General features: G+C 60.3%; 44 protein-coding genes (2 of these 44 only partly in view). 23 read left to right on the top strand and 21 right to left on the bottom strand.

Going from position 1 to position 57671, the window contains the following annotated elements; translation table 11 throughout:
* Positions 1-1039 carry the 3' portion of an arsenic transporter gene (locus tag J2W17_RS06100; RefSeq protein WP_307330755.1) on the top strand. It extends 245 nt beyond the left edge of the window, so only the last 1039 of its 1284 coding nucleotides appear in the window; the start codon falls outside the window, past its left edge; the stop codon is at positions 1037-1039.
* A 130-nt stretch (positions 1040-1169) separates the two neighbouring features.
* Here the strand turns inward: J2W17_RS06100 and J2W17_RS06095 are convergent, their stop codons facing one another.
* Entirely contained in the window at positions 1170-2120 is a 951-nt protein-coding gene (locus J2W17_RS06095; RefSeq protein WP_307330752.1) for a DUF1853 family protein, read from the bottom strand.
* Positions 2121-2228: 108 nt separating this feature from the next.
* Here J2W17_RS06095 and J2W17_RS06090 point away from each other — a divergent pair, with 108 nt between their 5' ends.
* The 8 genes from J2W17_RS06090 (at position 2229) to J2W17_RS06055 (ending at position 13317) form a co-directional block, all read left to right on the top strand.
* Positions 2229-3119: an NAD(+) kinase gene (locus tag J2W17_RS06090; protein WP_154848855.1), complete on the top strand. Its 891-nt coding sequence runs from the start codon at positions 2229-2231 to the stop codon at positions 3117-3119.
* Entirely contained in the window at positions 3116-4090 is a 975-nt protein-coding gene (locus J2W17_RS06085) for a metallophosphoesterase (protein ID WP_307330993.1), read from the top strand. The genes J2W17_RS06090 and J2W17_RS06085 overlap by 4 nt, the downstream gene beginning before the upstream one ends.
* A complete protein-coding gene (locus J2W17_RS06080; protein WP_307330744.1) occupies positions 4087-4956 on the top strand; it encodes a rhomboid family intramembrane serine protease in 870 nt (289 codons plus the stop codon). Before J2W17_RS06085 ends, J2W17_RS06080 begins: the two co-directional genes overlap by 4 nt.
* A gap of 34 nt (positions 4957-4990) precedes the next feature.
* Complete coding sequence (locus J2W17_RS06075; protein ID WP_307330742.1) at positions 4991-5251, top strand: YeaC family protein; 261 nt, start codon at positions 4991-4993, stop codon at positions 5249-5251.
* Positions 5248-6078, top strand: a complete 831-nt coding sequence (locus J2W17_RS06070) for a DUF2797 domain-containing protein (protein ID WP_307330739.1) — start codon at positions 5248-5250, stop codon at positions 6076-6078. The genes J2W17_RS06075 and J2W17_RS06070 overlap by 4 nt, the downstream gene beginning before the upstream one ends.
* Positions 6079-6088: 10 nt before the next feature.
* On the top strand, positions 6089-8746 hold the full coding sequence (gene pepN, locus J2W17_RS06065; protein WP_307330736.1) for an aminopeptidase N: 2658 nt from the start codon (positions 6089-6091) through the stop codon (positions 8744-8746).
* Positions 8747-9830: 1084 nt separating this feature from the next.
* A complete protein-coding gene (locus J2W17_RS06060; protein WP_307330733.1) occupies positions 9831-10904 on the top strand; it encodes a WD40/YVTN/BNR-like repeat-containing protein in 1074 nt (357 codons plus the stop codon).
* Positions 10905-10932: 28 nt separating this feature from the next.
* Entirely contained in the window at positions 10933-13317 is a 2385-nt protein-coding gene (locus J2W17_RS06055) for an efflux RND transporter permease subunit (protein ID WP_307330730.1), read from the top strand.
* Positions 13318-13377: 60 nt separating this feature from the next.
* Here the strand turns inward: J2W17_RS06055 and J2W17_RS06050 are convergent, their stop codons facing one another.
* The 3 genes from J2W17_RS06050 to J2W17_RS06040 all read right to left on the bottom strand — a co-directional run bounded on the left by J2W17_RS06050 (position 13378) and on the right by J2W17_RS06040 (position 20981).
* Positions 13378-18225 carry a dermonecrotic toxin domain-containing protein gene (locus tag J2W17_RS06050; protein ID WP_307330726.1) on the bottom strand — a complete coding sequence of 1616 codons (4848 nt, stop codon included), beginning with the start codon at positions 18223-18225 and terminating at the stop codon, positions 13378-13380.
* A 125-nt stretch (positions 18226-18350) separates the two neighbouring features.
* On the bottom strand, positions 18351-19067 hold the full coding sequence (locus J2W17_RS06045) for a FadR/GntR family transcriptional regulator (protein WP_307330723.1): 717 nt from the start codon (positions 19065-19067) through the stop codon (positions 18351-18353).
* A gap of 177 nt (positions 19068-19244) precedes the next feature.
* Positions 19245-20981 carry an IlvD/Edd family dehydratase gene (locus J2W17_RS06040; RefSeq protein ID WP_154978251.1) on the bottom strand — a complete coding sequence of 579 codons (1737 nt, stop codon included), beginning with the start codon at positions 20979-20981 and terminating at the stop codon, positions 19245-19247.
* A 193-nt stretch (positions 20982-21174) separates the two neighbouring features.
* On the opposite strand from J2W17_RS06040, the gene J2W17_RS06035 reads away from it, so the two are divergent.
* The 8 genes from J2W17_RS06035 to J2W17_RS06000 all read left to right on the top strand — a co-directional run bounded on the left by J2W17_RS06035 (position 21175) and on the right by J2W17_RS06000 (position 28273).
* Complete coding sequence (locus J2W17_RS06035) at positions 21175-22497, top strand: MFS transporter (RefSeq protein ID WP_307330717.1); 1323 nt, start codon at positions 21175-21177, stop codon at positions 22495-22497.
* A gap of 233 nt (positions 22498-22730) precedes the next feature.
* Positions 22731-23723 (top strand): AraD1 family protein, encoded by a 993-nt coding sequence (araD1, locus tag J2W17_RS06030; RefSeq protein WP_307330714.1) that lies wholly within the window; start codon positions 22731-22733, stop codon positions 23721-23723.
* Positions 23724-23733: 10 nt separating this feature from the next.
* Positions 23734-25314, top strand: coding sequence for an aldehyde dehydrogenase (NADP(+)) (locus J2W17_RS06025; protein ID WP_307330711.1), 1581 nt, complete (start codon positions 23734-23736; stop codon positions 25312-25314).
* 237 nt (positions 25315-25551) lie between these two features.
* Positions 25552-25848, top strand: a complete 297-nt coding sequence (locus J2W17_RS06020; protein ID WP_307330708.1) for a DUF5629 family protein — start codon at positions 25552-25554, stop codon at positions 25846-25848.
* A complete protein-coding gene (locus J2W17_RS06015; protein ID WP_307330705.1) occupies positions 25841-27010 on the top strand; it encodes a lactonase family protein in 1170 nt (389 codons plus the stop codon). Before J2W17_RS06020 ends, J2W17_RS06015 begins: the two co-directional genes overlap by 8 nt.
* Positions 27011-27165: 155 nt before the next feature.
* Positions 27166-27345 (top strand): hypothetical protein, encoded by a 180-nt coding sequence (locus J2W17_RS06010; protein ID WP_154978246.1) that lies wholly within the window; start codon positions 27166-27168, stop codon positions 27343-27345.
* Positions 27346-27806: 461 nt separating this feature from the next.
* On the top strand, positions 27807-28019 hold the full coding sequence (locus J2W17_RS06005; RefSeq protein WP_307330698.1) for a hypothetical protein: 213 nt from the start codon (positions 27807-27809) through the stop codon (positions 28017-28019).
* Positions 28016-28273, top strand: a complete 258-nt coding sequence (locus J2W17_RS06000) for a hypothetical protein (protein ID WP_307330695.1) — start codon at positions 28016-28018, stop codon at positions 28271-28273. The genes J2W17_RS06005 and J2W17_RS06000 overlap by 4 nt, the downstream gene beginning before the upstream one ends.
* Before the next feature lie 119 nt (positions 28274-28392).
* Here the strand turns inward: J2W17_RS06000 and J2W17_RS05995 are convergent, their stop codons facing one another.
* The 10 genes from J2W17_RS05995 to J2W17_RS05950 form a co-directional block, all read right to left on the bottom strand.
* Positions 28393-29004 (bottom strand): glutathione S-transferase, encoded by a 612-nt coding sequence (locus tag J2W17_RS05995; RefSeq protein ID WP_307330692.1) that lies wholly within the window; start codon positions 29002-29004, stop codon positions 28393-28395.
* Positions 29001-32642 carry an SbcC/MukB-like Walker B domain-containing protein gene (locus J2W17_RS05990; RefSeq protein ID WP_307330690.1) on the bottom strand — a complete coding sequence of 1214 codons (3642 nt, stop codon included), beginning with the start codon at positions 32640-32642 and terminating at the stop codon, positions 29001-29003. Before J2W17_RS05990 ends, J2W17_RS05995 begins: the two co-directional genes overlap by 4 nt.
* Positions 32639-33883, bottom strand: coding sequence for an exonuclease SbcCD subunit D C-terminal domain-containing protein (locus J2W17_RS05985; protein ID WP_307330688.1), 1245 nt, complete (start codon positions 33881-33883; stop codon positions 32639-32641). The genes J2W17_RS05990 and J2W17_RS05985 overlap by 4 nt, the downstream gene beginning before the upstream one ends.
* Positions 33884-34106: 223 nt before the next feature.
* On the bottom strand, positions 34107-35741 hold the full coding sequence (locus J2W17_RS05980; RefSeq protein WP_307330685.1) for a BatD family protein: 1635 nt from the start codon (positions 35739-35741) through the stop codon (positions 34107-34109).
* Positions 35738-37477 (bottom strand): tetratricopeptide repeat protein, encoded by a 1740-nt coding sequence (locus J2W17_RS05975; RefSeq protein ID WP_307330681.1) that lies wholly within the window; start codon positions 37475-37477, stop codon positions 35738-35740. Before J2W17_RS05975 ends, J2W17_RS05980 begins: the two co-directional genes overlap by 4 nt.
* Positions 37474-38553, bottom strand: coding sequence for a vWA domain-containing protein (locus tag J2W17_RS05970; protein WP_307330677.1), 1080 nt, complete (start codon positions 38551-38553; stop codon positions 37474-37476). The genes J2W17_RS05975 and J2W17_RS05970 overlap by 4 nt, the downstream gene beginning before the upstream one ends.
* The gene (locus J2W17_RS05965) at positions 38546-39040 is read right to left on the bottom strand and encodes a DUF4381 domain-containing protein (protein ID WP_307330674.1); all 495 of its coding nucleotides are present in this window, start codon (positions 39038-39040) and stop codon (positions 38546-38548) included. The genes J2W17_RS05970 and J2W17_RS05965 overlap by 8 nt, the downstream gene beginning before the upstream one ends.
* Positions 39037-39981, bottom strand: coding sequence for a DUF58 domain-containing protein (locus tag J2W17_RS05960; protein WP_307330671.1), 945 nt, complete (start codon positions 39979-39981; stop codon positions 39037-39039). Before J2W17_RS05960 ends, J2W17_RS05965 begins: the two co-directional genes overlap by 4 nt.
* A 5-nt stretch (positions 39982-39986) precedes the next feature.
* Positions 39987-40946 carry an AAA family ATPase gene (locus J2W17_RS05955; RefSeq protein ID WP_007901181.1) on the bottom strand — a complete coding sequence of 320 codons (960 nt, stop codon included), beginning with the start codon at positions 40944-40946 and terminating at the stop codon, positions 39987-39989.
* 295 nt (positions 40947-41241) lie between these two features.
* The gene (locus J2W17_RS05950; protein WP_307330661.1) at positions 41242-41595 is read right to left on the bottom strand and encodes a hypothetical protein; all 354 of its coding nucleotides are present in this window, start codon (positions 41593-41595) and stop codon (positions 41242-41244) included.
* A 502-nt stretch (positions 41596-42097) separates the two neighbouring features.
* Here J2W17_RS05950 and J2W17_RS05945 point away from each other — a divergent pair.
* Positions 42098-46999 (top strand): NAD-glutamate dehydrogenase, encoded by a 4902-nt coding sequence (locus J2W17_RS05945; protein WP_307330658.1) that lies wholly within the window; start codon positions 42098-42100, stop codon positions 46997-46999.
* A 76-nt stretch (positions 47000-47075) separates the two neighbouring features.
* Here the strand turns inward: J2W17_RS05945 and J2W17_RS05940 are convergent, their stop codons facing one another.
* From J2W17_RS05940 to pdxR, 5 genes are all read right to left on the bottom strand, one after another.
* On the bottom strand, positions 47076-47807 hold the full coding sequence (locus J2W17_RS05940) for a hypothetical protein (RefSeq protein WP_307330656.1): 732 nt from the start codon (positions 47805-47807) through the stop codon (positions 47076-47078).
* A gap of 291 nt (positions 47808-48098) precedes the next feature.
* Entirely contained in the window at positions 48099-48809 is a 711-nt protein-coding gene (locus J2W17_RS05935) for an ATPase (RefSeq protein WP_307330654.1), read from the bottom strand.
* 228 nt (positions 48810-49037) lie between these two features.
* Entirely contained in the window at positions 49038-49457 is a 420-nt protein-coding gene (locus J2W17_RS05930) for a cupin domain-containing protein (protein ID WP_307330651.1), read from the bottom strand.
* Between the two features lie 190 nt (positions 49458-49647).
* Positions 49648-49941: an antibiotic biosynthesis monooxygenase family protein gene (locus J2W17_RS05925; protein WP_307330647.1), complete on the bottom strand. Its 294-nt coding sequence runs from the start codon at positions 49939-49941 to the stop codon at positions 49648-49650.
* Positions 49942-50064: 123 nt separating this feature from the next.
* A complete protein-coding gene (gene pdxR, locus J2W17_RS05920) occupies positions 50065-51498 on the bottom strand; it encodes a MocR-like pyridoxine biosynthesis transcription factor PdxR (RefSeq protein WP_307330644.1) in 1434 nt (477 codons plus the stop codon).
* 206 nt (positions 51499-51704) lie between these two features.
* Here pdxR and J2W17_RS05915 point away from each other — a divergent pair, with 206 nt between their 5' ends.
* From J2W17_RS05915 to J2W17_RS05905, 3 genes are all read left to right on the top strand, one after another.
* A complete protein-coding gene (locus tag J2W17_RS05915; protein ID WP_307330641.1) occupies positions 51705-52145 on the top strand; it encodes a carboxymuconolactone decarboxylase family protein in 441 nt (146 codons plus the stop codon).
* Positions 52146-52347: 202 nt separating this feature from the next.
* Positions 52348-52842, top strand: coding sequence for a hypothetical protein (locus tag J2W17_RS05910; protein ID WP_307330636.1), 495 nt, complete (start codon positions 52348-52350; stop codon positions 52840-52842).
* 391 nt (positions 52843-53233) lie between these two features.
* Entirely contained in the window at positions 53234-54709 is a 1476-nt protein-coding gene (locus J2W17_RS05905; RefSeq protein WP_307330633.1) for a glycosyl hydrolase family 18 protein, read from the top strand.
* 134 nt (positions 54710-54843) lie between these two features.
* Here the strand turns inward: J2W17_RS05905 and J2W17_RS05900 are convergent, their stop codons facing one another.
* Positions 54844-55344, bottom strand: coding sequence for a hypothetical protein (locus J2W17_RS05900; protein WP_307330630.1), 501 nt, complete (start codon positions 55342-55344; stop codon positions 54844-54846).
* A gap of 323 nt (positions 55345-55667) precedes the next feature.
* Here J2W17_RS05900 and J2W17_RS05895 point away from each other — a divergent pair, with 323 nt between their 5' ends.
* Positions 55668-56339, top strand: a complete 672-nt coding sequence (locus tag J2W17_RS05895; protein WP_307330628.1) for a DUF3313 domain-containing protein — start codon at positions 55668-55670, stop codon at positions 56337-56339.
* A gap of 205 nt (positions 56340-56544) precedes the next feature.
* Here J2W17_RS05895 and J2W17_RS05890 read toward each other — a convergent pair whose 3' ends face one another.
* Positions 56545-57333 (bottom strand): hypothetical protein, encoded by a 789-nt coding sequence (locus J2W17_RS05890; RefSeq protein WP_307330625.1) that lies wholly within the window; start codon positions 57331-57333, stop codon positions 56545-56547.
* A 233-nt stretch (positions 57334-57566) separates the two neighbouring features.
* Here J2W17_RS05890 and J2W17_RS05885 point away from each other — a divergent pair, with 233 nt between their 5' ends.
* Positions 57567-57671, top strand: the 5' portion of a protein-coding gene (locus J2W17_RS05885; RefSeq protein WP_307330624.1) for an S-type pyocin domain-containing protein. It continues 2463 nt past the right edge of the window; only the first 105 of its 2568 coding nucleotides appear in the window; it begins with the start codon at positions 57567-57569; its stop codon lies beyond the right edge, outside the window.

The following is a 57671-nucleotide window of genomic DNA, read 5'->3' as shown; positions in this document are numbered from 1 at the left end:
CGTGGCGCGCTGGGGCCGGGGCAGTGGACGCAAACTCTTCGCTTACATGGTGCTGCTCGGAGCGCTGGTCGCGGCGTTGTTCGCCAATGACGGCGCAGCGTTGATTCTGACGCCGATCGTGATTTCCATGCTGCTGGCCCTGAGGTTTTCTCCGGCGGCGACCCTGGCATTCGTCATGGGCGCCGGCTTCATCGCCGACACCGCGAGCCTGCCGCTGGTGGTGTCGAACCTGGTGAACATCGTTTCCGCGGACTTCTTCAACATCACCTTCAATCGTTATGCGGCGGTCATGATCCCGGTCAACCTGGTGAGCGTTGCGGCGACCCTGGCGATGCTGATGTGGTTTTTCCGGGGTGACATTGCGAAAAACTACGACCCCGAGCAGTTGGAACATCCGGCGTCGGCGATCCATGACAAGGCGACGTTTGTTGCCGGTTGGGCGGTCTTGGCGATCCTGTTGCTCGGCTGCTTCGCCCTGGAACCGCTGGGCATTCCGATCAGCGCCATATCAGCGGTGTGCGCAGCGCTGCTGTTGGCCATCGCTGCCCGTGGCCACAAGATATCCACGCGCAAAGTCATGAAGGAAGCGCCCTGGCAGATCGTTATCTTTTCATTGGGCATGTACCTGGTGGTCTACGGCCTGCGCAACGCCGGGCTCACCGGTTATCTGGCCGGCTGGCTGGACGGCTTTGCCGAATACGGTATCTGGGGCGCGGCCATGGGCACCGGTGTGCTGACGGCGCTGCTGTCGTCGATGATGAATAATTTGCCGACAGTGCTGATCGGGTTGTTGTCGATCGAGGCCAGCCAGGCAGCAGGGGTAGTGAAGGAGGCGATGATCTATGCCAACGTCATCGGCAGTGACCTGGGGCCGAAAATCACCCCGATTGGCAGTCTGGCAACGTTGTTGTGGCTGCATGTGTTGCAGCGCAAGAACATCCGGATTGGCTGGGGGTACTACTTCAAGGTCGGGATTGTGTTGACGGTGCCGGTGTTGTTGGCGACGTTGGCGGCGTTGGCGTTGCGGTTATCCGTTTAGACCGGGTCGACCCCATCGCGGGCAAGCCCGCTCCCACAGTGATCTCCAGTGTGCACAAGTTTCGTGTACACCTGAGAAACTTGTGGGAGCGGGCTTGCCCGCGATAGGGCCGGCCCGGGCGCTACAGATCTCAGCCACTACCGGGCACATTCGGCCAGAGATCCGCCACCAGGAACAATCGCTCCACTTCCTCCCAGTCCCCATCGCCATTCTCCACCAGTCGCACCAGCAATTGCGCCGGAGCCTGCGGCTCCAGCTCGCTGAGCCACACCTCCAGCTGCTCGGTGCTCCAGGTCTGCTCCACCGGATAATGGGCTGGCGCCAGCCAGGCGTGGCGGGGCAGGGGTTGCCAGCGGCCGAAGGGACGCTGCACGACAAAGTCCGCCCAATCCTTCTGATGCAACCAGCTGCCGCGCAAATGTTGGGGATGTGCGCCTTCAGGCGGGACTGACTGCCCCGGCCATGGATACAGCAAATAGCCGCCCAGCCACAAATGCGCACTGAACTGCTGGATATCCAGCGCTTCCAGCACCTCACGGCTTTCCGGGCGAGCGGAAATCGGCAATTGGTGCTGGCTGAGGTGGGCGAGTTTGCGGTCCAGCCGATCGTGGCAGCCCGGGCCGAGCCACTGCGCGGTGTCGTGGCCGTTGCCGTTCTGCGGGCCGAGGTAGAGTTTGATCGCCAGTTCCAGGTGGTGCACGCCGTCGCGATCGCGCAGCAACATGTCCAGTTCACCCAGGGTGTGACCCTCGCGGCGGATCGGCAGGTTGGCGGCGATCAGTTCAATGCCCGGTGCGTGGCGCACCGCGTACTGCCACAGACGTTCATAATACAAGCCCAGGCGCCGGGTCCGGGCCTGGGCCAGCCAGTGCAGCAAGTCATAACTGTCGCGATCGAGCTGCCGCAGCCACTGCTCCAGCCGCTGCGGCGCCTGCACCCAGTCACTGCCGGCCAGCGGATGGCGTTGCGGCCACGGCGTATCGCCGAGCATGGGCGGCGCGAGGATGACCCACGCCAGGTCGCGCACTTCAGGGTGGCGCAACTGGTGGGGTAACTGAAGCAAATCAGGAAATAGGATCATCTTGCGAGCATAGCCTCAATCGCGAGTACACCGTTGTGGCTGAAAGGATTTTGTCTATCCCGCGCTTTCGCCCATAATCGTGTTTTTCGCCGGCCTCGCAGGAACCCCATGGAGCAATTTCGTAATATCGGCATCATCGGTCGCCTGGGCAGTTCCCAGGTGCTGGATACCGTCCGCCGACTGAAACGGTTTCTGCTCGATCGTCACCTGCACGTGATCCTCGAAGACACCATTGCCGAAGTCTTGCCCGGCCATGGCCTGCAAACCTCGTCCCGCAAGATGCTCGGCGAAGTCTGTGACATGGTGATTGTGGTCGGCGGTGACGGCAGCCTGTTGGGCGCCGCTCGCGCGCTGGCCCGACACAATATCCCGGTGCTGGGCATCAACCGCGGCAGCCTGGGTTTCCTCACCGATATCCGCCCCGATGAACTGGAAGTGAAAGTCGCCGAAGTGCTCGACGGCCACTACCTGGTGGAAAACCGCTTCCTGCTGCAGGCCGAAGTCCGCCGCCATGCCGAGGCGATTGGCCAGGGCGATGCGCTGAACGACGTGGTGCTGCACCCGGGCAAATCGACGCGGATGATCGAATTCGAGCTGTACATCGACGGCCAGTTCGTCTGCAGCCAGAAGGCCGACGGCCTGATCGTCTCCACGCCAACCGGCTCGACGGCGTATGCGCTGTCGGCGGGCGGCCCGATCATGCACCCCAAGCTCGACGCCATTGTGATTGTGCCGATGTACCCCCATACCTTGTCTGGCAGGCCGATCGTGGTCGATGGCAACAGTGAGCTGAAAATCGTCGTGTCCAAGGATATGCAGATCTACCCGCAAGTCTCCTGTGACGGGCAGAACCATTTCACCTGCGCGCCCGGCGACACCATTACCATCAACAAGAAAGCGCAGAAGTTGCGGCTGATTCATCCACTCGACCACAACTACTATGAGGTGTGCCGGACCAAGCTCGGCTGGGGCAGCCGGTTGGGTGGTGGAGGCGACTGATGCTCGATCCCGCGCGAAGCTACGACCTGATCGGTGACGTGCACGGTTGCGCCCTGACCCTGGAGCACTTGCTCGACCGACTCGGCTATCAAAAACAAGGCGGCGTGTGGCGGCATCCGTCGCGCATGGTGGTGTTCGTCGGCGACATCATCGACCGCGGCCCGCGGATTCGCGAGGCGCTGCACATCGTCCACGACATGGTCGAGGCCGGCCAGGCGCTGTGCATCATGGGCAACCATGAATTCAACGCCCTGGGCTGGAGCACCCCGGCGCTGCCGGGCAGCGGCAAGCAATACGTCCGTGAACACACGCCGCGCCATGCCCGGCTGCTCAACGAGACCCTGACCCAGTTCGAACACCACCCCGCGGATTGGCACGACTTCCTGCAATGGTTCTATGAATTGCCCTTGTTCATCGATGCCGGGCGCTTCCGGGTCGTGCATGCCTGCTGGGATGCCGGCCTGATCGAACCGCTGCGGGCGCTGTTCTCCAACGGTTGCGTCGATGAGCATTTCCTCCAGGCCTCGGCGTTGCCCGGCAGCTTTGCCTGCACCGTATTCGATCGCTTGCTGCGCGGCACCGACATGCGCTTGCCCCATGGGCTGACCATGACCAGCGGCGATGGCCTGACACGGTCGTTCTTTCGGACCAAGTTCTGGGAAGACGATCCGCAAACCTACGGAGACATCGTGTTCCAGCCTGATGCCTTGCCAGAGCCCGTGGCGCAAACCCCCTTGTCGTCCACAGAAAAAAACACCTTGCTGCGCTATGGCGCCGATGAACCTCTGCTGTTTGTCGGTCATTACTGGCGCAGCGGCAAACCGGCGCCGATCCGGCCGAACCTGGCCTGCCTGGACTACAGCGCAGTGCTCTACGGCAAACTGGTTGCCTATCGCCTGGATCAGGAAACCCGCCTCGACCCGCATAAATTCGTCTGGGTCGATGTCGAGCGTCCGGAGGTGTTGCAATGAGTGCCGTCGCCGTATTGCGCCTGCCCCTGGCGGTGGATCTGAGTGGCTTCGTCAAGTTGCTGCAACGCATGCAGGTGCCGCATCGGGTCAGTGAAGAGGCGGGGGAGCAGGTACTGTGGGTGCCGGCGAACATCAGTGAAGACGTGCGTTCGTTATACGAACGTTTCCCGGCGGGCGATCCCGATCAACAACTGGACATCCCCGTAGCGCCAACCACCAGCCGCCCCGGTTTTGTCGAGCAACTGCGCCATGCCAGGGCGACGGCACTGGTGCTGGTGCTGAGCCTGCTGGTCGGCGCGGTGACGCTGCTGGGCGCAAACTTCGACACGATGCGCTGGCTGACCTTTCTCGATTTCCGCATCGTTGGTGACTACCTCCATTTCGTGCCGTTGGCCGACAGCCTGGCGGCGGGGCAGTGGTGGCGCCTGGTGACGCCGATGCTGATCCATTTCGGCATCCTGCACCTGGCCATGAACGGCATGTGGTACTGGGAACTGGGGCGGCGCATCGAGTCGCGCCAGGGCAGCATCAACCTGATCGGCCTGACCTTGCTGTTCAGCCTGGTGTCCAACTATACCCAGTTCGTTTTCAGCGGTCCGACCCTGTTCGGCGGATTGTCCGGTGTCCTGTACGGTCTGCTGGGGCATTGCTGGATTTTCCAGATGCTGTCGCCGAATCCGGCCTATCGCCTGCCGCGTGGCGTGCTGGTGATGATGCTGGTGTGGCTGCTGCTCTGCCTGTCCGGGCTGGTCTCGATGATCGGCTTCGGTGAAATCGCCAATGCGGCCCACGTCAGCGGGTTACTCATCGGATGCCTCACCGGTCTGTTGGGTGGTTTGTACAACCGCCGTAAACTGGCTGTCTAAATTCAGTTGTGTCTTGAAGAACGCGGAGACCTTGATGTCCTCTTTTAACGAAATGATCAAAAACATCACCCCGGATATCTACCAGAGCCTGAAACTGGCGGTGGAAATCGGCAAATGGTCCGACGGTGGCAAACTCACCGCCGAACAACGGGAACTGTCGCTGCAAGCGATGATCGCCTGGGAAATCCAGAACCTGCCCGAAGATGAGCGCACCGGTTACATGGGCCCGCAGGAATGCAGCTCCAAGTCGATTGAAGTGCCCAATATCCTGTTCAAATCGGATGCTGTCCATTGATCGAGATCGGCCGCGGTGCAATCAGCAAAATGTCGGCGCGCCTGGACGGGCCGAACGTGCAATACGCGTTTCGTCTGGACGAGGTCGAGGTACCGGTCAATCCCTTGATCGGCACCACGGTGCGCCTGGAATACCTGGGGGCGATCTTCTGCTCCCACTGCGGACGCAAGACCAAAACCAGTTTCAGCCAGGGTTATTGCTACCCGTGCATGACCAAACTGGCGCAGTGCGACCTCTGCATCATGAGCCCGGAGCGTTGCCACTATGACGCCGGCACATGCCGGGAGCCGGCGTGGGGCGAGCAGTTCTGCATGACCGATCACATCGTGTACCTGTCCAACTCGTCGGGGGTGAAGGTCGGCATTACCCGTGCGACCCAGTTGCCGACCCGCTGGATCGATCAGGGCGCCAGTCAGGCACTGCCGATCATGCGCGTCTCGACCCGCCAGCAGTCGGGCTTCGTCGAAGACCTGTTTCGCAGCCAGGTGGCGGACAAGACCAATTGGCGTGCTTTACTCAAGGGCGATGCGATCGCGGTGGACCTGGCCCAGGTTCGCGATCAGCTGTTTGACAGCTGCGCCGACGGTTTACAAGGTTTGCAGGAACGATTCGGCCTGCAGGCAATCCAGACTATTGCCGATGTCGAACCGCTCGAAATCCGCTACCCGATCGAGCAATACCCGGCGAAGATTGTCAGTTTCAACCTGGACAAGAACCCGATTGCCGAAGGCACGCTGTTGGGAATCAAGGGCCAATACCTGATTTTCGACACCGGCGTGATCAATATTCGCAAGTACACGGCCTATCAGCTCGCCGTGCATCAGTAAGGACTCCAGCATGCGCACCGAACAACCGAAGATGATTTACCTGAAGGACTATCAGGCCCCCGAATACCTGATCGACGAGACGCACCTGACCTTCGAGTTGTTCGAGGACCACAGCCTGGTCCATGCGCAACTGGTGATGCGCCGCAATCCCGAGCGTGGGCCTGGCCTGCCGCCGCTGGTGCTGGACGGCCAGCAACTCGAACTGCTGTCGGTGACCCTGGCTGATCGTGAGCTGGGCCTTGCGGACTATCAGCTGACGGAGAATGACCTGACCCTGCAGCCGACCAGCACCACCTTCACGGTCGACACCAGCGTCAGGATCCACCCGGAAACCAACACCGCGCTGGAAGGCCTGTACAAGTCCGGCACGATGTTCTGCACCCAGTGCGAGGCCGAAGGCTTCCGCAAGATCACCTATTACCTCGACCGCCCGGACGTGATGAGCACGTTCACCACCACGGTCGTCGCCGAGCAGCACAGCTATCCGGTGCTGCTGTCCAACGGCAACCCGATTGCCTCGGGTCCCGGCGAAGATGGCCGGCACTGGGCGACCTGGGAAGACCCGTTCAAGAAACCGGCCTACCTGTTCGCGCTGGTGGCCGGTGACCTGTGGTGCGTCGAAGACACGTTCACCACCATGACCGAGCGCTCCGTGGCGCTGCGCATCTACGTCGAGCCGGAAAACATCGACAAGTGCCAGCACGCCATGAACAGCCTGAAGAAGTCCATGCGCTGGGACGAAGAGGTCTATGGTCGCGAATACGACCTGGACATCTTCATGATCGTTGCGGTCAACGACTTCAACATGGGCGCCATGGAAAACAAGGGCCTCAACATCTTCAACTCCAGCGCCGTGCTGGCGAAGGCCGAAACCGCCACCGACGCCGCGCACCAGAGGGTCGAGGCGATCGTCGCCCACGAATACTTCCATAACTGGTCGGGCAACCGCGTGACCTGCCGCGACTGGTTCCAGTTGTCGCTCAAGGAAGGCTTCACCGTATTCCGCGATTCCGGCTTCTCCGCCGACATGAACTCGGCGACGGTCAAGCGCATCCAGGACGTGGCCTACCTGCGCACCCACCAGTTCGCCGAAGACGCCGGTCCCATGGCCCACGCCGTGCGCCCGGACAGCTTCATCGAGATCTCCAACTTCTACACCCTGACCGTGTACGAAAAGGGCTCTGAAGTGGTCGGCATGATCCACACCTTGCTCGGCGCCGACGGCTTTCGCAAAGGCAGCGACCTGTACTTCGAACGTCATGACGGCCAGGCGGTGACTTGCGACGATTTCATCAAGGCCATGGAAGACGCCAACGGGGTCGACCTGACCCAGTTCAAGCGCTGGTACAGCCAGGCCGGCACGCCGCGGTTGGCGGTGAGCGAGTCCTACGACGCCGCAGCGAAAACCTACAGCCTGACCTTTCGCCAGAGCTGCCCGCAAACCCCGGACAAGGTCGAAAAGCTGCCATTCGTGATCCCGGTCGAATTGGGCCTGCTGGACAGCAAGGGCGGGGAGATTGCCCTGCGCCTTTGCGGCGAAGCCACTGCTCAAGGGACATCGCGGGTCATTTCGGTGACCGAAGCCGAGCAGACCTTCACCTTTGTCGACATTGCTGAAAAACCACTGCCTTCATTGCTGCGCGGCTTCTCGGCCCCGGTGAAGCTGAGCTTTCCGTACGATCGCGACCAGCTGATGTTTTTGATGCAGCATGACAGCGACGGCTTTAATCGCTGGGATGCCGGTCAGCAATTGTCGGTTCAGGTCTTGCAGGAGCTGATCGCCGATCACCAGAAGGGCGAGACGCTGGTGCTCGACCAGCGTTTGATTTGCGCCTTGCGCACGGTGCTGTCGGACGAGACCCTGGATCAGGCGATGGTCGCCGAAATGCTCTCGCTGCCGGGCGAAGCCTATCTGACCGAGATCAGCGAAGTGGCTGACGTCGACGCGATCCACATCGCCCGCGAGTTTGTCCGTCAACAATTGGCGGAAGGCTTGTTCGAGGCGCTGTGGCTGCGTTACCAGGCTAATCGCGATCTCTCGAAACAGACCCCCTATGTCGCCGAAGCCGAGCACTTCGCGCGTCGCGCTTTGCAGAACATTGCGCTGTCGTACCTGATGCTCACCGGCAAGCCGGAAGTGTTGGCGGCGACGCTCGAGCAGTTCGAGACCAGCGACAACATGACCGAGCGCCTGACCGCGCTGGCGGTGCTGGTGAACTCTCCGTTCGAGGAGCAGAAGGCGACCGCCCTGGCGAGTTTTGCCGAGCACTTCAAGGACAATCCGCTGGTCATGGATCAGTGGTTCAGCGTCCAGGCCGGCAGCACCTTGCCGGGTGGTCTGGAGCGGGTTCGCCAGTTGATGCAGCATCCTGCGTTCAACATCAAGAACCCGAACAAGGTCCGGGCACTGATCGGTACATTTGCCGGGCAGAACCTGATCAACTTCCATGCGGCGGACGGTTCCGGGTATCGGTTCCTGACCGATCTGGTGATCGAGCTGGACGGGTTCAACCCGCAGATCGCCTCCCGGCAATTGGCGCCGTTGACTCGCTGGCGCAAATACGATGACGCGCGTCAGGCGTTGATGAAAGGGGAACTGGAGCGGATTCGTGCTTCGGGTCAATTGTCCAGCGACGTGTTTGAAGTGGTCAGCAAGAGCCTGGCTTGATTCTGCACTCTTTTCTTGATCTTGGCGGCCTTTGGGCCGACCAAGCTCTCGCTGATTGAGTACATATCCGTTGGTGTGGTAACGGCCGCCTATGGTTTCGCCCTTACGGCGAGGCACTTTTTTCAAACGCCAAAAAAGTACCCAAAAAGGCTCGCCCCGGCGTCCGGCCCCTCGCTAAAGCTCGGGGTTCCTTCGCTCCGGTATTCATCCGGGGACACTGCCCTCCGGTCTGCTTCGCTACGACCTACATGCAGCGTGTTCGACTGCGTCGAACGGCGCTGCGCGCCACTCCCCGGATAAACACCTCCACTCAGCCTCCCGAAGGGGCGGGTGGATCAAGATCAAGAGCTGCAGGCGAGCTAACGCTCGGCCTGATGAGTGGTGAAGAGCGCGGGTGTACGCCGATCCATTGTAGGAGCTAGCTTGCTCGCGATGGTCGTTAACGATAACGCGTGTTTACTGGTTAAACGCGGCGCTCTTGGGTCCATCGCGAGCGAGCTCGCTCCTACAGGGGGACGCGTACGCTTCAAAGGATAGGCCGGCCGGTAGGCCGCCTCGCTTTGGCTTTGGCGGTGCCCGTCCCATCGAGAGGCCGAGTGGAGGTTCTGCGCAGTGGGCAACCCGGCATGGATGCCGGGTTAGCCGCCCCCGGCCATGGATGGCCGATGGCGGCGGGCCCACGGAGCAGGACCGGAGCGAGGGCATGCCGAGCCTAGGCGAGGCACCGAACGAAAGGGGCAAGAGCGCTTGGTTACTTGGCGCTTTTCCAAGTGACCCGCTGTAAGAGCGGAACCTTCAGCGGCCGTTACCGCAGCAACGGATATGTACACCAACCAACCACCACCCGCCAATCACCCCACCTGATACCCCATCATTCATCCTCCCCCCAACCCTCCCTGGTTAACAAAACATAACGTGGCGTCGATTGTCAGACCTTTCCAAACCCCGATAGGATAAAGCCAGCTTCCGAAGGGGCTCTGGATTGCGGGTTTCAGGACCATGCGCCTGAACAGGCAATCCCGATGCACCCCTCGCGGCGCCCAGAAAGGTTGAACGACCTAACAATAATAATGGGGGAAGGTCTATGAGTGAGCCTGTCATGGGTGTGGGTATCTGCCGCCCGCCGGCACTTCGCAAATTCGCGTTGCTGGCTACAGCGCTCTCGCTGTTGAGCTGTGCCATGCTGTCCGCGCCTGTTCTGGCCGCCGCGGTACCGGCATCCGATGTGGTCTATTCCGTTGAATCCGCCAAGGCCAGCAAAAGCCTGATGCTCGATGTCGTGCACGCGGGCAATCGCCTGGTGGCGGTCGGGGATCGCGGGCACATCCTGTATTCCGATGATCAGGGCACAACGTGGACCCAGGCCAAGGTGCCGACCCGGCAACTGCTGACCTCGGTATTTTTCGTCGACGACCAACACGGCTGGGCTGTGGGCCATGACGCGCAGATCCTTGCCAGCGAAGACGGCGGTGTCAGCTGGACCAGGCAGTTTGAAGACCTGAACCGCGAATCGCCACTGCTCGATGTCTGGTTCCAGGATGTCAACAGTGGCTTTGCCGTAGGCGCCTACGGTGCCTTGATGGCCACCACCGACGGTGGCAAGCACTGGGAAGACGCCAGCGACCGCCTGGATAACGAAGACCAGTTCCACCTCAACGCCATCGCGGCCGTCAAGGATGCCGGGCTGTTCATCGTTGGCGAGCAGGGCAGCATGTTCCGATCTGCCGATGGTGGCCAGACCTGGGAGAAACTTGAAGGCCCCTATGAAGGCTCGTTGTTCGGTGTGATCGGCACCGCTCAGCCCAACACCCTGCTGGCCTACGGACTACGGGGCAATCTGTATCGCTCCACGGATTTCGGCAGCACCTGGGAGAAGGTCGGGTTGCAGGCTGCTCGCGGCGCGCTCGAGTTCGGCCTGTCCGGGGCCACGCTGCTCGATGACGGCTCCATCGTGATCGTCGGCAACGGTGGTTCGGTGATCCGCAGCAACGACAACGGCGAAACCTTCAGCGTGTTCAATCGCCCGGATCGCATTTCCGTTTCGGCCGTCACCGGGACGGGCAACGGCAATCTGATTCTGGCAGGACAGGGCGGCATTCGCCTCACCTCGCCAACCGGCGCCGGCGCAGAGAATGGAAAAAACGGGGCGTCCAAATGAGCCGGGCACATAATAAGAAGGCGGGTCTATGACATCCTTGAGCAGTCATCATCACGACAAGGCGACGTTCCTCGAGCGCCTGATTTTCAATAACCGCCCGGCAGTGATCTTCATCTGCCTGCTGGTCAGTGTCTTCCTGTTCTGGCAGGCGACGCTGATCCGGCCGTCCACCAGTTTCGAAAAAATGATCCCGCTCGATCATCCGTTCATACAAAAGATGATGGAGCACCGCAACGATCTGGCGAACCTGGGCAATACCGTGCGGATCTCGGTCGAAGCCACCGATGGCGACATCTTCTCCAAGGAGTACATGGAGACCCTGCGCCAGATCAACGACGAAGTGTTCTATATCTCCGGCGTCGACCGTTCCGGCCTCAAGTCGCTGTGGAGTCCGAGCGTGCGCTGGACCGAAGTGACGGAGGAGGGCTTCGCCGGTGGTGAAGTGATTCCCCAGAGCTACAACGGTTCCCAGCAAAGCCTCGACCTGCTGCGCAACAACGTGCTCAAGTCCGGGCAGGTCGGGCGCCTGGTGGCCAACGATTTCAAATCGAGCATCGTCGACATCCCGCTGCTGGAATCCTACCCGGACCCGCAGGACCAGGGCACGCTGCTGGCACTGGATTACCGCAAGTTCTCCCATGAGCTGGAAGAAAAGATCCGCGACAAGTTCGAAGCCCAGAATCCTAATGTGCAGATCCACATCGTCGGTTTCGCCAAGAAGGTCGGCGACCTGATCGATGGCCTGGTCATGGTGGTGATGTTCTTCGGCGTGGCGTTCGTCATTACCCTGGTCCTGCTTTACTGGTTCACCAACTGCATGCGCAGCACCGTGGCGGTGCTGAGCACGACCCTGGTGGCCGTGGTCTGGCAGCTGGGCCTGATGCACTTTTTCGGTTTCGGGCTGGACCCGTATTCGATGCTGGTGCCGTTCCTGATCTTCGCCATCGGTATTTCCCACGGCGTGCAGAAGATCAATGGCATCGCTTTGCAGTCTAGCGAAGCGGACAACGCCCTGACGGCGGCGCGCCGCACTTTCCGCCAGCTGTTCCTGCCGGGGATGATTGCGATCCTCGCGGATGCGGTGGGTTTCATCACGCTGTTGATCATCGATATCGGCGTGATTCGTGAACTGGCGATCGGCGCGTCCATCGGCGTCGCGGTGATCGTATTCACCAACCTGATCCTGCTGCCGGTGGCAATTTCCTACGTCGGCATCAGTAAACGCGCAGTTGAACGCAGCAAGAAAGACGCGCATCGCGAACATCCGTTCTGGCGCCTGCTGTCGAACTTCGCCAGCCCGAAAGTCGCCCCGGTGTCCATTGCCCTGGCACTGATCGCCTTCGGTGGCGGCCTGTGGTACAGCCAGAACCTGAAAATCGGTGACCTCGACCAGGGTGCGCCGGAGCTGCGCCCGGACTCGCGCTACAACCAGGACAACAACTTCATCATCAGTAACTATTCCACCAGTTCCGACGTGTTGGTGGTGATGGTCAAGACCAAATCCGAAGGCTGCTCGCGCTACGAAGCCATGGCGCCGATCGACGAGCTGATGTGGAAGATGCAGAACACCGAGGGCGTGCAGTCGGCGATCTCGCTGGTGACCGTGTCCAAGCAGATGATCAAGGGCATGAACGAGGGCAACCTGAAATGGGAAACCCTGTCACGCAACCCGGACGTGCTGAACAACTCCATCGCCCGCGCTGACGGCTTGTATAACAACAACTGCTCCCTGGCACCGGTGCTCGTATTCCTCAATGATCACAAGGCCGAAACCCTGGATCGCGCGGTGCATGCGGTGCAGGAGTTCGCCAAGGAGAACAACAAGGACGGCCTGGAGTTCATCCTCGCTGCCGGTAACGCCGGGATCGAGGCCGCCACCAACGAGGTGATAAAGGAATCCGAGCTGACCATCCTGATCCTCGTCTACATCTGCGTCGCGACCATGTGCATGATCACCTTCCGTTCCTGGGCGGCGACCCTGTGCATCGTGCTGCCGCTGGTCCTGACCTCGGTGCTGGGTAACGCGCTGATGGCGTTCATGGGCATCGGCGTGAAAGTGGCGACCCTGCCAGTGGTGGCGCTCGGGGTGGGGATCGGCGTGGACTACGGCATCTACATCTACAGCCGCCTCGAAAGCTTCCTGCGTGCCGGTTTGCCGTTGCAAGAGGCGTACTACCAGACGCTGAAGTCCACAGGTAAAGCCGTGCTGTTCACCGGCCTGTGCCTGGCGATCGGTGTGTGTACCTGGATCTTCTCGGCGATCAAATTCCAGGCCGACATGGGTCTGATGCTGACCTTCATGCTGCTGTGGAACATGTTCGGCGCTCTGTGGCTGCTGCCAGCGCTGGCGCGGTTCCTGATCAAGCCGGAGAAACTGGCGGGGCAGAAAGGCAATTCGTTGTTTGCTCACTGATCTGCAAGCGCAAAAAAGCAGCCCGGGCTTAATGCCCAGGCTGCTTTTTTTTTATTTCGCTTACGGCAATGGCTCAAGTATCAGGAAAAGTTTTTCAGCCAAGGACAATTCGATTTCCGCTTTTTCCATATTGACCAGCGCGCGGTTGTCCTTGCGGGCCCGTTCGATCAGTTCTTTGCGGGTAAATTTGCGCTCCTCTTTCGTCTTTAAATGAGCGAATTCAGGAGGGGATTTTGGTGAGCCGGCGGCCTTATAATGGAAGTGTGCATACCATAAGACGTTTTCCTCGCCCTTTTTCCCTTCTTTTATTTTGTTTTTGTCGCGCACGGCATACTCGGTGAGGTAGTCACCCGCCTTCAAAGGGATGCGACTGCGGACCAGGTTGATATCGACAAAGCCGTGATCCCACAGATATTCGACATTGGAATCTTGGGGGCGCTGTAGCTTGTATCCCTCGCCGCAAAGCTGGTAGGCCAGTTGTTTCACGGCCTTCGCCTCGTCACGATAAGTGCTCTCCAGTTTGGCGGCGTTTGTATCCGCGGCATGGTTGCCTTTGATTTCGTCGGCCAGAGCTTCGAGTTTTTCCGCATGCTGGGTCAGCATGACATCCCAATCTCGCGGATCGACGCCTTCGCGTCGGCTGGGATCTTGAAGTTTTTTTTGTTGAAAGCGAATACTGCGTTCAATTTCCGCGCGCTTGCCCATGACCGTCTCCGCTTCCGTTTTGATGCTCTTCAATGAGCGAACCGCAGGTGCGGGAGCCGGCTCGGGCGGGCGCGCAGTCACCACCTCTTGCCAAAACCCTTCGCTGGCGTGTTCCAGGTAAGTGGCGACAGTCTCACCGGTGATAGGGTCTTTGATGTCGACAAAACTGCCCGGATCCCCAGGTTCGCGTGGGCGCAAGTCGCCCACCCGGCTACCCTTGTTGCGGGTCTTGATGACTTTTCTGGTGGCGGGTTTCACATGGGTGGGTCTGTCTGGTGCTGGCGTCGGGGCAAAGCCCCGGTCACTGAGGATCAAGTCTGCCAGTTGTGTTTCGAGGCTGGTACGGGCCTCTCTCAGGTGCTCCAGAAACGGTGTTCGAAATTCGTCACGCACCCAACCGGAATTCATTTCGGTTAATGAATTGATGGCGTTCTGCATACGCTCGTAGTGCTCCAGAGCATCCTTGAAGACGGCCATCTGCTCGGTCGTTGAGTAACCTGAGCTGGAGCGCATTTCCATTTGCCCAATGATGCTTTGATGCACTTCTCTGTTGGAGATCTGATTAACGAAGTATCGCTCTGACGGCTCTTGAGAAACACAGGCGTGATCCAGCGCCAGTACGATAAGCAAGAGCAATTCGTTCTGTTTCACGGTTTCGGCGGTTATATATTTGGCGGAAGGCGCACTGTCCAATAGCTTTTTACGCAGGATGTGGTCTGCCCCATGAAGGATTCTTTCTATTTCTTGCGCGGGCTCGGTTTTCCTTGTTTCTATCTCATAGCGAGTCTTTGTCTGGTTGATGACCTCCACATAGGCGGTTGCGATGCCTGCATTCAACTGATCATTAGCATGGGCCTGGAGCTCAGCGGAGCTTTCGCCACGCTCGGACTGACTCACGTAGCGGCCTTCATCTTGTAGAAAGAGATAGATCTGTTCCCAATATTTGAAGGGGAGCAGGACTCTTTCATCGCGATGCTGGCGGTATACGGCGTTTGTCCTGTCGGCCTCCATCAGCTCGGTTTGTTTGTCGATGAGCCTGCGCGACAAAGGCCACTCGGCCCGGAATGCTCTATTGAAGTTATCGAATGCGATGTCCCATTGCACCTTGGACCGCGCCGTAATCGACCGTTGCTGCTCATGGCGTGCCGTGATCGTTTCTCTGAGTGCCTCAATCGCATTGCCCCGCAATACGAAAAGCTGCCTCAAGTTTTTGTGCTGTTCGTCCATGATTGTGCCGGCAGTATCCAGTGCCATCCAGGCGCTTTCAGTGGCCGCGGACAGAGGGACGACCTCTGATATGAGCCTGCCGATTTCTGCACGTAGCGCATTGATGCGATCCACGTGCTTGTCGTGCCAAGCCTGGAACCTCTCCTTTTCCATGCCGCCCGCCAACTTTGCGCCGCGATCCAGTCGCCAGTGCCCCTGGCCGTCGCTGGCAAGCTTGAAGCCGGGATGGTCAGGGTGTTTTGGATCGACCAGATAGACCTCGGCGAAGCCGGGCACAACGCTGACCTGGAACAGCAGCCCGCCGACGCTGGCATGCCAGAGGTCGCCGATCCGGTACAGTCCCTTCAGGGCACCGCTGGTCTCTGGAGGCGGCAGGGTGTCGGGCCACGGCACATTGACGGCGAGCAAGGCGTCGAGCAATTTCGCGCCAGCCTTCGCGCTGGCGATGGAGCGGCTGAAGTCCAATGCCGTGTGCCCGGTGGCTGGCGGTTCGCCAGGTAACGCAACCGGACCATGACGTATCACCGGCGGATTTTGCGGATGGGGCAAGCCTGCCGGACGGCGCCAGGAGGCCAGCTGCAGCACGTTGTCCAGCGGGGCTTGTTCGTGCAGCGGCTGGCGGGTTCTGTTCGAAGGCGCGGCCACGTGCAGTAACACCATCGCGGTATTAAGCAACAGGTCGATCAACGCCAGTTCCCGGGTGGTCGGGTCATCGCTGTCCAGGCCTGTCACATCCTGTTCCAGACTGCTGACCAATACCACAAGCCAGCCGGCCAGCATGGCCGGTCCCTGGACCAACGGCAGCACCAGGGTATTGAACAGCAGCCACGCACCTTCCAGCACAATGGCCCAGCGGCTTTCGCTGTTGGACACCGACTCGCGATCAGCCAGGTCGACCAGCGCCCGTGCGGTACTGCCGAACAAATCGTGGAGCAGCTGGCCGTTGACCAGCGACTGCAACCATTCTGTGGCCCCCTCATCGCCTGCCAGGGTCGCGGGCGCGGGTTTTTCATACGGTCCGAACTCATCCCCGAGCGTGAAGCGAACGATGTGCGGTTCTTTGATTCCGCCGTGGTCAAAAATGGGACGAGCCTTGTCTGTGAGCCAGGTCAGCACGCTGTTCTGCAGGTCGCCCGGTGCGGCAATGGCGTCCAGCAAGGCCTGGCGGGTCGGGAATTCGTACAGGCAGTCAGCATACAGCGGTCGATAGAGCAGGTGCGGGCCGACGTTGGTGTCACGGGGTTCGATAATAAAAATGTTGTTTACGGTATCGGGTGTGGCACCGGATTTTCTGCACAGGGCCAGTGGCCGCATAACGATCTCCTGGCCGTCGACGGTTCTGTCCGCAACCGTTTCACCCAGCAGGGCCTTCACATGATGGTAGCCCTTGGCAGAGACCCCGTTCTGGTGTCTGATCTTGTATTCCAGCGCCTGCATCGGCAACCGCACCTTGAGTTCGCGAGCGAACAATGTCTCCCGTTGCCGGGCGTCGGCCGTATCGGACAGCAACAGGTCCTTGATTTTCTGCGGGTAGGTGGTGCCGATGTCGACTCGCTGGATCAATCCCCGGCGGCCCACCAGATAATCCTCATCGAGCCACTGCGGAAGCGACTGGCCGCTTTTGGAAGAGAGGCTCAGCGTGCCCTTGGGTTTGCCGGCGAGATTTTTCGGGGCCAGCTCCGTCAGCGACATCCGCACATGGTCGATAACACCCGCACCGCCCGGGTAGCCGGCGGCCACGGAGAAGTCCAATCCCACGTCGTCGGGATCATGATCACCATGATCTGTTTGCATCTGCTTGCGCAACGCTTCGCGGCTGAAGCTGTGGATGTCTTTAATGCCTTCGTTGTATGAACGGCCCTGGTTCTGCTTCAACACTTGGGCCATGTCCTGCAGATGACGGTGGTAGGCAAAACGGTCGCCGGCGTCGGCTTGCTTGAGCCACTCGGGCAGTTGGTTGTTGACCTTTTGGAGGAGGGCGGGGCTGGCCGCGGGGAATTTGGTGAAAAGCAGGGCCGGGTCCGTGAGCTGTTCCAGGCGTTGCTCAAGCGCTCTTTCGCTGGGTCCCTGAAACGTTAATGTCCCCAGGTCTTCGAGTTGCTGATTAAGGATAAGCGCGGCTTGTTGTTCGAACACATCGGCGTCGGGCTCGTTGCGCCGCCAGGTCATGCTGTCGAACTCGAACTGGCGCTGCATCCGCATGCCCCAGGCTTCGCCGAACGCATCGATGGAGTCAAACGCCTCAATACCCCCGGCAACGCTATACAGCAGCACATGTTTGTCGCGTACCAGCAGCAGGTCTGGTGTCAGCAGGGGCACTTCTTTCCCGGAACGGGTGAGCGTGGTCTCAATGAAATACACAAAGGTGGCAGGCGTTGACCCGGACAGTCTTTTGAGTCGCTGCGGCGAACTGGCGATGTGCGACAGCATGTCCCGCTGTGTTTGGGTCAGGTCTGACCGCGACGCTGCTGCGGCAGTCATTTGACCGTGGAGAAACTCCCCGAGCCATTGCCAACGGCTGTTGCCCTGGGCGTCGGCCTCGCTCCAGTAGTCGGCCAGCGCCTGCTGGAAATATATGTGGATCGTAGATGGCAGCGCGTCGATGATTTTGGCGATGACCTGCATATCGATGGTGTAGGGCGGTGTCGAAGTCCTCAGGCGGCTGGGTATTTTTTGAGTCAGGTAGAACGGCAATTCCCGCTGTGGGCTTAGATCCAACAGTTGCGGGTTAAGTACATGCCTGGTAGCGACATTACTCAACAGTTGGAAGGCCCATCCGCCAGATGGATGGGGGCTGGCCAGCTTGACGAGGCGCAAGTCCATTTCCAGGGTTGGATAGTGTTCCAGAATTCGATTGCGCAGAGCATTGAAAACCACTGAGAACAGCGCCGGGCGATTGGCGAAGCGTTCATGTACGGCCTGGGCGGCCAATTGGCTCGGGAGTGTGGATATGGCGAGAGTGTTCGGGTCGGGCATGACGAGATCCTTTTTCCTGTTTCAATCCGGTGCCTGCGTGGCTGCCGGGAGTGCGGACCGATGATCGGTCCGGCAAGGAAATCGCATTTCGTGGTCACAAGTGCGGTATTGGGGTACCGCTACTCTTACAAAGGTTGACCCAGTACCGCGCTCAGGGCGCTGCGCGCATCGTCGAGCTGCACCAGGGTGGCATGCCGCGCACCGAGGGCATCGCGGTTCTCGATGGCGGTAAGGATCGCCTTGTGCCGCGGCAGCGCTAGCTCATGCAGATTCGGTCGTTGGTTGGAGTGCTTCAACGCTTCGGCAATGGCGACCGATAGCATGTTGCACAGGTTCGCCAGCAGATCGTTGTGCGTCGCATCGGCAATCCGGCTGTGGAAGTCCAGGTCCGGTTGCAACAAGGCTTCGGGCGTCGGTGCGGTTTCCATGCGACGGTAGGCTTCACCGATGGCGGCGATGTCTTCGTCCGTGGCGTGTTGCGCCGCAAGGGCGGCGACGGCCGGTTCGATGATGCTGCGCACGCTGGTCAGCAGGTCGAAGAACTCATTTTGCGGACTGCTTTGCATCAACCAGTGCAGCACGTCCGGATCGAGCATGTGCCACTCCTTGCGCTGCTTGACGACGGTGCCGACCCGCGGACGGGAATACACCAGGCCCTTGGCAACCAGCACCCGTGTGGCTTCGCGCAGCACTGGCCGGCTGACGGCGTACTCTTCGCACAACAGGGCTTCGGCGGGCAGTTTGTCGTCCGGTTTGAAGCGTCCCGAGACGATCTGCATGCCCAGTTCCTGGACGATGCGCGAGTGCATGCTTTTGCGGTCGGAGGGTTTGCGGTAATCCATGGGAAACGACGCGATCCTGAGCGATGGGGTGCCGCGCATGATAACAGGCGCGGCGCAAACTTGAGGCTGCGCAGATCGACTGTAGGAGCCGGCTTGCTGGCGATGGTGTGTCAGCTAAATTTATGTCGACTGACACTCCATCGCCAGCAAGCCGGCTCCTACAGGGGGCGAGGCGATTTAGTGAGAGTGGCGGGGCACTTCGGAACCGCGGCAACCGACCAGGAAGTCGAAGTCGCAACCCTGATCCGCCTGCAGCACATGGTCGATGTACAGCTGGCGATAGCCGCCTACGATCAATTGCTGCGGCGGTTGCAGATCGGCCATGCGCGCTGCCAGCTCGGCGTCCGGAATGTCCAGGTGCAGCCGGCCGTTGGCGCAATCGAGCTCGATCCAGTCACCTTCCTTCACCGTCGCCAAAGGTCCGCCGGCCGCCGCTTCCGGGGCCACGTGCAACACCACCGTGCCGTACGCGGTACCACTCATGCGCGCATCGGAAATTCGCACCATGTCCGTCACGCCCTGGGCCAGCAACTTGGCCGGCAAGCCCATGTTGCCGACTTCGGCCATGCCCGGATAACCCTTGGGCCCGCAGTTTTTCATTACCAGGATCGAGTTGGCATCGACGTCCAGCTCCGGATCGTTGATCCGCGCCTTGTACATGTCGAAGTTCTCGAACACCACCGCCCGACCGCGGTGCTGCATCAGCTCGGCGCTGGCGGCGGACGGCTTGAGCACCGCCCCCAGTGGCGCCAGGTTGCCGCGCAACACGCAGATGCCGCCGTCGGCGCGGATCGGATTGTCGAGGGTGCGGATCACTTCGTCCTGGCCATAGATCGGCGCGTCCTTGGTGTTCTCGCCAATCGACTTGCCGTTGACGGTCAAGGCGTTCGGGTTTGGGATCAGATTGGCTTCGCCGAGGCGGCGCAGCACCGCAGGCAAGCCGCCGGCGTAGTAGAACTCCTCCATCAGGAAACGACCGGACGGTTGCAGGTCGACAATAGTCGGCATGCCGCGACCGATGCGGGTCCAGTCGTCAAGGTCCAGTTCCACGCCGATGCGCCCGGCGATAGCTTTTAGGTGGATCACCGCGTTGGTCGAACCACCGATAGCGGCGTTGACGCGGATGGCGTTTTCAAAAGCTTCTTTAGTGAGGATTTTCGACAGACGCAAATCTTCGCGCACCATTTCCACCGCGCGCATGCCGGACATGTGCGCCAACACATAGCGCCGCGCATCGACGGCTGGAATGGCCGCATTGTGGGGCAGGGAAGTGCCGAGCGCTTCGGCCATGCAAGCCATGGTCGAGGCGGTGCCCATGGTGTTGCACGTGCCCGCCGAGCGGGACATGCCGCCCTCGGCGGCGAGGAAATCGTCAATGGTGATGGTGCCGGCTTTCACTTGCTCGCTGAGCTGCCACACCACGGTGCCCGAACCGATGTCCTGGCCCTTGTGTTTGCCGTTGAGCATCGGCCCGCCGGTGACGACGATCGCCGGCACGTCGCAACTGGCCGCGCCCATCAGCAGCGCCGGGGTGGTTTTGTCGCAACCGGTCAGCAACACCACGCCATCGATCGGGTTACCGCGAATCGCTTCCTCGACATCCATGCTCGCCAGGTTGCGGGTGAGCATGGCGGTGGGGCGCAGGTTCGATTCACCATTGGAGAACACCGGAAACTCCACTGGAAAGCCGCCTGCCTCGATCACCCCGCGCTTGACGTGCTCCGCGATCTGGCGGAAGTGCGCGTTGCAGGGGGTCAGTTCCGACCAGGTGTTGCAGATGCCGATGATCGGCTTGCCGTGGAACTGGTGGTCGGCGATGCCCTGATTCTTCATCCAGCTGCGATACATGAAGCCGTTCTTGTCGGCGGTGCCAAACCATTGGGCGGAGCGCAGGGTGGGTTGCTTATCAGACATGATCGATTCTCTTATTGTATGACTATATTGTTCGAGCTGACGCTTAACATAAGCGCAAATTGCTCTGTTTGGAAGTGTTGTTGATCAAATAGTATTACTATATAGTCACTTTCAACGGAGGGATGGCCCTGGCGGTTTTCCGCGAGAGGCGTCCCCCGAGGTTCTATAACAACAACAATCGGAGACCGATCTCATGAGCCAGGAACTGCGGCTTATTCGTCGCATCACACTCAAACTGATTCCCTTCCTGATCCTGCTGTACCTGATCGCCTATGTGGATCGCTCCGCCGTGGGCTTCGCCAAGCTGCACATGGGGGCCGATATCGGCATCGGTGACGCCGCCTATGGTCTGGGTGCCGGGCTGTTTTTCATTGGTTACTTCCTGCTGGAAATCCCCAGCAACCTGATGCTCGAACGTTTCGGCGCACGGCGCTGGTTTGCGCGAATCATGCTCACCTGGGGCGCGATCACCATCGGCATGGCCTTCGTCCAGGGGCCGCACAGCTTCTATGTGATGCGCTTCCTGCTTGGCGCTGCCGAAGCCGGGTTTTTCCCGGGCGTTCTCTACTACATCACCCAGTGGTTCCCGGTCCGCCATCGCGGCAAGATCCTCGGGTTGTTCATCCTGTCCCAACCCATCGCCATGCTGATCACCGGCCCGGTATCCGGCGGCCTGCTCGGTATGGACGGCTTCCTGGGGCTGCACGGCTGGCAGTGGCTGTTCATCGTCATCGGCACGCCGGCGATCCTGTTGACCTGGCCGGTATTGCGCTGGCTGCCCGATGGGCCCAGGCAAGTGAAATGGATGGATCAGGCCGAGAAGGACTGGCTGGCTGGCGAGCTGAAAAAGGACCTTGAGGAGTACGGCCAGACCCGCCACGGCAATCCGCTGCATGCCCTGAAGGACAAGCGGGTGTTGCTGCTGGCACTGTTTTACCTGCCGGTGACCCTGAGCATCTATGGCCTGGGGTTGTGGCTGCCGACCTTGATCAAGCAATTCGGCGGGACCGATCTGGTGACCGGTTTCGTGTCGTCGGTGCCCTACATTTTCGGGATCGTCGGTTTGCTGATCATTCCACGCAGTTCCGATCGCTTGAATGATCGTTACGGTCACCTGGCCGTGCTTTACGTGTTGGGCGCCATCGGTCTGTTCTTCAGCGCCTGGCTGACGGTGCCGGTGCTGCAATTGGCCGCGTTGTGCCTGGTGGCATTCGCGTTGTTTTCCTGCACGGCGGTGTTCTGGACCTTGCCAGGCCGTTTCTTTGCCGGGGCCAGTGCGGCGGCGGGTATCGCCTTGATCAACTCGGTGGGCAACCTGGGTGGCTACATCGGGCCGTTCGTGATTGGCGCGCTGAAGGAGTACACCGGCAATCTGGCTTCGGGGCTGTACTTCCTGTCCGGTGTGATGGTGTTCGGGCTGATCCTGACCGGCGTGGTGTATCGCGTGCTGGAGCGCAAGCATGTGCTGCCGGCGGATCAGTTTGCGGCAAGTGCCCGGGGGGCGAGCCGCACCTGACACGGACCTGATACGGGACCTGATACGGGACCTGATACGGGACCTGATACGGGACATGACACGGACCTGATACGGGACCTGATACGGACCTGATACGTACCTGTAGGAGCTGGCTTGCCAGCGAAAGCGGTGTGTCAGTAGACACTGATCTTGGATGTGCCGCCGTTTTCGCTGGCAAGCCAGCTCCTACAGGGAGTGCGTTGTATTGAAGTTTTGTTTACAGGAGAGAAACCATGCGTTTGGTTCAGTTCGAATTGAGTAATGGCGAGCGCCGCGTCGGTGTAGTCGAGGACGATCGGGTGCGCGAAGTGCAAGACGCGCGCACGGTTCGCGACCTGGCTTTGGCCGCGATCGAGGCCGGCGTCAGTCTTGAGCAACAGGTGAATACCCTGGGCCTGGGCGTCGACCACGACTACGCCGAGCTGCTGGCCACGCTGCGTATCCTGCCGCCGCTGGACCATCCGGATCCGGCGCACATGCTGGTCAGCGGTACCGGCCTGACCCATCTGGGCAGTGCCTCGGCGCGGGACAAGATGCATCAGCAGGCAGGCGACGAAGCCGCAATGACCGACACCATGCGTATCTTCAAGTGGGGCGTGGAAGGCGGTAAACCAGCGGCGGGGCAGGCCGGAGTGCAACCGGAATGGTTCTACAAGGGCGATGGCAGCATTGTCGTGCGTCCGGGCCAACCGTTCCCGCTGCCACCCTTTGCCGAAGATGCCGGTGAAGAACCCGAACTCAGTGGCCTGTACGTCATCGGCCAGGACGGCAAACCCTGGCGCCTGGGTTTTGCCGTCGGCAACGAGTTCTCCGATCACGTGATGGAGCGCAAGAACTACCTGTACCTGGCCCACTCGAAATTGCGCAGTTGCAGTTATGGTCCGGAACTTCGGGTCGGTGAGCTGCCCCAACACCTGGCGGGCACCAGCCGCATCCTGCGCGACGGCGAGGTGCTGTGGCAGAACGAGTTTCTCAGCGGCGAAGCCAACATGTGCCATAGCCTGGAGAACCTCGAGTACCACCATTTCAAATACAGCCAGTTCCTGCGTCCGGGGGATGTGCACATCCACTTCTTCGGCACCGCCACCTTGTCTTTCGCCGACAGCATTCGCACCCGCCCGGGTGACGTGTTCGAGATCAGCCAGGCCGAGTTCGGAGCGCCGTTGATCAACGGCATCAAACCCGTCGAAGCGGCATTCGAACCCGGCGCCGTCGGTACACTTTGAGGAGATTTACATGACCCGAATTCTTGGCCACAACTACATCGGCGGACAGCGTCGTGCTGGCGGCACTGTCATCGTTAAAAGCGTCGATGCCAACACCGGCGAAAACTTGCCCCACGATTTTTATCAGGCCACCCCGGAAGAGGTCGATGCCGCCGCCAAGTCTGCCGCCGCCGCCTTCCCGGTGTATCGCAGCTTGAGTGCCGAGCATCGTGCGCAGTTTCTTGATGCGGTGGCCGATGAACTCGATGCCCTGGGTGATGAGTTCGTTGCGGTTGTCTGCCGCGAAACTGCGTTGCCAGCTGCACGGATTCAGGGCGAGCGCGGTCGTACCAGCGGCCAGATGCGTCTGTTCGCCAAGGTGCTGCGTCGCGGTGATTTCCACGGTGCCCGCATCGATCAGGCCTTGCCGGAACGCAAGCCGTTGCCGCGTCCCGACCTGCGCCAGTACCGCATCGGTCTCGGACCGGTGGCGGTGTTTGGCGCGAGCAATTTCCCCTTGGCCTTTTCCACTGCCGGTGGTGACACCGCTGCGGCATTGGCTGCCGGCTGCCCGGTGGTGTTCAAGGCCCACAGCGGGCACATGGCCACGGCTGAATGGGTCGCCGATGCCATCCTGCGCGCCGCGGAAAAAACCGCGATGCCGGCTGGCGTGTTCAACATGATCTACGGCGGCGGGGTCGGCGAAGCGCTGGTCAAACATCCGGCGATCCAGGCGGTGGGTTTCACCGGCTCGCTCAAGGGCGGCCGGGCGTTGTGCGACATGGCCGCCGCACGTGCGCAGCCGATTCCGGTGTTCGCCGAAATGTCGAGCATCAACCCGGTGATCGTGCTGCCCCAGGCCCTGGCGACACGCGCTGAAAGCGTGGCCAGTGACCTGACCGCTTCGGTGGTGCAGGGGTGTGGCCAGTTCTGTACCAATCCGGGCCTGGTGATCGGTATTCGTTCGTCGCAGTTCAGCGCCTTCGTGCAGCAAGTGGCGGGGTTGATGGACGATCAGCCGGCGCAGACCATGCTCAACGCCGGCACCTTGAGCAGCTATGGCAAGGGCCTGCAAAAACTCCTCGCGCATCCGCGCATCGAACACCTGGCCGGCAGCCCGCAACAGGGCAATCAGGCCCAGCCGCAGCTGTTCAAGGCGGATGTCAGCTTGTTGCTCGATGGCGATGAAGTGCTCCAGGAAGAAGTGTTCGGCCCGACCACAGTGTTCGTCGAAGTCGCGGACCAGGCACAGCTGGGTGCTGCGTTGAACGGTCTGCACGGCCAATTGACGGCGACCATCATTGGCGAGCCGGCGGACTTCGAGCAGTTCGGCGAATTGACGGCATTGCTGGAACAGAAGGTCGGGCGGATCCTGCTCAACGGATACCCGACCGGTGTGGAAGTCTGCGATTCGATGGTCCATGGCGGACCGTATCCGGCGACATCGGATGCGCGCGGGACATCGGTGGGCACCTTGGCGATCGATCGCTTCCTGCGGCCGGTGTGTTTCCAGAACTACCCGGACAGCTTGCTGCCCGAAGCCTTGAAGAATGGCAATCCACTGGGTATCCAGCGCCTGGTGGACGGCCAACCAACCCGCAACGCCCGCTAACGGCCAAGCACGATCCCTCTGTAGGAGCTGGCTCGCCAGCGAAGGCAATTTTTCATTCAACATCTTCATTGATTGATCCACCGCTTTCGCTGGCAAGCCAGCTCAGGGTTCGGTGTCATGATCGGGATTGTAGGGTGCACAACAGGGGCGGTGTTGGTCGTGGGTTTTGTGGCCGGCACTGAGCCGCCCCCACATTGAGCTATCATTGCGTCTTTCCCATTTCAAAGATCGACTGCCATGACTGCCGTAACCGATACCTTGCTCAACGCCCTCGAACACTGCGACATGCTGGAAATCGACGGGCTGCACGCCTTCGATTTCTCCCTCGATGAGGACGACAACCTGCACATCGAATGCATGGACGGCAGGGCGCTCAAGCGCTGGGAGTTCAGCGAGGCGCAGATCGCGGCGGCAACGTTCGACCCAGATTTGAAGAGCTGGATCATCACCGGTGATTCCGGCGAGCACCGGCTGGTGCCCATGGAAGCGTTCGGCGGTGGTGACGACGAGGACGAAACGAATGAGGATGCGTAATCTCTGGCCGCTGTTGATCGCCGGCAGTGTTGGCGCGATGGGCGTGCAGACGGCGACGGCTGAGGATTATCAGCTGTTGGTCGGTTCTTACACCGCCGGCCCGAGCCAAGGCATTTATCGCCTGAAATTCGACAGTTCAACCGGGCAGATCGACGCCAGCCCCTTGCAAGTGGTCAACAGCGAAAACCCGTCCTGGCTGACCCTGTCCAGGGATCAGCGCCGGTTGTTCGTAGTCAACGAAAACGGCCCGGGGCAGGCTGATCCGGTGGGGCGCGTCAGCAGTTATGCGATCGATCCCAAGACCCATGAGCTGAGCCTGATCAATCAGGTGCAGAGCCTCGGCAACGAGCCGACCCATTCGAGCCTCAGCGCAGAGGGCAGTCACCTGTTTGTCAGCAACTACTCGCTGGTCGAAGATCCCGGCGGCACTCTGGCGGTATTGCCGGTGGGGGCCGACGGCAAGCTCCAGCCCGTGGTGCAAATGAGCAGTCATCCTTCCAGCCGGGTCAATCCCGAACGGCAGTTGTCGGCCCATGTGCATTCGACGGTGTCAGCCCCGGACGGGCGCCATGTATTTTCCAATGACCTGGGGGCAGATCGGATTTTTGTCTATCGCTTCGATCCCAAGGCCAATCCGGACCTTCCGTTGATCGCGGCCAAACCAGCCTGGATCCAGCTGCCACCCGGCAGCGGACCCCGACACCTGCTGTTCAGCGCGGATGGCAAGCACGCGTGGCTGACCATGGAAATGAGTGCTCAGGTGGCGGTGTTCGACTACCGCGACGGCCAGCTGGAACAGACGCAAATGATCGACCTGGCGGCGGGCCAACCAATGTCGGACAAGGCCGCAGCGGCGCTGCATGCCTCGGCCGATGGCAAGTTCCTCTACGTCAGCAACCGAGGCACCGCCAATCAGGTGCTGGTGTTCGCCATCGACCCTGCGACGGGCCACCTCAGGGAGCTGCAGCGCCGCTCCGTGGAAGGTGATCATCCGCGCGAGTTCAGCCTCGATCCCAGTGGCAGGTTCCTGTTGATCGCCAACCAGAAGAGCAACCAGATTGTGGTCGTCGAGCGCGATGCCAAGACCGGCTTGCTGGGCAAAACCGTGCAGAAACTGCCGATGGATGCGCCGAGCGACCTCAAGTTCCTGGTGCGTCAATAGGCCGCAGGCCCCGGTTGATGGGGCCTGCACTCTTCTATTAATGACGCTGATATCTGCTAATGCTACAAAAGATTTCAAGGCGCCAGCCTCGACGGTTAAGTTTGCTTCACGGCCCCACCGGGCAAGTAAGCCAACTGACTTCGAGGACTACCGCCATGAACTTCAATCTCTTCTCTGTGATCGCTGCATCCGCAATCTCAGCCACCGTGGCACTGCCCGCCAGCGCCAACGTTGAAATCAGTGACAAAAAATCCCACGCCCAGAGCTATACCCAGAAATACCTGCAACAAAGCGCCAATTTCTACGCCGCCCTGGATCACAAAAGCCAACACTGAAACATTGACCCTGCACACTTTATGCAGGAGCGAAATCACTTGTAGCTCGACCGTCCAAGTCGAAAGGCCATGAAGTGATGTCGCTCCTGCATAACGCGTTTACGCCGCATCATTGTCCATTTCTCCCTCCCATTCCTTTGCCTGCCCAGCCCTAATGCCAGTCAAGCGAGTGCGGTTCACTGTAGGAGCGAGCTTGCTCCGGGCGGCGTTCCGACGATGGTCGTTAACGATAACGCGTGTTTATTGATTAAACGCGGCGCTCTTGAGTCCATCGCGAGCAAGCTCGCTCCTACAATTTCCTTTCAGCGCTGCACGCGGACGCTTGATAGGTTTTGTCGAAGACCGCGATAGCGGGGCTTAATGATCAACGAAGCTGATGTTTACTATGGATAAGCCTGAGTGGTTGTCACGACTTTTTTGATCGATTCTGTGGGCATCGAAACATGCCTGCGGAGAACATCATGGCCAGCACCATCCTCACTTCTGCCAAACGCGGCGCCTATGTGGCGATCGGTCTCTACCTGGCCATGGTCCTGGTGTTCAGCCTTTCTCCTCAATCGCGTCAAACCTATGAAGCGCCGATTCAAGTCGCTCATCCCGGCATCCAGTTTGAACACCGTGCGCAAAACGCGGCGGCCGATCAGGCTCAGATCGCGGGGATCGCCGGCGCATGAAAGGGTACAGACTTTGGGTCATCGCCTTCCTGGCGTTCATGACCAATGGATCATCCCTGCTGGGCATCGGACAAGCCTCGGCGGGGTCGGTGGCACGGTCCATCGAAGCCAACCACAACCTTGCGCGCAACATCGAGACTGCCACAACCCTGGGACTGCTGGCGGGCAACCCGCCGATCAAGCGCCAGGGCGGATTTTTCGGACCCTTTCACGTGGATTGCTCGGTGATTGAGATGTGCGAGGTGTTGGCCTGAAGATTCCAGACAATCCCAATCCCGTGTAGGAGCGAGCTTGCTCGCGATGGTCGTTAACGATTACGCGTTTATTCTGAATGCACGCGTCGCCTTCCAGACCATCGCGAGCAGGCTCGCTCCTACAGGGTTCGTGTTTGTTTTGCCATCACCGATGTGAACAGGTCCGACTCCAGAAACCACTGCAACCAGGCCTGCAAACGCATGTAGGGCGTTTGCGCGAACCACTCGCGATCGACATGAGCGAATTGCCGCACGAACGGCATCAGCGCCACATCCGCCAGGCTTGGGTGGCTCGCCAGCAAATAATCACGTACCTGCAGCAGCTCATCGAGCCTGCGCAAAAACACTTCACCCTCGGCGCGATAGATCTCCGTCGACTGCTCGGGATAACGCTCGGGGTATTTGTAGCGGTTGAGTTGCAGCTTGAACACCTGATCGTTTTCTTCGATCAGCTCGGCGATGCAACGCTGCCCGACAGGATCATCCTTGAGCAACCAATCCTGCGAATCGTTCTGTGCCAAAGCCCAGCGCATGATGTCCAGGCTTTCATCAATCACCAGACCACCAACGTTCAGCACCGGCACGGTGCCTTTGCTCGACAACGCGAGCATCTCGGCGGGCTTGGCCTTCAGGCTGACCTCGACGATATCCACTGCAACCCCGCTGTAGCGCAAGGCCATGCGCGCCCGCATGGCGTAGGGGCAGCGGCGGAACGAATACAGGGTATTCATTTCACCTCCAGGGTGCTCAGGCCGTTGCCCTGGCGGCGGACCTGAATCTGCACCGGAATGCGCTCGTGCATTTCCTGGACGTGGGAAATCACTGCGACCTTGCGCCCCTGGGCCTGCAAGCCGTCGAGGGCATCCATGGCCAGTTGCAGGGATTCCGGGTCGAGACTGCCGAAGCCTTCATCGATGAACAGCGATTCGATTTTCAGCGTGCTCGAGGCCATCGATGCCAGGCCCAATGCCAGTGCCAGGGATACCAGGAACGTTTCGCCGCCGGACAACGAATGCACCGAACGCAGTTCGTCGCCCATCTCGGTGTCCATCACCAGTAATCCCAGCATGCTGCCACCGCGTTTCAGGCGATAGCGTCGCACCAGCTGCCGCAATTGGACGTTGGCATGATGCACCAGCAGGTCGAGGTTGTAGGCCTGGGCGATCTTGCGGAAGGTGTCACCGGTGGCCGAGCCGATCAGCGCATTCAAGCGCCCCCAGCGTTGGTATTCGGCGTAGGCGTCGGCGATCTGCTGCGCCAGGGCCTGATTGGCGTTCTGTCGACGCTGATCCTCGGCCTGTTCGGCTCGCAATTCGGCGCACTGGTGTTCGCTGGTGGCCGAAAGGGTTTGCAGCTCGGCCAGCGCCACGGTCAGGTGTTCGGCGTCGAGATTATCGTTGTGCTGCGCCTGATGATCGTGCAGTCGCTGATCGCGCTCCTGCAACAGCACCTTGGCCTGCTCGATGGCCTTTTCGCTTTGTTGTAATTGCTGGCGCAGTTCGCTGACCTGCTGGTCGTCCACGCTCAGCAAAGTTTCCAGGCCGCCGTCATCCAGTTCCGGGTGCAAGGCGCGCCAGTCGGCGATTTTGCCGCCCAAATCCCGATCTTCGGCCTCCAGCGCGAGTAGACGTTGCTGCTGTGCCTTGAGTTCTGCGGCCAGTTGCACCAGGCCCGTGCGCACGCTTTGCAGTTGCTGACTGGCGGTTGCTTCAACCGTGCGCGCCTGTTCCACGGCCTGGTCGAGTTGCTGCTGCCACTGCTCGGCGCTCGTGTGTTGATCGAGCAATTGCGCCAGTTTCTGCTGGCAAGTCTGTTGCTGCTCTTTGATGACCGTGAATTGCTGCTGCGCGGTTTCCAGTTGCTGGACGCGGGCCAGCTGGCGATCCTGCTCTTTTTCCAGCGTTTGCTGGCGAAGTTGCTGTTCGCTGAGTTCGTCGCGCTGTTGATCGAGTTGCGTCAGGCGCTCTGCAATTTGTTGGTCGAGCCGCATGAAGGTCGCAGCGGGTTCGTTGCGCAAGGCTTGCAGGGTTTCGGCCGGGAGCAGGGTGCTGAACGCCGTCAGCTCATCGTCCATACGCTGGCGATCACTGTTCAACGCCTGTTGCTGATGACTCAGGAGCTGAGTGGCCTGCTGGCTCGTCGCTTCGGCGCTGCGCAACTGCTGTTGCAGGCGCGCGGCGTCCTGTTGCAGGGTGAGCAGGGCGGATTGGCGCTGTTCGTCCTGGCTGATGCTTTGATTCAACTGACTGTTTTGCTGGGCCAGCCAGGCATCGCGTTTGAGTGCGTCCTGAGCCAGCAACTGGGTTGAGAGCGGATGTACTTCGAGGCTTGGCGCCAGGCTCTGTTGCTGAGCGGCGAGGTGCTCCTGCTGTTGCAGGAATTCCCTTTGCTGGGCGATCAGACCGCCGACTTCCGCGCGCAGGTCGGTGAGTTTTTCCTTGAGCAGATCGACCGCTTTCTGGGCGTTGGCCTGTTCACTTTCATCGTGCCGACCGAGACTCTGCAACAAGACTTCGGGCTGATGGTAAGGATGATCAGGGCTGCCGCATACCGGGCAGGGTTGATCATCCTGCAGCTGCTCGCGCAATTCTTCGACGCTGGCACTGCGGGCCAGACGCTGGCGTTCCAGTAGCTCGCGGGTGACGGTCAGGGTCTGTTCGGCGACCGTCAATTGGTTTTTGGTGTTCACGCCGTCCTGGGTCAGGCGCTCGCGCTCCTGTTGCGCGGTTGACTGGCGCTGTTGCAGCTCGGCGGCACGCTTGTCGAGTTCCTGCTGGCTGGCCCACAGTCGTGTCAGCTCTTCAAATGCCCGCAATTGCTTGCGGTTGTCTTGCAAGAGGTTGCCGAGCAGCTGAATCTGTTCCGCCACGGCTTCCGGCTCGGCGCCGGCTTCTTTGTACAGCACTTCCAGGTGCTGTTTTTGCGCCGTCAGTTCCGCGGCGGCGCGAGTGGCGTTCTGTTCCAGGGTGGCCAGTTCGGCCTGACCCGTATTCAGGCGATTGCCTACCAGCATCAGCTGCTGCAGACGGTCGCGCCAGGCATTCCAGGCCTCGCTCAGCGGTGCCAGATGGCTGCTTTGTTCAAGCTCACCGGCTATTCGCTGCAGACGTGCGGCCACTTGCTGTTGTTGCTCAAGCAAGCCCTGGATCTTTTGCTGCCCTTGAGTGCAGGCCAGTTCGGCCTGTTGCTTAAGGTCTGTACTCTGAGCGGCTTCCCTGTTCAGGCGGGCGAGGGTGCTTTGCTCTTCAAAAGCCTGGCGCAGCAGCGGCGCGCAGGCGCTGTGCTGGCGTTGGGCTTCGATCAGCGCGGTCGTTGCCGCCGCAACGCTGAGTTCGAGTTGCGTCTGACGTTCGCTCAGCTCGGCTTGCTGGCGGGTCGACTGCTCGATCTGCACGGCCAGCGGCGTGAGCTGGGCGGTGAGCTCGGCCTTGCGTGCGAACTGGTGCCGTTGCGGCGCCAAATGTTCCAGCCGACTCAATGTCAGACGTTCTCCAGCCAGACTGTGCCAATGCTGTTCGGCGCCAGCCAGTTGCTCGGTCGCGCTGCGTTGCGCGTCCTGCAACTGGCGCAGGTCCTTAAGCCAGGTGTGTTGCAGCTCAAGCTGTTTGAGTTGCGCCTGTTGCGTCTTGAGTTGTTGTTGCGCCTGATTGAAACGCTCATCCAGCTCCGCCCGGGCTTGCGGCGACAGCGGCGTGACCCCGGTGGCCTGGTCCTGCAGCAATTTGTGGGTTTCGCGGGCTTCCTTGGTTTTGTCGAACGCGCGGCGACCCAGGCGGGTGTAGAGCGCGGTATCGGTGAGTTTTTCCAGGAGCTCGCTGCGTTCGTTGTCGTTCGCCTTGAGGAAGGCACTGAACTCGCTTTGGGCGAGCAAAACCGCCCGGGTGAACTGCTCGAAATTCAGGCCCAGCACCGCTTCGAGCTGGATTTTGAAGTCGACTTTCTGGCTGGCCAGCAGCTGATCCTGATCGATGTCGCGCAAACTTTGGCGACTGGCTTGCAGTTTGCCGCCAGCCTTTTCCCGAGCGCGATTGGCTTCCCAGCGTGCACGGTAACGGCGGCCGTCAATGCCGACGAAATCCACCTCGGCATACCCTTCACCGGTGCCGCGACGCAGCAGGGTGCGCGGATCGCCGGTGCCGATTTCGCCGTCGGCGTCCGGCGCCTTGGCCGACGTCTGCGCACTGCTCAAGCGCGGCACAGCGCCGAACAACGCCAGGCACAAGGCATCGAGCAGGGTGCTTTTACCCGCGCCGGTGGGGCCGGTGATCGCGAACAGGCCGGCGCTGGCCAGCGGTTCAGCGGTGAAGTCGATCTCAAATGGACCGGCCAGCGAGGCGAGGTTCTTCAAGCGGATAGCGAGGATCTTCATGGTTGTTCGCTCTCCATCTGCACGTCCTGCAACAACTCTGCAAAGTCCTTCAGCGTTTGCTCATCGACCTCGCTGCCGTAGCTGTCCTGCCAGGCGCGGCTGAACAGTTCCTGGGGCGTGAGCTGGTCCAGTTCGACCAGCGTCGTGCCGTCATCGACGCCATCACGGCTGCCGTTGCCGGCGTATTCCGCGGCGATGCGCACCAGGCGCACGGCCTTGCCTTGAAGGGCGCTTTCAACTTGATGACGCAGATCGGGTTGCGGCTCATCCAGGCGCACCCGGACTTCCAGCCAGGGCTGACGCTGAATGTCGGCCAGCAGGTCAATATTCGGCAGTTCCGCCAGTTGCAGCAGGATGTCGGCCAAAGGCGCCGGCCCGATGCGCTGCAGATTCACCGCGCGGGGAATCAGCTTCGGTTCGACGCTGACCAGGGTTTCGCCGTCGAGGATGACGTCGAGAATCTGATGCTGATAACCGATCTCGGAAAACGACAGCGGGATCGGCGAACCGCTGTAGCGGATGCGTTCTTCAGCGTTGACCTTCTGCGGCTTGTGCAAATGCCCGAGGGCGACGTAGCTGATGCTCGGCCCGAACAGGCTGGCGGGCAGGGCTTCGGCGTTGCCGATGATCAGGCTGCGCTCGGAGTCTTCCGACACCGAACCGCCGGCCATGTGTGCGTGACTGATGGCGATCAGCGCCTGGCCCGGCTTGCGCTTGGCGTTGGCGGCCTCGATCAGCCATTCGTGAACCTGGCCGATACCGCGCAGGTAGTTGTCGCCCAACTGCGCGCCGGTGACTTCGGCCGGGCGCAGGAACGGCAGCGCCAGGCACCAGGCGACGGTCTTGCCCTTGGCATTCGGTAATGGCAACAGCAGCCGCTCGGCGTCGAGTTGACCGTCGTCCAGCCACAGCACCCGCCCCAGGGCATGGGTGCGCAAACGGCGCATCAACGGCGCGGGCAGCTCGATGCGCGAGCCGGAATCGTGGTTGCCGGCGATCATCACGATGGTCAGCTTGGGCTGCTGCTCGTGGGCGCTGACGATGAAATCGTAGAGGCGTTCCTGGGCTTTGACCGGCGGGTTGACCGTGTCGAATATATCGCCGGCGATCAACAGCACATCGGGCTGGTCCAGCTTGAGCTGGCGCAGCAGCCACTCGAGGAAACAACCGTGCTCGAAATCGCGGTCCTGGCCGTGCAGGTTTTGTCCAAGGTGCCAGTCGGAGGTGTGGAACAGACGCAAGGCGAACTCCGTAGGAAATAAGGTAATGGCCGCGAGGAAAATGATGGCGGCGAAAAGGGAGAGAGTTTAATGGCAAACAGCAAAAAGATCGCAGCCTTCGGCAGCGTCTTCAATAGAATGGCGTACACCCTGTAGGAGCTGGCTTGCCAGCGAAGGCGGCCTCAAGAGCGGCGCAGGATTCAATATCGCTTCGCCGGCAAGCCGGCTCCTACAGGGTTGGCGTTTATTTGGGGTACAGCGGCGGCAACCCACTGTCACCCACCGGGTCATGCACCCGGTCGGCAATGGGGATGGCACGAATCGCCCGCCACAGTTCCTCACCTTGCCAATGCTGGCCGGTTTCGCTGTAGAGCGCGCCGTTCAGCCCGTCGAGGGCGTCGGACAGGGGAACGAAGCGGGCGGCCATGTCGGCCAGGGTTTCCGGTTGCTGCCGGGCCCAGGCGTCCAGGGCCTGGCGCGTGGCGTGAGTGTCATTGGCCTGGCAGGCGCGCTTGAGGTCGTCGAGCACGCTGCGCGGGCTCGGGCCGGTCTGCGCGACACGCAGGACGGCCGGTTGCCAGCGGGCGCGCCACCACAGGCCGAAGCCCAGCACAGTGCTGCAGGCGAGGATCAGGGTGCTGAGTTTCCAGCGCCAGAGGGTTTGGCTATCGACCGCGGAGATGACGGGCGATGTGCCGGCCGGGGCGTCGACCATCAGGTTCGGATTGTTTGACACGTGCAGGGTCTGGGCCGGCAGGCTGCTGTGTTCCAGGTGATCTTCCAAGGTGTTCCACCAGGTCACTTCCACGCCGGGCAACTCGATGGCGCCACTGCGGGTCGGCACCAGGGCCTCGCGGTCTTCGCGACTGCCGATCAGGCCGCGCTCGCTGTTCTGGTTGCCCAGCACCGGTTGATCCGGGTAGCGGCGCAAGCCGTTGACATCGGTGGCGGGCAACGGCGGCAATTGCGAACTGGCCAGGCCCTCGGCTTTGACTATCAGGCTGCGGGTCAGGGAATCGCCCACTTGGGCGTGATCCGGTTGCGGGTTCCAGCTTTCGCTCAGGCTCAGGCTTCGAGCCGGCAGCCAGGGCACATTGACCGGGTAGGCGCTGGGCTTGGCCTTGACCGTGAGCATGATCTCGGAGGAGCTGACGCGCATCAGCTTGCCGGATTTCGGTACCTGGGAGGTGGCGTCCACCAGTGCGGCATTGAAGATCTGCGCCGGAATGATCAATTCACCGCTGTGTTGCGGGTAGATCGCGTAGCGCATTTCGATCACGCCGTGGCGCAGGCCATTGATGTCTTTCTCATAAGTGCGCGATTCGCCCAGTTGCTCGATACGTGCATCGGCGATCTGCAAGGGCGGCAGGCTGCTGTCGTCGTACAGGGATACCGAATGGTAGATCCGCAGGGTCAGGATCGCCTGGGCCTGTACGTACACGCTGTTTTGATCGAGGCTGGCGTCGATGAACACCGGCGCCCGTTGATGGCTGCTGTCCCGGGTGTCGCTCTGGACCACCTGCAGGGTGATCGGCTGGCTCTGCGCCTCACCCAATTGCAGCGACGCAATCTCCACGCTGCCGGTCTGCCGCGGCAGCAAAGTGATGATCCACCGCGTGGTCGCACCGTTGTCGCCGTTAAGCGTATTCAACTGGTTGACCTGGCGGGTGCCGCGCACTTCGAACAGTGGCTCCAGCGGTGTCAGGTCGGGCTTGCCGAATTGAGTCACATCGGTGGTTTCCAGGGTCAGTTCGACCGTCTCGCCGGAGTTCAGGCGACTGCGATCCACACTGGCGACCAGCTCCGCAGCCTGCGCCTGAGCGGTGCAGAGCAACAAGGCGGGCAGCAGGGCGAACCTGGAGAGGGTGAAGCGGGTCATCGAGTTTTTCCCTGATCCTGATGTTGTTGCTGTTCATACCAGAATTTGCGCCTGAGCAATTCGCCCGGGTCATCCGGGATCTTGCGCAGCCATTGCTCCAACGCCTGACGCTGTTCGCCGTCAATGCTGTCAGTGGCCGGGCGCGGGGGCGGCCTGGTGTGTTGTTCATCCCCCAGCTCACTGCCGGGGACGTCGTTGGTACCCGATTTCGGCGGCGTTGCCGGCGGCTTCCCGGCATCCGCCGTGACCTGTTGGGCGTCGGTTTGCGGTTCGCCGTCTGCCGACGGCTGTGTGGCCGCGCCGGGCGGTGGTTCTTGCGGGCTGGTCTGGTTTTCATCACCCGTTTTTTGCTCCGGCTCCACCGGCAGCGGGGCGTTTTTCTGCTTGATCAGGTCTTCCACCAACGCCTTGTTGGCCAGCGCCGGGCGTAAATCCGGCTGATGTTCGAGCGCCTGTTCGTAGGCATCCAGCGCGGCTTCCAGCTCACCGCTCCTGGCCAGGGCGTTGCCACGATTGTAGTGGGCGTGGGCGTCGTTGCCTGCGGCGAACCGCTGAGCGGCGCCGCTGTAGTCGCCAGCCTCATACAGCGCCACGCCCTGCCATTGCGGGTCGGCGAAGTGCTGTGCGGCCTCGGCCGGGCGCTTCTGGTCGAGCAAGCGCATGCCCTGCTGATCGGGCCGCAGCCACAGGTCTTCGAAGTCGAAGGCGTAGCTGGGTTGCGGCAGCAGCAACAGCAGCGGCAGACAGAACAGCCAGCCCCGGCGACCGGCACAGGCCGCCAGCAGCAACAGCGGCAACAATAGCCAGTAACCCTGATCGGCCCAGGTGTCGAGGCGCACGGTCTGGCCGTCATTGATCAGTGTGCGCGGGCTGTCGAACAGGCCCAGCGCACGCAGATCGGCGTCGTCCAGACGCGCATGGCGATAGTGTCCGTCCAGGGCACTGGCAAAGGCCTTGAGGCCGGGTTCGTCCAGATGCGGCACCAGAATCGCGCCCTGATCGTCCTTGAGGAAACTGCCGTCTTCCTGGGTGATCGGCGCTCCTTCGGCGGTGCCGATACCAAGCATCAGGAACTGCGTCGATTTGCCATTCAATGCCTGGAGGATGCCTTGGCGTTCCTGTTCGGTCAGGGTCGAACCGATGAGCAGAATCCGGCCATCGCCGAGGGCGCCCTGATGCAGCAGCGCAAGGGCCTTGGTCACCGCCAGATCGGCGCGATGGCCGGCCTGGGGCATCAGCGACGGCTTGAGCGCTTCCAACAGGTTACGGCTGGTGGACAGGTCATCCGACAGCGGTACCAAGGTGTGAGCGCTGCCGGCGTAGACGACGATGGCGGTCTGGGCATCGCTGCGGCTTTGCAGCAAGTCGAACAGCTTGCGTCGCGCCTGCTCCAGGCGGTTCGGCGCCACGTCGGTGGCGAGCATTTCCGGGGTCAGTTCCAGGATCACCACCAGCGGATCGGCCGGTTTCTGACTGGCTTGCTCGACACGTTCCCAACCCGGTCCCAGCAACGCCAGGAGGGTCAGCAGCCACGCCACGCCCAGGGCGACCCATTGCAGTTTGCTGGAGCGACCGCTGCCTCCACTGAGCAAGGCCGCATGAAAGGCCGGAGGTAAAATCATCTGCCAGCGCCCGGCCCGTTTCTGGCGGTGCCAGAGTTGCCACAGCAGCCAGCCGAGCAGCGGCAACAGCAGCAGCCACCAGGGGCGGAACCAGAAAGGCCAGAGCGCACTCATCGGCGTCTCCGCAGGCGCAGGCGGTTGAGCCGCCGGCGCCAGTCGGGCAGTTGCGATTGCAAGAACAGATCCTTGGTAAACAGGCGCTGCAAGGGGTTGTCCGGCCACAGCTCGCGGATCACCAGCAATAGGCTCAGCAGCAACGCCATTGCCAGCGGCCAGTGATACATGGCCTGGGCCGGACGTGCCTGGGTGGGTTGTTGGGTCACCGGCTCGAGTGTGTCGAGCAGGTCCTTGATCGCCTGCAGCTCCTGGCCATCGCGGGCGCGGAAGTACCGGCCGCCTGTGGCTTCGGCGATGGCTTTCAAGGACGGCTCGTCGAGGTCCAGGCTCGGGTTGATCCCGAGAAAGCCAAGGGTGCCACTGTCCTGCGGATCGGCCCCGATGCCGATGGGGTAGATTTTCACCCCTTCGATGGCCGCCAGCCGCGCCGCCGTCAGCGGGTCGATTTCGCCGCCATTATTGGCGCCGTCGGTGACCAGGATCAGTACGCGACTCTGCGCCGGCTGCATGCGCAGCCGCTTCAGGGCCAGGCCGATGGCATCGCCGATCGCGGTGTTCTTGCCAGCGATACCGATTCGCGCTTCGTCGAGCCAGACCCGTACGGTGCGCCGGTCGAAGGTCAGCGGTGCCTGCAGGTAGGCCTGGCTGCCAAACAGGATCAGTCCGACCCGGTCGCCTTCGCGACGTTCGAGAAAGTCGCCGAGCAGATGCTGGACCAATGTCAGGCGGCTGACCTCATCGTCCTGCCAGCGCATGTCGGGAAAATCCATGGAACCGGATACATCCACGGCCACCAGCAGGTCGCGGCCGCTGGCGGCAATCGGCAGCGGCTCGCCGAGCCATTGCGGGCGCGCCGCGGCGATCAGCAACAACAACCACAGGAGAATGAACGGCGCTTGTTGGCGCCAGGCCGGCAGGTTGGCCCGGGCGCGGCGCCGGGCCAGGCCTTCAAGGTCACTGAGGAAGCTGACCTTGAGCGCCGGCTCGCCACTGTCCGCCACCGGCAGCACCAGGCGCAACAGCCAGGGCAGCGGCAGCAGGGCGAAGATCCACGGCCAGGCGAATTCAAACATGCTTGCGAATCCAGGTATCGACCGCTTGGGTCAGGCCGGCGATGGCCTTGTCGTCGAGTTTGCATTCAGGTTTGTAGGCGCCTTCAACCAGCACCATCCAGCGGGTCAGGCCGGCGGCCGGGCAGCGGTTGTCGAGAAATGCCAGCCATTTGCGCCCGTTCAGGGTATGGCTCTGACTGTACGGATAGTGGTTGCGGCACAGGCGCTTGAGCAACCCGTTGAGTTGCTGCAGCCAGGCGCCGGCCGGTGCGCCGTCATAAGGTTTGGGCATCAGTGCCAGCTCGGCCAGGGCCGCGATGCGTACCGGGTCCAGGGGCTGTTCGGCGCGCACGATGGGGCGCTTATCGGGGAAAAAGCGTCGCAACCGCCACAGCCCGAAACCGACTACAGGCAATAACAGCAGCAATAACCACCAGCCCGGCGCCGGAGGCCAGAATTCGATCGGCGGTGGCGAAATCAGTGGTCGCAGTTGCTCCAGGCTGCTCATCGGCTTTTCCCCGGACGTTCAGGGTTCAAGTATTCGCGCAGTTGCTCGACCATCTCGCTCTGGGTGCTTAACGGCATCAGCAGCACCCGCAGTTTCTGCGCCAGCAGTTCCCAGCGAGCGACGCGTGCCTCGGCCTGGGCGCGGTAAGTCTGGCGCAGGTCGAAATTGAGGGTGTCGAGTTCCAGTTGCGCCCCCCGTTCCGCGAAGCGCAACAGGCCGGCGGCGGGGAGGGCATGATCCAGCGGATCGGACACCGGCAGCAACAACAGGTCGCAGTGGCGCGACAACAGGCTCAGTTGTTGCTCGGCACCCTCGGTCAGGGCGCGTTCGTCGCAGATCACGATCACCAGGCTGCCAGGGCGCAGGACTTCCCGGGCTCGGCGCAGGGCGATATTGAACGCGTCGCGGTCCGGCTCGGTTTCGGTGTGCAGCGACTGATTGACCCGCACCAGGCGATTGAGCAACTGCAGCAGGCTCTGCTTGCTGCGCCGCGGCTTGATCTCGTAATGCTCCTTGTCGCCAAACACCAGGCCGCCGACCCGATCGTTGTGGCCCAGCGCCGCCCAGCCGATCAGGCTCGCGGCCTGGGCGGCGAGTACGGATTTGAACATCAGCCCCGAACCGAAAAACAGCCGGCAGCTTTGCTCTACCATGATGAAAATCGGCCGCTCGCGTTCTTCGTGGAACAGCTTGGTATGCGGCTCTTGAGTACGGGCGGTGACGCGCCAATCGATGCTGCGCACGTCGTCGCCGGCCTGATAGACCCGCACCTGGTCGAAATCCACGCCTCGGCCCCGCAGTTTCGAATGGTGCAGGCCGATCAGCGGGCTGCGCTGGCTCGGCGTGGAGAACAGTTGCACTTCACGCACGCGATGACGCATCTCGATCAGCTCGGCGAGGCTGACGCGGATGCCCGGTTCAGACGGCAGGATAGTGGTCATTGGGGTCAAGCGACGGCTACGACGTCGAGAATCCGCTGGACCACCCGGTCCTGGTCGATACCGGCGGCTTCGGCTTCAAAGGAAAGAATGATGCGGTGACGCAATACATCGAACAGCACGGCTTGAATGTCTTCGGGGCTGACGAAATCTCGTCCGGCCAGCCAGGCGTGGGCCCGGGCGCAACGGTCCAGGGCAATCGAGCCGCGCGGACTGGCGCCATAGGCGATCCATTCGGCCATCTCCGGGTCGAACTTGGCCGGCGTGCGCGTGGCCATCACCAGTTGCACCAGGTACTCCTCCACGGCGTCGGCCATGTACAGGCCGAGAATTTCCTTGCGTGCGGCAAAGATCGCCTGCTGGCTGACCCGGCGTTCGGGTTTGGTTTCGCCATGGAGGGCTTCGCCACGGGCCTGTTGCAGGATGCGGCGTTCGACGGCAGCGTCCGGGAAGCCGATTTTAACGTGCATCAGGAATCGGTCCAGCTGCGCTTCAGGCAGCGGGTAGGTGCCTTCCTGCTCGATCGGGTTTTGCGTGGCCATCACCAGGAACAACGGCGACAGGTCATAGGTGCTGCGCCCGACACTCACCTGACGCTCGCCCATGGCTTCGAGCAGCGCCGACTGGACCTTGGCCGGTGCCCGGTTGATTTCGTCCGCCAGCACCAGGTTGTGGAAGATCGGCCCTTGCTGGAACACGAAACTGCCGGTTTCCGGTCGATAGATTTCCGTGCCGGTGATGTCGGCCGGCAACAGGTCGGGGGTGAACTGGATACGGTGGAACTGGGCTTCGATGCCTTCGGCGAGTTCTTTGATGGCCTTGGTCTTGGCCAGGCCAGGGGCGCCCTCGACCAGCATGTGGCCGTCGGCGAGCAGGGCGATGAGCAAGCGCTCGATGAGTTTTTCCTGGCCGAGAATCTGCGTTGAAAGAAAGGTTCGCAGCGCGAGCAGCGCTTCACGATGTTCCATCGATGACTGTTCCTGGAAAGGGTGACCGCAGACGTTCCGCTAACGCCAGGGCTGGGGGCGTTACTTTAAAGCATCGCGGGGGGTGGCGACTAACGGCATTTTGCTTAAAGGGTGGGAATGATTGAGGGAAATGTTGGAAATTTGTAGGGCGGGGGTAGGGTGGCGAACCGTAGGGCCCCTTCGCGAGCAGGCTCGCTCCCACAAGGGATCTCCAGCGGACACAAATATTGCACCCGGCACAATTTCACTGTGGGAGCGAGCCTGCTCGCGAAGGCGTCGGCACAGACGCCGAAAATCACAGCTCGCTGATATAAGTCCCAGTCCCCTTGAGAATGTTCTGCAAGGTTTCTTCCACCTCCGCCAGATCCCCCGGATCCGTGCCGTGAATGATCTCCAGCGAATCATCCCCATTCAGCGCATCGGCATCAGCTGCCGCAATTTCGATCAGCAGACGGGTAGGGCTCAGGGTGACTTTCACCCCCTCCAGGGTCGAAGGCTCCCCATCCAGGGTTATTTCCAGCTCGTCCTCGTCCGGGTAGCGGGTCATCAGGAACATATCGCCCTGTTCGCTGTGACAGCACAGCATCGCCATGTTGTCTTCTTCGTCATCGCACGGGTTGACGATCAAGAGGGGGGTGGTCATTTGCATGGGAAATCCTGGCTCGGCGAGCGTTGTGAACACAACAAAAGGCGATTCTGCCAGCCCTCGGAAATTTCTGCTCGGCTGTGTGTCTGAACAAGTGTCGTGAACAACCCAGGCGTTGCTGGTCATTTCCGGTACGCAAGTGAGGTAAATCCAGGCATAAAGCGCCCAATTTTCCCCTCGGCTGCTAGTGTTGTTGCTGGCACATGGCGCGAGCTACGTACCGATGACCGAATATGTCGCAGCACCGCAAGCACGGGCCTTGCCGCACTGGTTAAGCTGCGCATCGAATGGATACCTGTAAAGACATTGTGCAATTGACCGCCCAGTCGTTTTTGCAGATGCCCATTCATGGAAGGTGAATGTGACCTGAGTGTCTCGTCCAGCTTCACCCACCTGTCCCCCTGTTTCCTCTGCCCGAGAATCAGGAACAGGGTGACGGATCGCCCCGAAAGGGGTTTTGCACGCGACGCTTCCATCAATAACAAGCCCAAGCGGAGTACCACAGATGGCGTTCTTCACCGCAGCCAGCAAGGCCGACTTCCAGCACCAACTGCAAGCGGCACTGGCGCAGCACATCAGTGAACAGGCACTGCCACAAGTGGCGCTGTTCGCTGAACAATTCTTCGGCATCATTTCCCTGGACGAGCTGACCCAGCGTCGGTTGTCCGACCTCGCCGGCTGCACCCTTTCTGCGTGGCGCCTGCTTGAGCGCTTCGATCACGCGCAACCGCAAGTGCGCGTCTACAACCCCGATTACGAACGCCACGGCTGGCAGTCGACCCATACCGCAGTCGAGGTGCTGCACCACGACCTGCCGTTCCTGGTCGACTCGGTGCGTACCGAACTGAACCGCCGCGGTTACAGCATCCACACCCTGCAAACCACTGTGCTGAGCGTGCGTCGCGGCAGCAAGGGCGAGTTGCTGGAAATCCTGCCCAAGGGCACCCAGGGCGAAGGGATCCTGCAAGAATCCCTGATGTACCTGGAAATCGACCGCTGCGCCAATTCGGCCGAGCTCAATGTGCTGAGCAAAGAGCTGGAACAGGTTCTGGGTGAAGTCCGCGTCGCAGTCGCCGATTTCGAGCCGATGAAAGCCAAGGTCCAGGAAATTCTCACCGGCCTGGACAACAGCCGGTTCGCTGTCGACCCTGAAGAAAAAGCCGAAATCAAAAGCTTCCTGGAATGGCTGGTGGGCAACCACTTCACCTTCCTCGGCTACGAAGAATTCGTGGTCCGCGATGAAACCGATGGCGGCCACATCGTCTACGACCAGGATTCCTTCCTCGGCCTGACCAAACTGCTGCGCACCGGCCTGACCTACGATGACCTGCGCATCGAAGACTACGCCGTGAACTACCTGCGCGAACCGACCCTGCTGTCGTTCGCCAAGGCTGCGCACCCAAGCCGCGTGCACCGTCCGGCTTACCCGGACTATGTGTCGATCCGCGAAATCGATGCCGACGGCAAGGTCATCAAGGAATGCCGTTTCATGGGCCTGTACACCTCATCGGTGTATGGCGAGAGCGTGCGGGTCATCCCGTACATCCGCCGCAAGGTCGAGGAAATCGAACGCCGCTCCGGCTTCCAGGCCAAGGCTCACCTGGGCAAGGAACTGGCGCAGGTGGTCGAAGTGCTGCCCCGCGACGATCTGTTCCAGACCCCGGTGGACGAGCTGTTCAACACCGTGATGTCGATCGTGCAGATCCAGGAACGCAACAAGATCCGCGTCTTCCTGCGCAAAGACCCGTACGGCCGTTTCTGCTACTGCCTGGCCTACGTGCCGCGTGACATCTACTCCACCGAAGTGCGGCAGAAGATCCAGCAAGTGCTGATGGATCGCCTGAAAGCCTCGGATTGCGAGTTCTGGACCTTCTTCTCCGAATCGGTGCTGGCCCGTGTGCAGTTGATCCTGCGCGTCGATCCGAAGAACCGTCTGGATATCGACCCGGTCCAGCTGGAAAAAGAAGTCGTGCAAGCCTGCCGCAGCTGGCAGGACGACTACGCAACGCTGGTCGTCGAAAGCTTCGGCGAAGCCCACGGCACCAACGTGCTGGCCGACTTCCCCAAAGGCTTCCCGGCAGGTTACCGCGAGCGTTTCGCCGCCCATTCGGCGGTAGTCGACATGCAGCACCTGCTGAGCCTGAGCGAAAAAAATCCGCTGGTGATGAGTTTCTACCAGCCACTGGCCCAGGTGTCCGGCCAGCGCATGCTGCACTGCAAGCTGTATCACGCCGATACGCCGCTGGCGCTGTCGGACGTGTTGCCGATCCTGGAAAACCTCGGCCTGCGCGTGCTGGGTGAATTCCCGTATCGCCTGCGTCACAACAACGGCCGTGAGTTCTGGATTCATGACTTCGCGTTCACCGCCGCCGAAGGCCTGGAACTCGACATCCAGCAGCTCAACGACACCCTGCAGGACGCGTTCGTCCACATCGTGCGCGGCGATGCCGAGAACGATGCGTTCAACCGCCTGGTACTGACCGCCGGCCTGCCGTGGCGTGACGTGGCGTTGCTGCGTGCTTACGCCCGCTACATGAAACAGATCCGTCTGGGCTTCGACCTGGGCTACATCGCCAGCACCCTGACCAACCACACCGACATCGCTCGCGAGTTGACCCGGTTGTTCAAGACCCGTTTCTACCTGGCGCGCAAGCTCACCAGCGACGACCTGGAAGACAAGCAGCAACGCCTGGAACACGCGATTCTGAGCGCGCTGGACGACGTCCAGGTGCTGAACGAAGACCGCATCCTGCGTCGCTACCTGGACCTGATCAAAGCCACCCTGCGCACCAACTTCTACCAGACCGATGCCCGGGGCCAGAACAAGTCGTACTTCAGCTTCAAGTTCAACCCGCATTCGATCCCCGAGTTGCCCAAGCCGGTTCCGAAGTTCGAAATCTTCGTTTACTCGCCACGGGTCGAAGGCGTGCACCTGCGTTTCGGCAACGTCGCTCGCGGCGGCCTGCGCTGGTCCGACCGTGAAGAAGACTACCGCACCGAAGTGCTGGGCCTGGTAAAAGCCCAGCAAGTGAAGAACTCGGTGATCGTGCCGGTGGGTGCCAAGGGCGGCTTCCTGCCGCGGCGCCTGCCATTGGGCGGCAGCCGTGACGAGATCGCGGCCGAGGGCATCGCCTGCTACCGCATCTTCATTTCGGGCCTGTTGGACATCACCGACAACCTCAAGGACGGCGCCCTGGTACCGCCAGCCAACGTCGTGCGTCATGACGACGATGACCCGTACCTGGTAGTGGCCGCAGACAAGGGCACTGCAACCTTCTCCGACATCGCCAACGGCATCGCCATCGACTACGGCTTCTGGCTGGGCGACGCGTTTGCGTCCGGTGGTTCGGCCGGTTACGACCACAAGAAGATGGGCATCACCGCCAAGGGCGCGTGGGTTGGCGTGCAGCGCCACTTCCGCGAGCGCGGCATCAATGTCCAGGAAGACAGCATCACCGTAGTCGGCGTCGGCGACATGGCCGGCGACGTGTTCGGTAACGGCTTGCTGATGTCCGACAAGCTGCAACTGGTCGCAGCCTTCAACCACCTGCACATCTTCATCGACCCGAACCCGGAGCCGGCCAACAGCTTCGCCGAGCGTCAGCGCCTGTTCGACCTGCCGCGCTCGGCCTGGTCGGACTACGACACCAGCATCATGTCCGAAGGTGGCGGGATCTTCTCCCGTAGCGCGAAAAGCATCGCGATTTCCCCGCAGATGAAAGAACGCTTCGACATCCAGGCCGACAAGCTGACCCCGACCGAGCTGCTCAATGCCTTGCTCAAGGCACCGGTGGACCTGTTGTGGAATGGCGGCATCGGTACCTACGTCAAGGCCAGCAGCGAAAGCCACGCCGATGTCGGCGACAAGGCCAACGATGCACTGCGCGTGAACGGCAACGAACTGCGCTGCAAAGTCGTGGGCGAGGGCGGTAACCTCGGTATGACCCAGCTGGGTCGCGTCGAGTTCGGTCTCAATGGCGGCGGTTCCAACACCGACTTCATCGACAACGCCGGTGGCGTGGACTGCTCCGACCACGAAGTGAACATCAAGATCCTGCTCAACGAAGTCGTGCACGCCGGTGACATGACCGAGAAGCAGCGCAACCAGTTGCTCGGCAGCATGACCGATGAAGTCGGCAACCTGGTGCTCGGCAACAACTACAAGCAGACCCAGGCCCTGTCCCTGGCGGCCCGTCGTGCCTACGTGCGGATTGCCGAATACAAGCGCCTGATGAACGATCTGGAAAGCCGCGGCAAGCTGGATCGCGCCATCGAGTTCCTGCCGTCTGAGGAGGCCATCAACGAGCGTATCGCCGAAGGTCACGGCTTGACCCGTGCCGAGCTGTCGGTGCTGATCTCCTACAGCAAGATCGACCTCAAGGAAGCGCTGCTCAATTCCCTGGTGCCGGACGACGACTACCTGACGCGCGACATGGAAACCGCTTTCCCGCCAAGCCTGGTGAGCAAGTTCTCCGCCGCCATGCGCCGTCATCGCCTCAAGCGTGAAATCGTCAGCACCCAGATCGCCAACGATCTGGTAAACCACATGGGCATCACTTTCGTGCAGCGACTCAAGGAGTCGACCGGCATGAGCCCGGCGAACGTAGCGGGTGCTTATGTAATAGTTCGGGATATCTTCCACCTCCCGCACTGGTTCCGGCAGATAGAGGCCCTGGATTACCAGGTCTCGGCCGACGTGCAACTGGAGCTGATGGATGAGCTGATGCGCCTGGGCCGTCGCGCCACGCGCTGGTTCCTGCGCAGCCGGCGCAACGAGCAGAACGCTGCCCGTGACGTTGCGCACTTCGGTCCGCATCTGGCGGCGCTGGGCCTGAAGCTCGACGAACTGCTGGAAGGCCCGACGCGCGAAGGCTGGCAGACCCGCTACCAGGCTTACGTCGCTGCTGGCGTGCCTGAGTTGCTGGCGCGCATGGTTGCAGGCACCACTCACCTGTACACCTTGCTGCCGATCATCGAAGCGTCCGACGTCACGGGGCAGAACGCCGCCGACGTCGCCAAGGCGTACTTCGCCGTGGGCAGCGCGCTGGACATCACCTGGTACCTGCAACAGATCAGCGCTCTGCCGGTTGAAAACAACTGGCAGGCCCTGGCCCGTGAAGCGTTCCGTGATGACGTCGACTGGCAACAACGTGCGATCACCATTTCGGTCCTGCAACAGGGCGATGGCTCACAGGACGTGGAAACACGCCTGGAGCTGTGGATGGAGCAGCACGAAGGCATGGTCGAGCGCTGGCGCGCCATGTTGGTGGAACTGCGTGCCGCCAGTGGTACGGACTACGCCATGTACGCGGTGGCCAACCGCGAACTGCTGGATCTGGCGTTGAGCGGGCAAGCGGTAGTGCCTGCCGCTGCTCCGGCCAGCAAGGTGTTGGAACCGGCGGCCTGATCAGGCGCTGAATGAAAAAGCCCCGCATTGAGAGATGCGGGGTTTTTTTTATTACTTGGAGCCAGCCAACAAGGTATCAGTCGTTCTTCGTCCACTCCGTATATGCCTTATTATTCGCGAAGCCTGCGGAGATCGAGACTACCGAGTCTGCCGTCGCGGTGTTCGCAAAGGAGCGTGTTGGCTCCAAATAGCGAGTCAAGGGCTCGGAGCTGGTTGGGTAGGGGGCGTCTCGTTCAATAATGTCAAGACTGAACCGCACGGTGTCTCCGGGTTGATCGGCATAGGTATAATGGGATTTGTCACGCGTCAGTTGTCTGTTTATGAGGCCTGCATTACGGGCCTTCAGAAAAACGGTGGCCTGATCGGTTTCGAGATCATCAAGGGTGATGATGTTGTGACTGGAGTCCAGCATGTTGAAAGAAGTTGTAGCTCCGCCGGCTGGCGGAAAGGCCCCAAGAATACCACTGCTGTTTTTGCTGAAAAAACATCCGAAATAATATTCACTGCGAATCTGTATGTTGTAATAATCTTCGTAACATCTGAAATACACAAACATTTCCTTGATACGCTGACGAGTTCGACCGTCCCATGTGGATCTCAGCGTACTCATTGCTCCACTAATTTGGCTATATGAATGCCATGTCGTAAGAAAGCGGCCCTCGGGGCCTGCGGTCGCCGTAGACGAGAAGCTGAATCCATCCTGCTCAACTTGTGCCGTTGGATTGTTTAGAAGCTCATCGACAGTGACCATCGCGACATGATCGACGCTGATGCGCGCAATAAAAGATCTTCCTTGTTCAGTGCTCATATATAGTCCTTTGATTGAGACTTGCGTCTTGCAAGTTTTAAAAAGATAATAGATTCGGTCTGCAATTTACAATGGAAACAGTTGCTTGGTATTGCCGCCAAGTTTGTATCGAACTGCGAACTGCGAACTGCTGGCTCTGGAGAAAAAGCCCCGCATTGAGAAGCGAGGCTTTTTGTTTGAGGTTTTGCGGTACTTGGGTGGGCCTCATCGCTGTGAACCAGCTCCTACAGGGTGCATGTCGTTCGCAGATTATGTGATCGACGCAAACCCTGTAGCGAAGGGCCGTTCGCCTCAATACAGCTTCCGGCCCCTGTCATGATCGACCAGCGACACTTTATCGGCCGGCCGGGTCAATAAATTACTGAGCGACTGGTCAAACTTCTGCAGCGCCCGGACTTGTACATTCTGCTGTTCATTGATGTCCGCAACAATCTCTTCACTGCGTTTATAGTCCGCCCATATCGGACTCAGCGCTTTAGCGTCATACCCTTGGGCCGTGCCGATGTAGTTGAAATTAGAATCATAGAACATCGCACGGACATCCGCCTCGATGTCGGAACTGCGCGACGTTATCAACTGACTGCGTGCATCGACAACGGCGACTACATCCGGTTTCGCCGCCCTGAGGCTTTGCATGTCCGGATACACCGTCACCGAGCCGAACTGACGTTGCAAGGACGCCTTGACCCAGTCCACCGCCAAGTCGGGTTCTGAGGTGGCGACATAGGCATCATGAATCGATTGCACCAGCAAGCTCTGGCCAAAGCCGGTGCCCGCGTGGGCCTGGTAGTCCTGCAGGTAGGCACGGTTAGCCTGAGTGTTTCGGCTGTAGACGACGCCAAGGGATACGTTGCTGCCATTGGCGACATGGGTGGCGCTGCTGCGCCCGACCGGCTCCGTAAAGAGGCCGTCAAGGGACAAATCGCCGGTGGGTGCCGTGGGTATTGAACAACCGGTCAGGACAGCCGTGATCGTCAAGGTACAGACAAGCGCAAGTTTCATGGTGTGTCTCCAGTGAAACAACGTAAGTTGGGCGTGTTGGAGGCCGGAGCGCGGCGGCGGAGTTTCCAGACTAAACCTGTCCCAGTTGAAATAAATAGCCAATAGCTGCGCTTGTCGGGTGACCAATAGTTTAGTTTGGTTTAAAAGAGGGGGGTTAATTGCTGCAGGAAATAAACAGGTGCGAAATTGCCAGTCGCGCCTGTTTATTTATAGTTGCCGTAACAGCTATCAGTTTTTCAAGGGGATCAATACTTTTTCGTCCGGCGACAACACCATGAACACCAACAACTTGGCTGACTCGGTTGCGCTGGCATTCTTCGACACCAGATGTTCCGATCCGGCCGCTTCATACCAATACTCGCCGGCCTTGTAAGTGACGGCTTTTTCACCCTTCACTTGAGAGGTGATCGATCCTGACAAAACGTAGGCCATGGCGGTGCCCTCGTGCTTGTGGGCGATGGACGCCTGGCCGGGCTTATAGTCGACCTCGATCATCATCGCCTTTTTGCCTGGTACGTTTTTCAGCATCTGGTCCTGCAGCACCGTCACTTTTTCCGACGGGTCTGTGGATTCATGAGCGAAGGCCGAGGCTGATACGGTCAGTGCCAGGGCGGCGAGAGAGGCTGCACAGAAACGCAAAGCTTTCATGGTTTTTCACCTGTGATCGTGAGTTGTCAGGGACCACAGTAGTTCGCCAGCCGGGGCAATCAAACAGCCAATTTTCGCAAAGGCGAGGGGACCAATCAGGCGCGTTGAACAGCAAAAGATCGCAGCCCCCGGCCCCTCCTGCAGGGGTACCCGTTGCCCTGTAGCAGTGGCCGGAGACTGCGATCTAACTTTAAACGATTGGGTAACTATTGAAGTCGACAGCGTTGGCCAGTCGGCTGTCGATCAGCCCGATAAAGCCTTGTACTTGCGGGGTGTAAAAATGCATCCGCATGGCGGCTTCCGATTGCCAGCGGGCGCTGACCGTCCAGCGGGTGTCGTCCTCGGGGCAGCGGTCGACCATATAGGAGTCGCAGCCGGGTAGTTCGCGCAGGGTTTCGACAATCTTTTGCAGTTGCCTGCCGAGTTCTTCCGAGCGGCCGGCTGCGGCCTGCACCTTCACGGTATTGATCACTTCGTTGGGCATTGCTCATACTCCTGAATCAGGCCGGACGAATCCTGCTCACTGAAAGATCATGCCCATTCAGGATAGGCCTGCCCCCTCGGACCACCAATAGCCAATAGCCGGATAAAAACCCAGACCAATCCGTCAGGCGACCTGCTGCAAAATGTCCCGAAAACGGTCCAGGGCGATGTCGATGTCCAGGGTTTCGATGGCGCCGAAACCCAGGAAAAACCCGGCCCGTGGCGCTTGCTGGTAGAAAAAGCTGTCGATGGCGTAAAGGCCGACTTCTACCTTTTTGGCCAGTTCGATCACTAATGGGATATCGATAGGCACTTTGCACATGACCACCATGTGGAAGCCGGCCGTGGTCGGTACGGCTTCAAGCCACGGCGCGAGGTCGCCGGCCATGCGCGCGAGGATTCGTTCGCGGCGTCCGGCATAGATCGTATGACAGCGCCGAATGTGCTTGAGCAGGCAGCCTTCGGCGATGAACTTGGCCAGTGCCCATTGGGGCAGGGTGGAGGTGTGCAGATCGGTGAGTTGCTTGGCGCGAATCACCGCTTCAAGGATGGCCGGCGGCAGAATCGCATAACCCAATCGCAACTCCGGCAACAGGGTTTTGGAAAAGGTCCCGACATAAGCGACGATCCCGCGCTCGTCCATGCTTTGCAAGGAGTCGGTGGGACGGCCTTCGTAGCGGAATTCGCTGTCGTAATCGTCTTCGATGATGATCGCGCCCAGGGCGTAGGCCCTTTCCAGCAGTGCCACCCGACGTTCCTGGCTCATGGGCATGCCCAGGGGGAACTGGTGGGAGGGGGTGACGTAAATCAGCCGGGTGCCATCGGGAATCTTGTCGACCTGCAGACCTTCGGCATCCACCGGCACCCCGATCACGCGGGCCCCGTGGGTGCCGAACAGCAAACGCGCCGGCGGGTAACCGGGGTCTTCCATGGCCACCAGGCTGCCAGGGCTCGTCAGTACCCGGGCAATCAAGTCCAGCGCCTGTTGCGCGCCGTTGCATACCACCACGTCTTCATCCTGGCAGTTGACGCCGCGAGAAAACGCGATATGCCGCGCAATCGCATTGCGCAACGCCGGGAGGCCCTCGGGCAAGCTGTACAAACCTTTGGAACCGGCAATCTGGCGCAAGGCATGGGAGGTACAGCGCCGCCAGTCGTCCTGGGGAAACTGGCCCTTGCTGGTCGCGCCGCCGATGAAGTCGTAGCGCAACGAGCCTTCCAGGGTTGGATGGCGCAAAAACACTGGCAGGCTGCGCCAGGTCTCGATGACATCGAAGCTGGCCAGTTCCGAATGGCTCTGTTTATGACTGATTTTCGCCGCCCGGGCATTGACGTAGGTGCCTTTGCCGATCACCCCGGTCAGAAAATTGTCGTAGGTCAGCTGGGCGTAGGTGTCGGAAATGGTCTTGCGCGAAATGCCCAGCTGCTGCGCCAGCAACCTGCTGGGCGGAAGCTGCGTCCCGGCTGCCAGGCGGCCGGATTCGATGGCACTGCGCAGTTGCTGGTACAACTGGCCTGCCAGGTCCTTGCGGCCGTTGATGACAACATGAAGTTCCATACCGGCGAGGCTCCTGCAGCGGTTGAGGCGCGTGTGCGTCGCGCCAGATTACCCGCATGAGCGGCTACGCAGAAGTTGCGTGGGCGAAAATCCGCGGATTGGTCTGCCGCCTGAGTGGCGCAACGGTTTTTCGCCGAATTGGATCTGTAATGCCCGCGCATCAGCGTCTACCTTGGGTGTACACGTCCGATCAATCAGGTTATCCCATGAACCCCCGCCTGGATTACTACAGCGCCTCGCCCAAGGCGATGAAAGCGATGATTGCCATGGAGGCCTTGACCAGCAACCTCAGCATCGAGCCGGCATTGCTGCACCTGATCAAGATCCGCGCCTCGCAGCTCAATGGCTGCGCCTTCTGCACCGACATGCACTCGGTGGATGCCCGGCGCCTGGGCGAGACCGATCGCCGGTTGTACTCGATCGTGGTCTGGCGCGACAGCGGCTTCTTCAACCCTCGGGAGCGCGCGGCGCTGGCGTGGACCGAAGCGGTGACTTTGCTCTCCGCAAGCCATGTGCCCGACGATGTCTACGTCCAGGCCCGGGAGCAGTTCAGTGAAAGCGAAATGGTTGACCTGACGATTGCTGTCACCACTATCAACAGCTGGAATCGCCTGGCGGTGAGCTTTCGCCAAACCCCCAGCGAGTGAGACTCATGGCGCGCCTGCGTCGTTCGTCCAACGCCGATCGAGTCAATCTGCGGATTCGCCGCCTGCCCTTGCAGTTCGGTGGTGGCGTGCAGGGACTCGCCACCCCTCCCGCCGGTACCGCTCACGCTTTTAGTCGTACGCCGCGAGCACGCATCTGCCATGCTCAAAGTCCGCAACACTGCTTCAACCAAAGGACACCGCAATGGACGACGTACAGCAACTGGGTGAGATGCTTCGCCACTACGCAGAAAGCGAAGCGCACAAGAAACAACTGTTTGAGTCGCAATCGGCCGTGTGGGCGACACGCATTGGTGAGCTGTTCGATCAGATTCAGCAATGGCTGGAGCCGATCAAGGCGCCGAACCTGCTGGAAGTGAGCCGCGAGGCCTATGTTGCATCGGGGCCGAGCGTGCCGATCGAGGTCTCGACCTTCAAGACCGAAAAGCTGAGCATCGTGATTGCCGGCAAACCGGTGGAGTTCGTACCGGATGTAATGGGCACCGGTGGCCAGCTATCCCTGGCGGTAATGGGCTTGACCGCCGCGCGATACGGCAGCATTTCACTGGTATGCCTGCCGCCGTCGAGCAATTGGCAGTGGCGCAAGACCAATGGCCTCAAAGACCCGGATACCTTCGCATTCGATGCAAACTTCCTGGCGCAGCAGTTGCAGGGCCTGATCCCGCGCGATCGCGCCTGAGTCTCTGACTCGACACCCTATCCCTGTGGGAGCGAGCCTGCTCGCGAAAGCCGTGCTTCACTCGACATGTAGTCGACTGATACTCCGTCTTCGCGAGCAGCCTCTATCCTCCAGACGCTTCATGATCGGCCATCTCCCGGTCCGACTTGCGCACTGCTTAAACAGATCCGGCACTGAACGCCTTGGTGCATTTATCGACCATTGCCGCGGTCGAATTTCTTCTTGACTGTCATATTTGACAGTTACGCGGGAAAGATTTTCGGTATTTACTCGTTCATGGCGCCGTGCACGCTTTGCGCAAGTTGCTGGCGCACTGACGGAGGAGACTGGGCGCCGACTATCAGCGGCCACGCTCTACTTGCTAGTGAACAGTCCGATCAAGGTGTAACAGATGAAACCATTCAAGTATCCCGCCCCGAGAACCCCGCAGGATGACGCTTCGTCGATGCCAAGTATCGAGGGCAAAAGAATATTGATGGGCTTTTGGCATAACTGGCCGCCGGAAAGGGGTGCCGGTTATAAGTTCGGAACAGCTGGTGTGCTGGCGTTGCAAGACGTTCCCGAGCAATACAACGTCGTGGCCGTGGCCTTCATGAAAGGGCGTGGTATTCCCACCTTTGTGCCGGCTGAATATACGGCGGATGAATTTCGGCGACAAGTCGGCGTCCTGAACAAGCGAGGGTGCGCGGTATTATTATCCTTGGGGGGCGCTGACGGTGAAGTGGAACTGGAGTCAGGGAGCGAGGACCCACTGGCCAATGAAATTATCCGTTTATGCGAGCTGTACGGTTTCGATGGGTTGGACATCGATCTGGAGCAGGACGCGATTGATAAAGCCAGCAACCAGATCGTTATACCCGCCGCGCTGATACGGGTACGCAAACACTATGAGGCACTGGGCAAGCATTTCATTATCAGCATGGCACCGGAGTTTCCGTACCTGCGCACTGCCGGCAAGTACTTGCCGTACTTGACTGCGCTGGACGGCTACTACGACTTCATCGCGCCCCAATTCTATAACCAGGGCGGCGACGGCGTCGGCGGTCCGGACGGCTGGCTCGGGCAAAACGACGATGCTCGTAAAGAGGATTTCCTGTACTACCTGACACTGGCGCTCGTCACCGGAGAGAACGACTACACGTACATTCCCGCAAATAAATTTGCCATTGGACTGCCGACCAACAATGACGCGGCTGCCACCGGGTGGGTCATTGATCCACAGGCGGTCTATAACGCTTTCGCTCGCCTGGAAGCTGCCGGTCATTCCATCAAGGGGCTCATGACCTGGTCGGTCCATTGGGACTGCGGAATGGACAAGAACGGCGTTCATTACAACTGGGGTTTCAAAGAGTCTTACCGGTCATTGATCCATGGAGGCGGTGATGACGGGCGGCCATGGGCGCCGCGAAATCTCCATTCGATCCAGGAAACCGAGACAATGGTCGTGCTGATGTGGGAGCAACCGGCCAACAACTCCGGCGATTTGCATTACGACCTTTATCGAAACGGTTCACCGATCGTGGAAGGGACGCGACTGCTCTCCCATTTCGATACCGAATTGACCGCCAGTACCCGGTATCAGTATTGGGTCGTGGCCATTGATCGGGAAGGCAGGCGATCCCCTGCGAGTGCAACCTTGTCGGTCTGGACCAAAGGCGAAGTTGGGGAACCGGAATATCCGCAATGGAGCAGCAAAAGTCAGCTCTACAAGGTCGGAAACGGTGTGACCTACAGGGAGAAAAAATACACCTGTATCAATGAGCATGTTTCGAATGAGGGGTGGTCTCCCGAAGCCGCGTTTACGTTATGGGCTCCGGCGCCACAATCAGCATCAGTGCGGCGCTCACGGTCGGCGCTGAGTCACTAAGATACTCAATCAAACGAGCAGGAGTGACTTCCCGCTCGTTTCTGTCGAAACGAAAACAGACTCAGAAAAACTCATTTATCCGCATCAGACAAGCAAGCTGATTGCATCCCTGGAGTGGGACGCGCGCGGTACAGTCAGTTGATGCGAACCAGGGATGCCCGCTCATTGGGTGAAAGCTGATCGATCTCGAGCAGAGTCAGGTCTTTGGGGGCTTCTGCGACCAACGGACTGCCGAGATTGCCTGCGGCGCCAGCAGGAAGTTTGTACATTGCGCCAGTCATCGGATCGACGACCAGCATGCCAATCAGGCCACCAAACAAAAGGTTGCCCCAATACCAGCCGCTCATGCTGGTTTCCAGTTTTGCGCTGGTATCGGCGTAGCCGTCTTTCTTGAAGACAATGGTGTAGGCCTCGCCTTTGAAATAGCCACGGCCTGAAGGCAGCGTCACGGTATTGGGCGTGGAACCATTATGAACGATGACGCCGTCCTTGTTCTGGACGGTGAAGCTGGCCCCGCTTGGTGTACTCGATACGTTCACCGGATACTTGCTATCGCCGACGATGCTGGCACAGCCCGAAGTCAGAAGTGTGGCGGTCAGGGCTGTAAGGGTGAACATCTTGCGGAGGGCTTTCATTGTTGTTCCTTGAGACGGGGAATACCGTCAATAACCGAGGCATGCTTCATGCAGCCTGGAGCGATCACCTGGGGGTGGTGCTTGCGCGACGCGAACTCTACAGCGATAGCCTAGTGACATCACTGTAAATCGTATCAATGTGATCATTTGCCTGCGAGGATGCGGCGATTAAGCACCAGGTGCAGTGATCAGGGCCTGAAAACAGCTGTGATTTGAAAGCCGGGGATGATGAAAGTTTTTTTTCAAAGCAAAAGACGTTGAATTAGCTATACCTGTAACACCCTTGTTCGTCCCGTTGTCGACCTGCTTACAGGAGTTACAGCATGAAGCTTGCGTTAATGATGAGCACTCTGTGCATCGCCTCGATCGGAATGGTGGGCTGCTCAAGTAAAGTCGTGGAGCCTGATCAGTATTCTGGATTTCTCAAAGATTACAGCCAGCTCAAGGAAGCCGAGTCACCCTCGGGTGCCACGGTGATGCGCTGGGTCGATCCCAAGCTCGATATCAACAAATACAGCAGCGTTTACATCGAACCGACCCAGCTCTATCCCAAACCGCAACCGACCGCGAAGATCCCGCAGTCCACCCTCAGCGGCATCACCAGTTATTACGATCAGGCGCTCAAGCGTGAAATCGGCAGATCCTTGCCTCTGGCGGCAGGTCCGGGGCCCGGTGTGCTCGTGATGCGTGCGGCGATTACGGCCGTCAGCAGCAAGACCAAAGGCCTGCAGCCTTATGAAGTGATTCCGATTGCCCTGGTGGCGGCGGCGGTGAGCACGGCAAGCGGTATTCGCGACCAGGAAACCGACCTGGCCACGGAAGCGGTTTTTCTCGATGGCGGCAACAATAAAGTCCTGGCCCAGGTGGTGCGCAAAGGCACCGGCAAACCGCTGGAAAACGAGTCGCAGGTGATGAAGGCCGATGATGTAAAAGGGGTGATCGATGGCTGGGCTTCGGATTTGCATCAGTCGTATCTGAAGCTCAAGTCCAAGTAGGCTTCAAATGATGTGCCGGGTCTGAGGGCCGATTCGCGAGCAGGCTCGCTCCCACAGTGGATCTGTGTACACCGCAGATCAACTGTGGGAGTGAGCCTGCTCGCGAATCGGCTGATCCAGGCCCTGGGCACCGACGCCACAACTGACGAACAGGGTCATCAGGCTGAAGCCCGCTGCGCGAATCAAAAGGTTCATATCAACGTCCTTATTGGCCAAAGGTGGCATTGAGACCCGCGAGCAGCGTGAATTGCGGGCCAGCGCCCTTGCGCTCCACGGTCCACTGCGGTTCGACGAACACGTTAAGAATATTGCTGGCGGACGTCCACACCTTGCCGGCACCGAACCCGACCGGGATGTAATGGGTATCGTGCTTCAGGTCGAACATCCAGGTAGCGGTGGACCGCAGGTACCAGCCTTGGTCCAGGTTGTGAATGATGAAGGGTTGCAAGGTGGCCGATTCAACATGCTCGCGATCGCTGTCGCCGGCAAACGAATGCTGGTATTGCACCATTGCACCTAGCAACCCCCGGGGCGACGAATCGATCGCGATGGCGGCCAGGCCAGCCTGCCATTTACCTGTACCAAGTTCGTCCTGGTCGGCGATGGGTGCGGTGATCTGCGGGCCGATGCCCAACTGCACACCATCGCTCTTGAGCAGGAAAATATCGACCAGGTTCAGATCACCTTCACCCGTGCTGTAGCCGCCATTGGGATCCGGATGAGTGCTGATCGGTGCCGTGGCGCGCAGCAACTGAGGGACGCCGATGAGATCGTTGGGCGCAATCGGCAACGTGCCGCGTACCAGTAGGTCATTGCTATGGATATTGGAGTCGTAGTACCTCGGGGTGTAGTAGTCCTCCAGGTTCATCCCCTGCGCGAGATTCAGCGGGTTGTTGCTTTTATTGGCGGTGTCGGCGTTGTCGGCGTATGCACAAAAGGCAGACGCCAGCGAAGTCGCCAACAGCAGGGCGCTCGCGCCTGGATGTTTCGACATGATTCGCCCTCCTTGGTGGCTCAGATGACGACCCGGCACTTGGCGGTCTTGGACGCGTAATCTTTTTCCAATCAACCCTGTAGGACGCGTCTGTAAAACTTAGCAGCTAAACAGCTGGAGCGACACCGCTGGTAACGCATCGATCCTCTAAATAAATTCCCCCATATATATATGTACCGCACAAGACCATTACGCCATCGACATGCTGCGCCCTACAGACAAGGAGAGACTGTATGGCACGACAAACACTCAACGATGGGTCGACAGGAGATGTAGTCATCAGATCCGGCCCGCCGGCTTCGGGGGGCGGTGGCGGTTCAGGGGGCGGCGGTTCTGGA

The organism is Pseudomonas lini (assembly GCF_030812475.1).
Classification (GTDB): Bacteria; Pseudomonadota; Gammaproteobacteria; order Pseudomonadales; family Pseudomonadaceae; genus Aquipseudomonas; species Aquipseudomonas lini_A.
This window is presented reverse-complemented; position numbering and strand designations above follow the sequence as displayed.

Bases quoted from the DNA above. Each gene is read 5' to 3' on its own strand.
- J2W17_RS06095 (WP_307330752.1), bottom strand. From the start codon at position 2,120: ATGATCCTATTTCCTGATTTGCTTCAGTTACCCCACCAGTTGCGCCAC.
- J2W17_RS06090 (WP_154848855.1), top strand. From the start codon at position 2,229: ATGGAGCAATTTCGTAATATCGGCATCATCGGTCGCCTGGGCAGTTCC.
- J2W17_RS06080 (WP_307330744.1), top strand. From the start codon at position 4,087: ATGAGTGCCGTCGCCGTATTGCGCCTGCCCCTGGCGGTGGATCTGAGT.
- J2W17_RS06075 (WP_307330742.1), top strand. From the start codon at position 4,991: ATGTCCTCTTTTAACGAAATGATCAAAAACATCACCCCGGATATCTAC.
- pepN (WP_307330736.1), top strand. From the start codon at position 6,089: ATGCGCACCGAACAACCGAAGATGATTTACCTGAAGGACTATCAGGCC.
- J2W17_RS06060 (WP_307330733.1), top strand. From the start codon at position 9,831: ATGAGTGAGCCTGTCATGGGTGTGGGTATCTGCCGCCCGCCGGCACTT.
- J2W17_RS06055 (WP_307330730.1), top strand. From the start codon at position 10,933: ATGACATCCTTGAGCAGTCATCATCACGACAAGGCGACGTTCCTCGAG.
- J2W17_RS06050 (WP_307330726.1), bottom strand. From the start codon at position 18,225: ATGCCCGACCCGAACACTCTCGCCATATCCACACTCCCGAGCCAATTG.
- J2W17_RS06045 (WP_307330723.1), bottom strand. From the start codon at position 19,067: ATGGATTACCGCAAACCCTCCGACCGCAAAAGCATGCACTCGCGCATC.
- J2W17_RS06040 (WP_154978251.1), bottom strand. From the start codon at position 20,981: ATGTCTGATAAGCAACCCACCCTGCGCTCCGCCCAATGGTTTGGCACC.
- J2W17_RS06035 (WP_307330717.1), top strand. From the start codon at position 21,175: ATGAGCCAGGAACTGCGGCTTATTCGTCGCATCACACTCAAACTGATT.
- araD1 (WP_307330714.1), top strand. From the start codon at position 22,731: ATGCGTTTGGTTCAGTTCGAATTGAGTAATGGCGAGCGCCGCGTCGGT.
- J2W17_RS06025 (WP_307330711.1), top strand. From the start codon at position 23,734: ATGACCCGAATTCTTGGCCACAACTACATCGGCGGACAGCGTCGTGCT.
- J2W17_RS06020 (WP_307330708.1), top strand. From the start codon at position 25,552: ATGACTGCCGTAACCGATACCTTGCTCAACGCCCTCGAACACTGCGAC.
- J2W17_RS06015 (WP_307330705.1), top strand. From the start codon at position 25,841: ATGCGTAATCTCTGGCCGCTGTTGATCGCCGGCAGTGTTGGCGCGATG.
- J2W17_RS06010 (WP_154978246.1), top strand. From the start codon at position 27,166: ATGAACTTCAATCTCTTCTCTGTGATCGCTGCATCCGCAATCTCAGCC.
- J2W17_RS06005 (WP_307330698.1), top strand. From the start codon at position 27,807: ATGGCCAGCACCATCCTCACTTCTGCCAAACGCGGCGCCTATGTGGCG.
- J2W17_RS06000 (WP_307330695.1), top strand. From the start codon at position 28,016: ATGAAAGGGTACAGACTTTGGGTCATCGCCTTCCTGGCGTTCATGACC.
- J2W17_RS05995 (WP_307330692.1), bottom strand. From the start codon at position 29,004: ATGAATACCCTGTATTCGTTCCGCCGCTGCCCCTACGCCATGCGGGCG.
- J2W17_RS05990 (WP_307330690.1), bottom strand. From the start codon at position 32,642: ATGAAGATCCTCGCTATCCGCTTGAAGAACCTCGCCTCGCTGGCCGGT.
- J2W17_RS05980 (WP_307330685.1), bottom strand. From the start codon at position 35,741: ATGACCCGCTTCACCCTCTCCAGGTTCGCCCTGCTGCCCGCCTTGTTG.
- J2W17_RS05975 (WP_307330681.1), bottom strand. From the start codon at position 37,477: ATGAGTGCGCTCTGGCCTTTCTGGTTCCGCCCCTGGTGGCTGCTGCTG.
- J2W17_RS05970 (WP_307330677.1), bottom strand. From the start codon at position 38,553: ATGTTTGAATTCGCCTGGCCGTGGATCTTCGCCCTGCTGCCGCTGCCC.
- J2W17_RS05965 (WP_307330674.1), bottom strand. From the start codon at position 39,040: ATGAGCAGCCTGGAGCAACTGCGACCACTGATTTCGCCACCGCCGATC.
- J2W17_RS05960 (WP_307330671.1), bottom strand. From the start codon at position 39,981: ATGACCACTATCCTGCCGTCTGAACCGGGCATCCGCGTCAGCCTCGCC.
- J2W17_RS05955 (WP_007901181.1), bottom strand. From the start codon at position 40,946: ATGGAACATCGTGAAGCGCTGCTCGCGCTGCGAACCTTTCTTTCAACG.
- J2W17_RS05950 (WP_307330661.1), bottom strand. From the start codon at position 41,595: ATGCAAATGACCACCCCCCTCTTGATCGTCAACCCGTGCGATGACGAA.
- J2W17_RS05945 (WP_307330658.1), top strand. From the start codon at position 42,098: ATGGCGTTCTTCACCGCAGCCAGCAAGGCCGACTTCCAGCACCAACTG.
- J2W17_RS05940 (WP_307330656.1), bottom strand. From the start codon at position 47,807: ATGAGCACTGAACAAGGAAGATCTTTTATTGCGCGCATCAGCGTCGAT.
- J2W17_RS05935 (WP_307330654.1), bottom strand. From the start codon at position 48,809: ATGAAACTTGCGCTTGTCTGTACCTTGACGATCACGGCTGTCCTGACC.
- J2W17_RS05930 (WP_307330651.1), bottom strand. From the start codon at position 49,457: ATGAAAGCTTTGCGTTTCTGTGCAGCCTCTCTCGCCGCCCTGGCACTG.
- J2W17_RS05925 (WP_307330647.1), bottom strand. From the start codon at position 49,941: ATGCCCAACGAAGTGATCAATACCGTGAAGGTGCAGGCCGCAGCCGGC.
- pdxR (WP_307330644.1), bottom strand. From the start codon at position 51,498: ATGGAACTTCATGTTGTCATCAACGGCCGCAAGGACCTGGCAGGCCAG.
- J2W17_RS05915 (WP_307330641.1), top strand. From the start codon at position 51,705: ATGAACCCCCGCCTGGATTACTACAGCGCCTCGCCCAAGGCGATGAAA.
- J2W17_RS05910 (WP_307330636.1), top strand. From the start codon at position 52,348: ATGGACGACGTACAGCAACTGGGTGAGATGCTTCGCCACTACGCAGAA.
- J2W17_RS05905 (WP_307330633.1), top strand. From the start codon at position 53,234: ATGAAACCATTCAAGTATCCCGCCCCGAGAACCCCGCAGGATGACGCT.
- J2W17_RS05900 (WP_307330630.1), bottom strand. From the start codon at position 55,344: ATGAAAGCCCTCCGCAAGATGTTCACCCTTACAGCCCTGACCGCCACA.
- J2W17_RS05895 (WP_307330628.1), top strand. From the start codon at position 55,668: ATGAAGCTTGCGTTAATGATGAGCACTCTGTGCATCGCCTCGATCGGA.
- J2W17_RS05890 (WP_307330625.1), bottom strand. From the start codon at position 57,333: ATGTCGAAACATCCAGGCGCGAGCGCCCTGCTGTTGGCGACTTCGCTG.